This is a genomic window from Amycolatopsis sp. MtRt-6 (assembly GCF_017308975.1).
GTDB lineage: Bacteria > Actinomycetota > Actinomycetes > Mycobacteriales > Pseudonocardiaceae > Amycolatopsis.
In genome coordinates, this window is the sequence record NZ_JADWPD010000003.1 from 1 (window position 1) to 55,106 (window position 55,106).

Sequence of the window (55,106 nt, forward strand, 5' to 3'; positions counted from 1 at the left end):
GGTCCCTCGATGCCACCAGACCCGGTGACACCACCCCCCGGATCATGCGAGCGACTGGGGGCCTGAGTCATGCCGGGCCTGGCGACCACAGCTCCTTGATCAGGAACTACGAAAAAGGTAACGGGGCAGCCGCATCACCTGATTGTCGTAACGACAAGTCACCCCACCAGGTGGTTCGGCTGAGACAGAACGGATGGCAACCATTGATCAGAGTGTTGCTTGCCGAGGACGCGCACATGGTGCGCGGTGCTTTGGTCGCGCTGTTGGGATTCGAACCCGACATCGAAGTGGTCGCCGAAGTGGCTTCCGGGGACGACATCCTCCCCGCTGCGCGGAAACATCGAGCCGATGTCGCGGTCCTCGACATCGACCTGCCCGGCAAGGACGGGCTGACCGCGGCAACCGAGATTCACGAGCACCTGCCGGACTGCCGCACGCTCATTCCCCGACGCCGATTTCGGCGGGCCAGTCGAGTCCCAGCACCCCTTCGACCGATCGATTGGCATCGATCGCAACGGCGTGCGCGGCGAGGCCCATCGCCTTCGCCGTCAGGTAAAGAGCCTCCTGCAGCGCACCGGCATGCATGAGCACAGTCGCGTAGGCCGCCCCGCCGAAGACCCAGGAGACCCAGGAGCCCCTACCCATCCGGGCCGTTACGGTCAGCAGGGCGGCCGGCCTGCTGACCCCTCCTGCCGCGACCTTCGCCATGTCCAGTAACGTGCCGCGGTCCGCGGCGTCCTCGTTGATCAGCGTCAGCACGTGCTGTTGCGGGTCGTAGTGATAGATCGCGTTCGGCAGCCCGTAGCAGCGCTGGAGGCTGAGATACAGCTCCAGCTCGTAGAGGCCACCCAGGTTGAAGTAGGGCCGCTGGGAGGCGTCGTGGTCGACGCCCCCACGCAGGCAGCCGGGGCCGACGGAGCGGATTCGCGCGCTCCGGTGCAGCAGCTCGCCGATGTCACGCGCCGTCAGCTCCTGCCGTGACAGCAGCGGACGCCGATGATCATCCTCGAGCAGGGCGGCCAGGGTCCGGTCCCCAGCGCCGCCCTCGACCAGCTCCGCCTGGTAGAGCGCGTACTGCCTGCCCGGGAGGGGGACGGGCCTGACCACCGGCGCCGGGGTGGTCTGCTCGCCCTCCGCGTCGTCGGATCCGCCCGCCTGCCTCGACCGGCCGCGCCGGGGGATCGAGCGGATTATCCGACGCGTGGTGCGAACTGATGGCCCGGCTCGGTCACCGGCGGTTCGGCGCCCAGGGCAGCGACTGGGGCACCAGCATCGCCACGAGCATCGATCAACGGCAACCCGATCGGGTCGCCGGCATCCATCTCATGCCGCCGCTCGCACCGCCCGATCCGGCCACGCTGGACGACCTCACCGGTGCCGAGCGGGCGGCGCTCGCGACACTGCGGGAGGCGGACGAATGGGGCTCCGGATACTCGGCGCAGCAGTCGACCCGGCCGCAGACGGTCGGCTACGGGCTGGTCGACTCGCCGGCCGCTGATGGTCACCCGTGCTCGGTAAGCGGCTGGGTAAAGATCAACAAGTGTCCATCGGGTGTCCGTACGTTGAAGTCGCGCATCCCGTAGGGCCGGTCAGCCAGTGGCTCGACGATGTCGGCGCCGCGGGCGCGCAGCTCGTCGTGGCAGGAATCGACGTCGTCGACGACAACCGTCACCCTGGCCGGGCCGACGCTGCTTTCGGCGTACAGGTGGAACTCGGCGGTGTCGCGGACCACGGCCGCGTAGCTAGGTGGGGTCTCCCAGGTGAATATGGTGTCGAATCCGAGCGCGTCCGTGAAGTACGACCGCGCTGCCTGCACATCTCGGCACGGCAGCACGGGAACCGCCACCCGCATGATCATTCCGTCACCTTACCTGACTTGGCTCAAGATCGCTGATCTTGGCTAGGGTGCTGGCTGTTGAGCTGCGGTTTCGTCGTGTGAACGGCGAAAATCTGCGCACTAAGCGGCCGGTTCTAGGCTGTCTCTCGTGGCGTATGTGCGCACGGTGAAGACGGCGTCGGGGGCCAGGGCGGTGCAGATCGTGCACTCCTCGCGTCGCGGGTCGCGGGACATCGAGCACATCAGTGGTGCTGGCGGTGGGCCGCTTGCGATCCGCCGCCGCGGTGGTCTCGACCGCCTCGCTCACGGCGAGCAGGCCGACGGCGCTCGCGGCAGGCCGGGCCGCGGAACCGCCGGGGTCGACGTCGCAGGCGTCCCAGAACGCGAGCGCGGGCTCGCAGGTGCTGGTCGCACCCGGCGTGCGAAGCACGACGAGGCCCGCCTGCACCAGCCGCTCCAGCACCCTGATGGTCTGCTCGACCTCCATCTTCCCCGGCCTGGCCCGCAGCACGGCCGCGATGCCCTTGGTGCCGTCGAGCAGGGCGACCACGGCGCCTACCTGTGCTCCGCGCAGCGCCGTTACGCCTCGTTCGGAGAACAGGAACGCGCCGCCCTCGGGGCTGATCTCGGCTCGTAGTGCGCTTGAACCCGATATTGCGCAGGACGTGACTAACCAACAGACTCCTGGTGGTTCGGGAAAGTCAATGCTGTGCTAGAAATTCTGGTTTCGTGTCGCCGATATCACCAGTGCGCAATCCATGAACCGCATATGCGTTGACCATAGGTGCGGCGGGCCGGATTCAAATCGGTATTCGTGGCCGGTGCACTGCCGCGGCCACGATCGATCTGCCAGTGTTCATGAATCGACCGTCGCTTGGATCGACATCGAACTGGGTGGACGTCAACCAGCGACGGAAGTCACCGATGGGAGCCACGTATGTTGGATTCCGACCTGGCGTTATGGGACCGATCTGACGACGCCTCGGCCGGGTTCGCCGGCCAGCCCAACGGTGGTCCGCACTTCACCCTTCTGGCAACTGCGCAGGTACATCGAAGCCAACGGATTCGCCAGCGACGGCGACCAGATCATCGTGACCAGGGCACCCGGCTATCTGCTGCGCGTCGACCCTGGCCAGGTCGACGTCGCCGTGTTCCAGTGGCTGACCAGGGAGGGCAGGGCGCTGTTCGACCGGCAGCACTACGCCGAAGCCGCCACCGTCCTGCGCAAGGCACTGGACCTGTGGGGCGGGCCGCCGCTGGCCAACGTGACATGCGGCCCTGTGCTCTCGGTGTATGCGACCGACCTGGAGGAACAGCGACGAAACATGCAGCGCCTGCGCATCCACGCCGAGATCGAGGCGGGCATGTACCACGACCTGATTGGCGAGTTGCGGTCGCTGATCGCCGCCAGCCCCCTTGACGAGGGCCTCAACGGCCAACTGATGCGAGTGCTCAACCTCAGCGGCAGGCGGATCGAGGCGCTGGAGGTCTACCGGCAGTTCCGGGCAAGGCTGAGCGGCGAGCTCGGCCTCGAGCCGTGTAACGAGCTCCAGGAGCTGCACCACGTCCTGCTCTCGGACCAGTCGCACCGCTGAAGGGGCCACGCGAACAGACCAGCGTTCGAACGCAAACCGCAACACGTACTCCGCCCACACCGGCGTAGAAGGGACGGACATCATGACCGGTCGAACCTACGGGCAATTCTGTGGCGTCGCCCGCGCCCTCGAGCTCGTCGGCGAGCGATGGTCGCTGCTCGTCGTGCGAGACCTGTTGCTCGGCCCGAAGCGATACTCGGACCTGCGGCAGACCCTGCCGAAGCTGCCACCGAGCATGCTTTCCGGCAGGCTCAACGAACTGGAAAAGGCAGGCGTGCTCCGGCGGCGCGTGCTGCCGCAACTGGACGCGGCCGTGGTCTACGAACTCACCGAGTACGGCCGCGAGCTGGCACCGGTGCTGTTGCAGCTGGCGCTGTGGGGCGCGAGGGCAATGCTCGACCCCGCGCCGGACGACCTGTTCACCATGGATTCCGCGATCCTTTCGCTGTACACGACGTTCCGGCCGGAGCACGCGGCGGGCGTCAACGTCAGCTTCGAGATCCGCTATGGCGACCTGATCGTGCACGCCTTCGTGGACGACGGCGCGCTCAAGGTCGCCGAGGGCGCCCTTCCCGGGGCCGACCTCGTCATCGAGTCGGTCGGCTCGATCCAGCCGCTGCTGAGCGGCAGGCTGAGCCCGCTGGCGGCGATCGAGGCCGGGATCCTGCGGGCGAGCGGCGACCTCACCCTGCTGGACCGGTTCGTCGACCTCTTCCACATCCCGGCGCCCCCGGCCCCGGTGGAGGGCCTCGCCGTCCGCTGACCCTGGCCGCCTTCACTGTTCGGTCACCATCGGCGCGGCCAGGAACTGCTCCGGGATGGCGAACGCGTCGACCAGCGTGCGGGCGTGCGGGGCGGAGTTGCTTGCACAGCTGGTTGACGGCGGCGACCACGGCCTTGCCCCTGCTCGCGCTCAGCCGCCCGTGTTCGAGTAACCACGCCCGGTCCGCCTCGACGCCCGCCAGCACGTGCAGATCGCAGACGCGGCCGAGCAGGGTGCGGGCGACCGGATCGCCGCAGCGGTCGATGGCCGCGACGAAGGCCTCCAGCACCACCCTTTCGATATGCGCGCGGCCGAGTCGATCCGGACTCACCCGCGTTCCCGATCATCCGCAGCGCAGACGCGATGCTGCTGGTCGCCCGCCCGCATGACGACGAGCTCGCCCACGTCGCGCTCAAACTGCAGGCCGCCCAGCAGTGGTCGCGCCGCCCGTGCTTCGTCCTGGTCGGCGACGGCTACCCGACCGCGGAGGTCTCCCAGGCACTGTGCATCCCGGTGATGGGTCGCGTGCCGCGCGACGACAAGGGCGCCGCGGTGCTGTGCGGTCAGGGCACCGGCCGACGTGGGCCCGACAAGTCCCCGCTGGGGCGGGCCGCCGCCAGGATCGCGCTCAACCTCTACTCACACGGCCACCAGCCGGGGCGGCACGAGCCGCTCATCGACGAGGACCTCTTCGACATCGTCCAGGAGATCCTCGAATCTCGCATGACGGCACAAGAACGCCGTCGCGTGCACCACCACTACCTCAAGGGATCGCTCTTCTGTGGACGCCGCCAACGCGACGGCATCAAGCGGCGGATGATCATTCAACGGACCATCAACTCGAAGGGCGCGGAGTACCTGTACTTCTTCTGCCGCGGCAGAAGAAGTGGCCGCGCCAAGCACCTCACGTCAAGCTCGTCGAGGACGCGGTTGAGCGCCACTACTCCGCGATTCGCTTCAGCCAGCCGTTCATCGCCGACATGCGCGACCAGATCGATGCTGTGCTCGGCGAGCAGGAAAACGGGCCGCAGCAACCGGCGCGGAGGGCACAAAAGGACCACCCGCGATGCGGGTGGTCCTGGCTCGCCGTCAGGCGTCGCGGTCCTACTGCGCGGCCTTCATTCAGGCACTTGTTCTAGTAAGACCTCTAGGGTGGGCCTAACGTGGCACAACCCGAACTCTTTGCTCTTGGTCGACGGACCAGAGCTCACCATCGAGCCACCCACTCCCCGTCACTCGGCATCAACCAACAGTAACCGCCGCTTTAGCCTCGACGATGACCAGACCCAGCAGCTCATCGCTGCCTACCAGGCCGGCTCGACCGTGTATCAGCTCGCCGCCCAGTTCGGCATCGAACGCCGCACGGTCAGCACTATCCTCCATCGCCGCCAAGTGCCCATGCGCCGCCGCGGTCTCACCGACGACCAGGTCGAGGACGCCGACCGCCTCTACCAGCAAGGCTGGTCACTTGCCCGCATCGGCGACCGTATGGATGTCACCGCGGACACGGTGCGCAAACGCTTGCTCGAACGCGGAGTGACCATGCGCGACACCCAGGGACGTCCCCGGACCGACGCGTCCACCGAGGCAGGTGAGTCTCGATGACCAGGTCCATCGTCAAGCCGTTGGCTCGGCCAGGTCCGGATACCGCGCCCGTCGTCCAGGCCGTCACCGTGATCATTGGCATCGTCGTCGCCCTCACCTTCCTCTTCGGCTTCGGCAACGTCCTCAACCTCGCCCTCCGACTCGACGTCCCCGCCTGGGTCGCACCACTCGTCGCACCCGCCGTCGACCTGTCTATCCTCGGCCTACTGCTCGGCACACGGCACCTCGTCCTCCACGGCGCCACACAAGAACAGCTCCGGCCAGCCCGCCGACTACTCACCTTCGCCAGCCTCACCACCCTCGCCCTCAACATCGCCGACCCACTCGTTACCGGCGCCTACGGCAAGGCCGCGTTCGACGCCGTCGGCCCACTCCTGCTCATCGGCTGGGCCGAAGTCGGACCCGGACTGCTACAAGCCATCAGCGCCATCAGCCACCAACCAACGGAGACGATCAACGCAACGGCCAGCGGTGCTGGCGCCGACACGGACGCCACCAGCACGAACACGGTCGCGACCGGGCAGAACGAAGGATCTTCAGGCGACGCCCCCAGCGGAAGGGTGACGGTCGCGTTCGACAGCGACCTGGTTGACCGGGCCCGACACGAAGACGCCCGCCACTGGGCTGCCCACCAGCGACCCATCTCCGCCGAGACCCTCCGCAAGAACCTGCGCATCAGCGCGGCGCGCTCGCGAACGCTCATCTCGATCGTCCGCGCCGAACGATCCGGCGACCGAAACCCAGCCATGGTGGCCGCCGGTCAATCCTCAGCGGAATGACCGGGCGCCATGCCGTCAAGCCCGCGACGACTCGTCGCCCATTCGACGATCAAGGTGGCGAACGCGTTGACCGCCTGGTCGTACTGCTCGGCGGTCATCGGCACGGTCTCAATCTGTTCGATCACGTAGTCCCGCCGACGGCCCTTGGCGCGGGAATCGTCACTCATGCCGCACATCATCAGCGGCCAACACAGCACCAGCCGGCATTAACAGATCACTCGCCTGGGCTATTCGTGCCCATCCAGACCTTCAGGTCTGCCATGCGTCCACTGAGGCAGCAATCAGCGCGCGGCGTGTTCCGGCGGTGCTTGACCTGGAACAACCAAGTCGGAGTACGCCCGGTGCGCGCCCTGCCAGGCCGCTTGACTGGCTACTACGACGCGCGTGTTATGAGGTTCCCCCCGGGAGCCGGACACCGGGGTTTATGCCGCGAGCGCGATAAGGTTGACGATAGGCCATGCGGATTTCGTGGGGTGTTCGGTATCCGAGTGTCGAATGTAGACAGTCGTGGTTGTAGTAGCAGCCGAGGTAGGCGGACACTGCCCGGCGGGCGTGGTCGCGGGTGGCCCAGACCTGGGTCCCGAGCTCGGTTTTGAGGGTCGCGAAGAACGACTCCGCGACAGCGTTGTCGTAGCGCGACCCGACCCGCCCCATCGAGGGTCGCATGTCCACTGCCGCGAGTGCGGCACGGAAGGTAGCAGAGGCGTACTGCACATCATGGACATTCGGGAAACGCCTCCACGCCGCCGGAATACTCGCCTCCATGGGAACCGTCAGCGACTGCTACGAAAACGCGATGATGGAATCGTTCTGGGGCACCCTCCAGCTTGAACTTCTCGACTCAAAAAACTGGAAAAAGCGCGACGAGCCTGCCAGCGCGATATTCGAATGGATAAAGTGCTGGCTGGCACAACCCGAAACGGAGACATTCCAAGATCGGGATGCGCAGCCCCCGCCACGTTTGAGGCCCTCACCAGGCCGCCAGACGCGGCGACCTGACCCCACACCTGCCGTGTCCGGCGAACGGGGGGGAAGCTCAGGTTCGTGCGGCGTGAGTGTGTTCTGTCACGGTGGGATGCGCGTCGAGATCTGTTCGCGGGCATGTGGGCACTCGTCGAAGCTCAAAGGGCAGGACAAGGCGTGCTCGATGAGGTTTTTCGCTGCCTGAGCTTGGGCGATCCGATGTTCGAGGACGGTGACGTGTCGACGGAGCAGGTCCGCGTGGTCCATCGGGTTGGCGGTGGACAGCAGCTCGCGCATCTCCCGCAGGCCCAGGCCGGCCTCCTTGCCCATCAGGATCATGGCCACGCGCGCCAGGTCGGCGTGTCCGTAGCGGCGCTGCCCTCCCACAGCCCGGCCGGGTGCGAGCAGGCCCATGCTTTCCCAATGTCGCAGGACATGCGTAGCCAGGCCGAACCGGTCGGCCAGCTCGCCGATGGTGAGGTGCCCGTGCGAAGTGCTTGACTTCATGTGCACATTAACCTGCACGGTGACGGTATGAGCAACCAAGATCAGCCAACCGCTGCGGCGCCTGCCGGACTCGCCATCACCCGGGTGGCCAACGCGTGCGTCCTGCTCGAGTTGAACGACCATGCGATTCTCACCGATCCCTGGTTCACCGAGCGCTGGTACCTGCGCCGCGGTGAACCGTTGGGACTGGGCATCACCGAGCTGCCACCGTTGACGGCGATCGTGGCCACCAGCTTCGCCGCCAACCACTGGGATCTGCGTGCACTGCGGACGTATCGCCACAAGTCGGTCACGCCGGTGTATGTCAGTACATCCCGGATGGTCCGCCAAGCCCGCGCACTCGGCTACCCGATGGCGAAACGTCTGCGCTGGGACGAGACCCGCGAGCTCACACCGACGCTGACTGTCGAAGCGGTTCCTGCCGGGCGGACCCTGGCGTGGCGCAACAACGCCTACGTGTTCAGCAGCGGGCAGACACGGGTGTTCTTCGGCGGCGAGATCGCCGACGTCGCCTGGCTGGAGCGTTACCGCGCCCGGCGCGCTCCGGCCGCGGTGGCGCTGTTGCCGACCAACGGGTTGCGGCCAGTCGTCGGTCCGCCCCTGGTAATGGGGCCCCGGCAGGCCGTGACCGCCGCGAACACACTCGGCGCGGACGTGCTCGTCCCGATCCACGACGCACACGCCGACGACCTGCTCTCACTGATCTTCCGCCGCCACGGGTCCGCCCAAGAAGCAAAAGCATTGGCGGCCAGCGAGTCACCCGGACTTGATGTCGTCTGCCTACCTCCGGGCGAACGCTGGACCTATTCAGCGGCGGATGCCCGGTGACCACCACGCCCGCAACACCCGTACGCCGCCTCCTAGACCGATTCTTTCGCCACGGCACCGTCGAAGCCGTCGACAGCATCACTGGACGGATGCGCCGGATTCGGATCGCCGGCGAGTCCCTACGCGACCTGGACTGGAGTCCCGGGCAGCACATCCGGTTACGGGTCGGCGACCTGGTCCACGGTTTCCGCGATGCCCTGCGCACCTACTCGATCTGGGACTACGACAACCGCGGCCGCCTCGACCTGTGCGTCTTCGACCATCCCGAGCCCGGGCCCGGCGCCCGCTGGTCCCGCCAGGTTCGCATCGGCCAGCAGGTCGCCTTCACCCACCCCGAGGGACGCCTCGTCATCCAGGAAAACGCCCCGTACCACCTGTTCGTCGGGGACGAAACCGCCTCGGCGGCATTCGGCGCCATGCTTCGAGCACTGCCCACCTCGGCCCGCGTCTATGCGGTCCTCGAAGTCGACACTCCCGAAGACCGCCCCCGACTGCCCCGGGCCAGCGAGCTCACATGGGTGTACCGGAACGCGGCACTGACCGGCCCCGACTCGCTGGCCGACGCCCTGCACATGCTCGATCTGCCCACCGAACCGGGCATGGCCTACATCGCGGGAGAAGCGCGCACCTGCCAAGCCACACGCCGCCACCTCGTCCACGACCGCGGCTGGCCGAGGAAGTCGACCATCGTCAAGCCGTTCTGGGCCCCCGGCAAGCACGGCCTTGACTAATCCCGCCCGCTCGCCCCAGCCACGACGTTGGATCCCGACCAGCCAAGTCACCCCATCCCCCGCCCCTCAGCGAGCGTGTAGCTTCTCGGTTGTCTCACGGGATGTCATCTGAGATCGGTCTCAGTTCCGTGGCATTTCCTCGGTGGTTCGGCCGGCTCTGGCGTGTTTGCGGTGGGGTCGCCGTTGCCGGCTCGCTCGAGCATGGCCAGGACTGGGGTCACGTCTTGGGTTTCCAGTCATCACGTACGGTTGCTAAGCCGTGAAGAAGTCGCACAGGGCTTCGGCAACACGACGTGGATCGCCGTCGTCGTCCGGCCCCGAGTGCCCCAGTCCCGAGAACGCGATCCGTCGTGCGTGCGGGATCGCGGCGGAGAGCTCGTCCAGTGCGACGCTGAAGTACGCCGGGCTCTTCGTGCCGCCGAGCAGCAGAACCCGCGAGCCGAGCGACGCGTAGTCCCGGGCGGTGTCCGCCATCTCCTCGACCAGCCGCATGTCGAAGCGCAGTGTGGGGATGAGCGCCGAGATCGGCACGTCATCACCGGACTCGTTGCCCTGCAGGCGCGCGCCGATCGCCATGAACGGCACGAGCACGAACCGCGGGAACCGGCCGAGCACCGGTTCGATCGCCAACCCGTTCAACGCGGTGACCAACGCGGAGGAGAGCCTGCCGCGGGCGACCTCACGGTCGAAGCGCGGCACCCAGTCCATTGGCGCCGAGCCGTTGACGGACAGCGGCGGCTCGTACAGGGCGATCGCGTCCAGGCCGGGCGCGGCATGGGCGGTGCGCAGTGTGACAAGCGCCCCCGCGCTCAGACCGAAGATCCGCGTCGCACCGGTCGCCGCGACCAGCGCCTGCAGATCTTCAACCTCCCGTGCGGCGCAGTAGTCGTCACCGTGGCGTCCGCTCAGCCCTCGTCCGCGCCGGTCGGGCACGAGGACGGTGAAGTCGCTCGCCAGGGCGTCGGCGAGCTTCATGAGGTGCTGTGCCGCCTGCATGCCCCCGTGCACGAGGAGGACTGCGGGACCGCTGCCCAGCTGGCGATATCCGATGACGGTCCCGTCAGCGGAGCTGACCGATCCAGTGCGGTACTCGCTCACACGCTTCCCCCATTACCCAGGCACAGTGTTCGCATAAACCCGACCGTAGCTTACCGCGTACAGTGTTCGCAATAACACGGGGAAGGGTGCCCATGGTTGACGACACATCGCCGCAGGGTCAGGTGCGCCCACCGATCTGGCTGCGGCCGGAACGTGGCGCCCGGGGACCACGTCCGGTCCACAGCCGAGCCGACATCGCGGCCGTGGCCATCCGCGTCGCCGACGCCGAAGGCATCGAGGCCGTGTCCCTGCGCCGGGTCGCCGGCGAGATGGGCACCGGCACGACGACGCTGTACCGCTACATCGCCACGAAGGACGAACTGTTCGACCTGATGATCGACAGCGCCATCGGGGAACGCGAGCCACCGCCACCGACCGGCGACTGGAAAACGGACCTACAAGCGATCGCCTACGAACACCGCGCCATGGTCCTGCGCCACCCGTGGCTGGCCACCCTGCCCGCGACCCGCCCGGTGCTGGGACCGAACAGCCTGGCGTGGCTGGACGCGGCATACGCGACCGTGGACGTGCTGGACCTGGACGCCGACGAGGTACTGGCCCAGGTCGGCACCCTGCTGACCTTCGTTCGCGGGCACGTCCTCGACGAACTGGCCGAACAAGAAACGGCCCGGCGGTCCGGTGTGGACATGCCGACCTGGCTGGCAGCGCAGGCACATTACGGCGACCTGATCATCGGCAGCGGCAACTACCCACACCTGAGCCGAATCATGATCGAGGCGGACGCACCGCACGCCGACGACCGCTACGAACGGGCCTTCCGCCGCGGCCTCGACCACATCCTGACCGGTCTCGCACACAGCGGCCGATAGCCGGCGACGTGTTCGCGCAGCCGCACCACCACCTCGCCGAAATCGGCACGGGCGACGGCGCAGGTCGCCCCCTTCGGCCGGCTGCGCTTCGGCCGGACGGCAACAGGATCTCGTTACGGGCCAGGCCGCGTGTTTGCGCGAGGACGTTGGCGATGGCGGTGGCCAGTACATGACCTTGTTCGGTGAGCGCAGTGATCGGGGCCGGCGCGGTGGTGCGGTGCACGAGCTGCTGGCCGAGTTCCCTCTCGAGTCGCCCGCGGGTGGCGCTGGAGTCCGCTGTGGTCGGTGGTGGCGGCGCGGGAATACCACGACGGGCGACCCGCCGAGGCATCCTCGCGTGAACTCACCATGCGTCCTGGGCCGGCCCGCATGTCTGCAGGCCGGCCCAGGACAACGGGATACGGCGGAGTGTTTCGGCTCGGTCAGATGCCGAACGGTGGTGCGTAGCGGACGGTGCCGCTGGGCAGCTGTTCCGAGTCGAAGCGCAGTGCCATCAATGCCTCGTCGGGGACATCGATACTGAGCCGGATGCCGTACTCCGATGCGCGGGTGAACCCGAACCGCGGGTAGTAGGTCGGATGCCCGAGAACGATCACGAAGTGCTCGCCGGCCTGCTCGGCGGCCTCGAGAGCGGCCAGGATGGCAGCGGAGCCTGCCCCGGTCTTCTGGTGCGCGGGCAGGACCGCGCACGGTCCCAGGCATAGCGCCGGGGTGTCGTCGACGTGACAGCGAGTCAGCAGTGCGTAACCGACGGGCTTGCCGTCCGGTCCGGCGCTGAAGATGGACAAGCCGTCGATCCACGCCGGATCGGTGCGTAGAGCATCGACGAGGTCAGCCTCCTCGGCGGTGTCGAATGCGGCGAGGTTGATCTCGCGGATCGCGGGGATGTCGGCGTCGGTCTCGGCGCGAGTGATCCAGTCGGTACGAGTGCTCAAAACTGCTTTCTCCGTTTCGTGATGGTGAGTTGCTCGGCGAGGACGTCTGCCTGCCGCGGGCGCATGCGCCCGCGGCAGGCAGACGCGCGCAGGCCAGGAGGTCCCCGGATGCGTGATGCCACACGCGGCGTCAGCGCTGGCGGTCGCGGAATCGGTAGGTCGCGCGCAGATCCCGCGTGATCGCCTTCTTGGTTTTGCTTCCCTTGCTCGACTCGCGGGCATTCCCCCGGGCCGCCGCCCGCTCGCTTTCGCGCAACAGCTTTCGGTACCGATCGAGTCGGCCCACATCCAACATGCCGACGACCACAGCTTCCTGTACGGCGCAGCCGGGTTCGCTGCGATGTTCGCAATCACGGAAGGCGCAGTCCCGGGCGTAGGCCTCGATCTCGGCGAACACCCGCTCGACCCCATCCGCGACATCTTGCAAGCCAATACCTCGTAACCCCGGGGTATCGATGAGCACCCCGCCGCCGGGCAATGGCAGCAATTGGCGGTGCACAGTGGTGTGCCGACCCTTGCCGTCGCCGGCCCGAACTTCGCTGGTGCCCATGTGTTCTCGCCCGAGCAGAGCATTGGCGAGCGTGGACTTTCCTGCCCCCGACGGGCCGAGCAGGACCGTGGTCCCGGTCACCACCTCCGACAGAACGTCCAGACCCGTACCTGTCGTGGAACTGGTGGTGACGATGTCCACGCCGGGCGCCAGGGCGGTAATGACGGCCAGGGCCGTACCGGGGTCGTCGGCGACGTCGGCTTTGGTGAGTACGACGACCGGTTTCGCGCCACTGTCCCAGGCCAGCGCGAGCAGGCGCTCGACCCGGCCCGCGTTCAGCGGTGCCGCGAGCGAGACCGCGATGACGACGGAGTCGATGTTCGCCGCCAAGACCTGCTGGTGGGAGGTCCGATCCGACGAGGCCCGGGTGATCGCGCTGCGCCGTGGCAGCAGTGCCACCAGTTCCGGCTCCGGGCCCGGGCGCAGCGCCGCCCAGTCGCCTGTGCACACGGAATGGGCGGGGTCGAGGGAGGCAACCGCCACGCTGTCCGCGCGGACGGGACCCGATGCGGTGAGCGTGTCACAGCGGCCGCGGTCGACCCGCACGACGCGAGCGGGAACGAGACCAGCGGCCGCATGCTCTGTGAACAGTGCTGCGAACGAGTCGTCCCAACCGAGCGCGGACAGCTCGAACGAGGACGAGGAAGGTCGAGATGAATGCATAGTGAGACCCTTTGGAAAAGGGGCCCCGCTCGGACACCGAGACCATCGAGGCTACGAACCGATGTGGCTCGCGCCGCTATCGGCGATGGGAATCGATCAGACCGGAGCCCCGGACGTGAGGATGATCCGGGCGCTGCACAGGGCAGCGGTCTTCACCGCAATCATCAACTCACCCCCCAATCTCTCGCACCATGTCGATCTCGGACGTGCCACCCTAACATGCTCGCGCAGCAAACGCAGGACGGTCGCCGCGGGTGTACTGCGATTTCAGTACGTGGGTGTCGGCAGGCGCACGACGACAGGCCGATGCGCGGCCGGAAGCCTGGGGGGTGTCTGATGCTCCCGACGCGGAAGGCTCGATTCGTGGCACTGTTTCTCTACCGGCTGGGGCGGCTGGCCTTCCGGCGCCGCCGGGTGGTCGCCCTCGCTTGGCTGGCCGTCCTGGGTGTGACCGCGATCGGCGCGAGTCTCGGCGGCGTGATGTCCGGGGACGCCGGCTCCGCGCCGGGCACCGAGGCGCAGTCCGCGCTGGATCTGGTGCGGGACCGCTTCCCGGGCACCGATCAGGCGCTCGCCACCGCCCGGGTCGTTTTCGTGGCGCCGGCGGGGAAGAAGATCACCGACGAGCACGCCACCGTCGACCGGCTCCTCGCGGACGTTGCGGGCGGCCCGCAGGTCGCGGGCGTGGTGAGCCCGTTCGCGGCGCGGGCGGTGAGCCCGGACGGGAGCACGGCGTACGCGACGGTCGGGTACACCGCGCCGGCGGACGACCTCACCGCCGCCACCGAGGACCGGCTGCGTGACGCGGTCGCGGCCGTACGCCGGGACGGGGTGACGGTCGAGGTCGGCGGGCCGGTGCTCGCCGGGAAGCCGAAGGTCGGCGGCGTGACCGAGATCGTCGGCCTGCTGCTCGCGGGGCTGGTGCTGCTGGTCGCGTTCGGGTCCGTCGTGGCGGCCATGCTGGGCCTCGCCGTCGGCATCGACTACCGGAGCCATAGACCTGCCCGGGACCACCTGGCACGACCGCCCACCCATCAGCCGCGGCAACACCCTCGCCGTGGCCACAGACCAGTCCGCCGCCCCAGGGCTACTCGCCGAAGTCGGCATCACCGCCGCGCAGCTCGCCCTCCAGCAACTCGGCGAAGCCCTCAGGCCACCCCAGGCCCACACCCGAGCTTGAACATCGCCACGACCAAGGCCCGTCCCGGTGAACACGCACGACGGGAGGCGAACAGCCCGAACGGCGGGATCGCGGTACTCGGGTCGAACCCGGCCGTGTGCCGGCTGACCACCAAGCCGATGACGTTACTGGTGAATACATCGTCCAGGCTCGCGTGGGCCACCACGGCGCGGCACGCCTCTCGTTCGGCCAGCAGGGTCGCGTAGTCGACTTCGGCGCTGACCGCCTCCGCAGCGTGGAAGCCGGCTTCGCCGGCGGGGTAGAGCCTTGCCATGGGCGTACTCGCCGAAGGACTGGGCGTGGACACGGACAGCGCGTTCGCCCTGCTCCGCGACCGCAACCGGGCACTGGCAAACGCGGCCCGTGAGGTGATCAACAGCTGGTTGTCGTCACCCGATGACGCTCCAGGACAGGATCGCAGCGAACGGTTCAGCGCCAGATCGAGTCGCCGTGAGCAGTCCAGCAACCCGACTCCGGCATCGAGGAAGTCATGGATCTGGTGCCAGCGCTGCAAAGTGGTCTCGGCGAGCTTTCCCTCGCGCAGTCTCGCAGCCGAGGCCCAGCAAGCACTGTGGGCAGCGACTTCCCTGCCCGCGGCGTCGCACATGCCATGCCGGAGATGCCATCTGTCGGCGACCTGGATCGTGTGCGGCAGCGCGTCGATCCGGGTACCGGTGTCTGCATCGATCACCACGTTGGCGCAGTCATGACATCTACACAGGCCGAAGAACACCACGTCGACCAGCTTTGCCATCTCAGCCACAAACGATCATGACAAGTCCCCAACCCGTCCCGGCCAGGGCCCACCGCTCCACCACCGAAAGTGCGCCAGAGCGGTTCCTTTTACAGTCCCGGTTGTGGGCGGTCAGCGGCGGGCAAGTTCCGAGACGAGCGGAGGCATCGTGCGTCACTCCTCCAGTGCGATCCGGGGCCGGTCAGGTTCACGCCGGATGCCAGTCAGGACACCGTCGACGGCCTGTTCGGCCACACGCTCGGTGAGCGGCAGGTGGCCGAAGAACACCCGATAGTACAGCGGTGAAGCCAGGGCATCCAGGACGAAGTCCAGGTCAATATCGGAACGTATCTCGCCGTGTTCTATCGCGGAATGCAGGGTGGCGGCGGTTGTTGCGCGGCGAGTGTCGAAGATCCGACGGCGGAACTCGGCAGCCAGTTCGGGATCGGATGCGAGATCGCCGATCAGGGCGGGCAATGCGCGGCCGAGAGCGGTGCCGGAGAGTGAGCGCACCAAGGTCGTCATCCCGTCGACCAGATCCCGGCGCAGGTCTCCGGTGTTGGGAGTCGGGGTGACACCCATCGTCCGGGCCACGGCGTCAACCACCAGATGACGTTTCGACGGCCAGCGCCGGTACACCGCAGGGCGATGGACGCCAGCCTCGGCCGCGACCGCACCCATGGTGAGTTGCTGGTAGCCGACCTTGCTCAGCAAGTCAATCGTCGCGGCCAGGATCGCGTCGTCTATCCGGGTATCTCGAGTGCGCACCACACGCGCAACTCTAGAAAACCGGCTTCGGCACCAGGACGACTCGCCAGCCGTCTGGGTCCTCGAAGGTCAGCGCGCCGACCCCGTCCCAGTACGGATTCTCCGCAGCGACCGGTTCGTGCCCGGCCACGCCCAAACGCTCCGCCACCTCGTACATCCGCGCATCGCCATGGAAGTACAGGACCAGCAGGTTTTCCGCACTCGGCGCCGGGCAGGGACTGCCGTCGACATGGGTGGTGAATTCCAGGTGGTATCCGGTGCCGGGCAACCCGAGCATTACACCGTCGTAGCCGGCGTGGTTGTCGAACCGATAGAGCACCGGGAGTCCGATTGCCGTCGCGTAGAACTCCTCGACCTCGGCGAGCTTGTCGGTCGGCCGGGCCATGCGCACCTGCGCGACGTCGAGTTCGGCTGGCCATTCGCTTGTTGTCACCGTCATACTTAAACGGTACACGTTGTACCGATATGAGACAACTACGCTACTCGGGGTGTGACGTCGGCGCAGCTCACGACCTGATGATCACCGAACCCGCTGCCGTCGCCGAGTTCCCCTCCGCCCCTCTGGCCCACACGCCCAAACCAGCTCCTGCACGGGCGTGCATCACGCGGACAAGACCGCACCGCCTGCAGGAGGCCGACTGTCAGGTCAACAAATGGCCGAGCAGCGTGTGGGTCGCTGGACTCGACGCCTCAGCGGCGCGGTAGGCCAGCGCCAGGGTGAGCGGCCAGTCCGGTAGGTCGCTCACCGGGAGTTCGGTCAGGGTGCCGGCAGCCAGGTCGGGGGCGACCGTGACGCGGGGCAGCACACCGACGTGCGAGCGGCGGCGAGCGAGGGCAGCCGCCGTTTCTGCCGTTGAGACGGTGTGCAGCCGATGCGCTGGGATGGGCACGGTACGCAGCAGCGTGAGGAACCGCTCGGCGCCAGGACCCCAGGCCGTACACGCGATCGAGGCCTCGGCGAGTTCGGAGACGCTCAGTTCGGTGCGCCGGGCGAGCGGGTGGTCGGGGTGCGCGACGCAGACCATCGGGTCGGTGCGAAACGGCACGACGACGATCGTGCTCGGGTGTGAGACGGGTACGACGAGTCCAATGTCGATGGTTCCGTCCGCGAGCCGGTCGATGATCTCCTCGCTGTGCGCGTCGGTGGCGTTGACCGCGCGGCCGAGCGGGGCCAGCGCGTCCAGCACCACCGGGAGCAGGCTGGGCGCGAAACTGGCGTGCATGGCTACCCGTATCGTGGGTGGCGCGTCCTCGGCGCGGACCGCGGTCACCGCCTCGTCGGCGAGAGCCAGGCAGCGCTGCGCATAGGGCAGCAACCGCTCGGCGGCTTGGGTCAGTCGCACGCCCCGGCCGCCGCGCAGGAACAGCTGTACGCCGAGGTCGCGCTCCAGCCGGGCGATCCGGTCACTGACCGCTGGTTGGCTCAAGTGCAGCCGAGCCGCGCCCCGGCCGAAGCTGCCGGCCGCCGCCACCGAGCGGAACACCCGCAGGTCCTCCAGAGACAAACTCATCGGAAGATCCTATGGCTGCCCATCGGCAACTGCCCTCTACCCGATAGTGACGATCATGGAGAAGCTGGCGGCATGGTGGAGTTCAGTGCGTCGGCGATGGCTGAAGAGCATGCCGACCTCGGTGCGGCGATGACCGAGATGATCACCGACTACGTGCGTGGCCTCGATGACGCACCGGTGTGTTCGGCGGCGACCCCGTCGCAACTGACCACGTTGCTGCATGGCGCGATGCCGGTCGAGGGCATCAGTGCGATGGAGGTGCTGGAGGTGTTGCGGCAGAAGATCGTGCCGCATGCCACCACCATTTCCAGTCCGCGCTACTTCGGGTTGTTCAATCCGGCGCCGTTGCCGGTCGCGGTGTGGGTGGACGCATTGTGTGCGGCGCTGAACCAGAACAGCGCGGCCTGGCGGCAGTCGCCCTCGGTCAGCGCGCTGGAGTCGGTTGTGATCGGTTGGCTCGGCGAGCTGATCGGCCAACCCGGGACCGGTTTCGGCACATTGACCAGCGGAGGCTCGGAAGCGAACCTCATCGCGCTGAAGTGCGCCCGGGACCGGGCTGTCCGACAGGCCACGCACGCCGGTCTGGCCGGGACCGATGCGCCGATCCGGGTCTACGCCTCCGAACAAGGGCATTACTCGCTGCGGCGCAGCGTGGACATCCTCGGCATCGGCCGAGACAACCTGCGCGCCATCGACACCGACACGTGCTTCCGTATCCGCCTCGACGATCTGCGCACGGCCATCGAGGCCGACCTGGCGCGGGGTTACCGGCCTGCCGCGATCGTCGGCATCGCCGGATCCACCTCGACCGGCGCCATCGACCCGCTCGACGCCCTTGCCGACCTCGCGGCCGAGTACGGCATCTGGTACCACGTGGACGCGGCGTACGGAGGTGCGCTCGCGTTCTCCGCAGCGCACGGCACACTCCTGCGCGGAATCGAACGCGCCGACTCGGTCACCCTAGATCCGCACAAGTGGTTGTTCGTGCCGTTCGCCTGCGGCGCCCTGCTCACCCGGCACGGAAGCGCCAGCCTACGTGCCGCGTTCGACTGCACCCCCGAGTACCTGGACGAGCAGCGCGGTGACGACGACGGCGGCCTTGACTTCTTCCGCTACGGCCAGCTGGGCTCACGCAGGAGCAACGTGTTGAAACTGTGGGCCGCGTTGTGCCGGCTCGGCCGGCGTGGTTACGCGGAGGTCATCGACCGGCAGCTCGCACTCACCCACCGCCTCGCCACCCGACTGTCCACAAGGGAAGACTTCGAGGTGGTCGGTGAGGTGCAAACCGCGGTGTGCTGTACCCGATTTCTGCCCGCTGAGCTGCGTGACGCTCCAGGTCCAGTACAGGACGAGGTGCAGCAACGACTGCAGCAGCGGATCGAGCGAGGTGGCCGGGCGTGGCTGGCCACCACCGTGCTGCGCGGGAGGCGCGTCCTGCGGATCAACGTCAACAGCGTGCTGACCCGCGCCGAGCACATCGACGAGCTCGTGGCCCTGCTCCAGCAGGAAGCCGGCGCTGTGCTCGCCGAGCAGTCGCTCAGCCGGCTGCCGCCGGTCCTGCACGTTCCATGAACGCGCTCACCTCGATATTTCCGGACGTTCGGTTGCCGTCGCCATGATCGATCCGCAAGGTGGATCTGGAACATGTTCTCTTGGTCGATCACCTGCTGTTGGTGGTCCACCGACCGGCAGTGTGGTGGTCCCGCGACAGCTGGCAAACGACACCACCTGGGCCTGCACCTTCGCCTCGGCCAAGGGCGGAAAGGATCAAGGAACCGCCGAGTGTGCCCGCCTCACGAGCCGGGATCGGCCGCGGTCGGACTTCACAAATACAAGCCCCCACCGAACCGGGACTGTAAAACGTTCGTTTGACAGACCCTATCAAGCAGGTGATCACTTGGCGCCAGAGGTAGACGGTCGAGGAACCCTTGTAACGAAGAGGGCAGAGATTAGGTTGGCTTTGTCCAAAACGCCGAGAGTTCGGGTCGTGAAACGTTGTGGAGCTGAGGGGAATCGAACCCCTGACCTTCTCGATGCGAACGAGACGCGCTACCAACTGCGCTACAGCCCCTTGGTCGTGCTCGTAGAGCTTAGCAGTGCCCCACGAGCACCCCACGCAGGGGGGTCACTCGCCCACCGCACGCCGATATGGCCCGGTCCCAGGCTCGTCCAGCTCCTCGAACGCGGGGTCCTCGTCGTCCAGGTCGACGACCACCGCGCTGCGGCGGACGCGGGATGTCGGGGACGGGCGGCGCTCGACCACCTCGCGGCGGACCGGCTCCACGACCTCGACGTCCTCGACCTCGGCGCGTTCCTCTTCCACCGGGGCCGAAACCGAAGGAGCCTGAACAGACGGGCGCCGCGGCGCTCGGGTGCTGTTGAAGCGGGCGAGCCGGCGCTGCCGGATCTCCTCCTCGATGCGCACCTGGCGGCGCAGGTACACGAGGTACCCGACGAGCACGACGTCGATCGCGCCGTGACCCCACCAGGCCAGCGGGAAGACGAAGCCGGCGACGGCTCCGCTGATCACCGCCAGCGCGAGCAGGATGACGACGATGCGCTGCCGGAAGCTGTACTTGGCGCGCGCCGCGATCTCGGCGGCTTCGGGGTCGAAGCCGCCCCGGCCGGGCCGGTAGCCGGGCCGGTCGCGTTCGGCCCGGCGGTCGCGGGCCGGTTGCGGGAGCGGCTCGGGCTCGACGTCGGGTTCCTCGAGGTCGTCGTCGAGCTCGAGGTCGGCCTCCAGTTCAGCGAGATCGTCCTCGACCGAGGGCCGGGACTTCCCGGGATCGTCGGACATGGCGAATTCCTCCCGGTCTTCGTTGCGTCCACTGCGCACGACCCTGGCCGCGAGCGCGGAGTCGGCCGTCCTCGCGACCTGCTGCCGCCGTCGCGCGACCATGGGCACGAGTACGACGAGCCATGCCGCGGCGAGCGCGACGATGATCACGGAGCTGGGCATCTCCCGTCACCTCCCCCGATCCTTCCACCATGAATCACGTTAGTCACAGGAGTAACAGATCAGGCGGAGGCTCGCCGGGTTCGATCACGGAAAAGCCTCACCGGATTAGGTGAAACTCACAGCATGTGGTAACGCGACTACCGACCCGGGTGGGTAATCACGTTCAGGCGTAGTCGGCGCGGCCCGCCGCGACGAGCCGAGACACCAGCCCGGCGCCGGTTTCTTCGCGCGTGATGGCGTAGCAGTAGTGGTCCCGCCAGGCGCCCGCCACGTCGAGGTAGCGTTCGAACAGACCCTCGCGCCGGTAGCCCGCCTTGGTGAGAACCCGCAGGCTGGCGGCGTTTTCCGGGCGCACGGTGGCCTCCAGCCGGTGCAGGCCGGCCGGCCCGAAGGCGTGGTCGGTCACGAGGGCGACGGCCGCCGTCGCGACCCCGCCGCGGACCACCTCCGAGGACACCCAGTAGCCGATCCAGGCCGACCGCAGCGACGCCCGGATGACGTTACCCACGGTGATCTGCCCCGCGAGACGCCCGTCCAGGGTGATGGTGAACGCGAGACACTGACCACGCCGAGCGAGCGACCGCAGGGCAGCCCACTGCGACGGCCACGACCAGAAGGCGTTGCGTTCGGGCCACGGACCGATGCCAGTGGGCTCCCACATTTCGAGGTGCGCGCGGTCCCGGAGCCGGATCCGGCTCCACTCGCCGGCGTCGCGCAGCCGCACCGGCCGGATCGCGACCTCGCCCGCCGGCACCCGCAGCGGGCCGAGCCGCGCCGGCCAGCCCGGGTGCCGGCTTTCGACCGGGTAGGACACGCCCGACACGGAGTTCATCAGGCCCGTTGCGCCAGGAAGGTGACTTGGACCTGTTCGCCCGCGGGGACGTCGGTCGCCTCTTCCGGCACGTTGATCAGGCAGTTCGCCTCGGCCAGCGAGGCGAGCAGGTGCGCCCCGGACTGGCCGAGCGGCTGGACCAGGTACTCGCCGTTGGCCTCGTCGCGCAGCAGCTGGCCACGCAGGAAGCCGCGCCGTCCCGCGGTCGAGGTGATCGGCGACAGCAGCCGCGCGCCGACGATCCGCCGGTGCGGGTTGCGGGTCCCGCGCGCCGCCCGGATCAGCGGCCGCACCAGCACCTCGAACACCACCAGCGCGCTCATCGGGTTGCCCGGGATGAGGAACGTCGGCACCGAGTCGGGGCCGAGCCTGCCGAACCCCTGGACCGAGCCCGGGTGCATCGCCACCCGCGTCATGTCGATCCGGCCGAGGTCGGACAGCGCGGCGTGGACCTCGTCACCGGTGGCGCCCCCGGCGCCACCCGCGACCACCACGATCTCCGACATCAGCAGCCGGCCCTCGACGACCTCCCGCAGCCGCTTCGGCTCGCTCGGCACGATGCCGACTCGGCTGACCTCGGCGCCCGCGTCCCGGGCGGCCGCGGCCAGCGCGTAGGAGTTGACGTCGTAGACCTGCCCCACCGACGGCGTCCGGTCGATGTCGACCAGCTCGTCGCCGACGGACACGATCGACACGCGCGGCCGCGGGTAGACGAGCACCTTCGCGCGGCCGACCGCGGCCAGCAGGCCCACCTGGGCCGAGCCGATCGTGTCGCCGCGGCGCACCGCGACGTCGCCGATCTGGACGTCCTCGCCCGCCCGCCGCACGTACCCCGCCGACGGCACCGAGCGGTGCACCGTGACCTTGGCCTGGTGCCCGTCGGTGTAGGCGAGCGGCACGACGGCGTCGGCCAGCGTCGGCAGCGGCGCGCCGGTGTCGACGCGCACGGCCTGGCCGGGCTGGAGCCGCCGCGGCTGGCGCGAGCCCGCCGCGATCTCCCCGACGACCGGCAGCTGCACCGGCTCCTGCCCGGCGTTGCGCACGTCGACGCTGCGCACCGCGTACCCGTCGATCGCGGCCTGGTCGAACCCGGGCAGCGCGTGCTCGGCGACCACCTCCTCGGCGCAGAGCAGGCCCTGGGCCTCGGAGATCGCCACCCGCACCGGCTGGGGCCGGACGGCGGCGTCCAAGGTCATCGAGATCTGCGCGTCGACCGAGCGCAGCTCGGCCTCGTCCCCGGCCACCTCGGGCCGTGCCGCGTCGAGGGATTCCGTCATGGGCGCTCTGTCCCGATCCGTTCCGTCAGCCACGCTCGTAAAGATGGCCCGTACTCGGGCGTTTCAAGCGCGAAATCGACCGCGGCGCGCAGGAAACCACCCGGATTCCCCAGGTCGTGGCGGCCACCGCGGTGGACGACGACGTGCACCGGGTGCCCCTCGCTGATCAGCAGCGCGACCGCGTCGGTCAGCTGCAGCTCGCCGCCGCTGCCCGGGGTGATCCGCTTGAGCGCGTCGAAGATCGCCCGGTCGAGCAGGTACCGCCCGGCCGCGGCGTAGGTCGACGGCGCGTCCTCCGGCTTCGGCTTCTCGACCATCCCGTGCACGCGCTTGACGTCGTCGTCGTCGGTGTCGGTGACGTCGAAGACGCCGTACGGCGAGATCTCGGCCTTCGGGATGTCGAACGCGCAGAGCACGCTGCCGCCGTGCTCGGCGCGGACCGCGCTCATCCGCTCGAGCACACCGGTGGGCAGCACCAGGTCGTCGGGCAGCAGCACGGCGACGGCCTCGTCGTCCGGACGCAGGTTCGGTTCGGCCTGCGCGACGGCGTGGCCGAGGCCGAGGGCCTGCTCCTGGATGGCGGTTTCGACGGCGAGCAGGTCGGAGCCCCGGCGCACCTTCTCGAGCAGGGCGGTCTTGCCCTTGCTCTCGAGGTTCTCCTCGAGCTCGGGCTGCTTTTCGAAGTACCGGACCACGGCGTCCTTGCCCGGCGAAGTCACGATGACCAGGCGTTCCGCACCGGCGGCGGCGGCCTCGGCCGCGACCAGCTCGATGCCGGGGGTGTCCACCACCGGCAGGAGCTCCTTGGGGACGGCCTTCGTCGCCGGGAGGAACCGTGTCCCGAGGCCGGCGGCAGGCACGATGGCGGTTCTGAACGTCTGGGTGGTTGCGGCGCCCGTCATGGGCGCAGAGCCTAACGTGAGGTCATGCACGCGCTGGGCAATGAGCACCTGAGCAAGGCGGAGTGGCGTGAGCGGGTGACACGCGCCCGGGCGGGGCAGGCAGCCGAATCACGCGCCCGGGAGGCGTCGGCGCTGGTCAGTGCGGTGTCGAAGGTCACAGCGAGCACCGTGTGCGCGTACCTGCCGTTCGGCACCGAGCCGGGCACGACGGCGTTCGTCGACGCGCTGGTGGCCGGCGGTGCGCGGGTGCTGCTGCCCGTCATCCGGTCGCGGACGGAGCCGCTCGACTGGGCCGAGTACACGGGCGAGGCCGATCTGGTGCCCAGCCTGTTCCGCGGCATCCGCGAACCGGGCGGGCAACGCCTGGGTACCGAGGCCGTGGGGGCGGCCGAGCTGGTGCTGGTGCCCGCGCTGGCCGTGGACCGCCGGGGCGTCCGGCTCGGGCGCGGGGCCGGGCACTACGACCGTTCGCTGGTCTTCGCCGCGGCCGGCGCCGCGCTGGTGGCCGTCGTGCGGGACGAAGAGCTGGTCGAACGGCTGCCCGGGGAACCGCACGACGTGCGCATGACCGGGGCGTTGACGCCGGGTCGAGGCGTGGTCGAGCTCCCGGTGTGAGCAACCTGGAATTGCTTTCGGGGAAGGTTTTCCCGCACAATCGAGTTAGCACTCAGGTCGGATGAGTGCCAGCAAAGGAGCCGTCAGTGCCTACGTACCAGTACGCCTGCAAAGAATGCGACCACCGGTTCGAAGCCGTGCAGTCGTTCTCGGACCCCAGCCTGACCGTGTGCCCGCAGTGCTCCGGTGCGCTGCGCAAGGTCTTCAGCTCGGTCGGCGTCGTCTTCAAGGGCAGCGGGTTCTACCGCACGGATTCGCGCGACTCGAGCAAGTCGAGCACCGCGGCCACCCCGGCGAAGACCGAGACCAAGACGGAGTCGAAGTCCGACACGAGCTCGGCATCCTCCTCTTCGACCACGACGAAAACGGCCGCCGCGGCGTCCTGACCCGCGAGTTGTCCACAACACCCCGGTTGTCCACAGATGCCGGATCCGGCCCTTCCGGCGGCCGGTCCGGCTTCCCTAACGTCGATCTCGTGCGGCACACCGCCGCACCCGATCCGGCCAAGGGGGCCCCGTGGACATCCTGGCGAAGCTCCGCCTACCCGATCTGACCCGGCCGCTGCGCCGGCGGACGCGGCTCATCCGCCGCTGGCTCGCCGCCGGTCTGCTGGCGCTGGGCGGGTTACTGCTGGTCAACCCCGCATCCGCGCGAGGCGCACCGACCGTCCTCGCGGCACACGACCTGCCACCGGGCACCACGCTGCGCGCCGGCGACGTCAAGCTGGCCGAACTCCCCGACGAAGCACGTCCTACCGGCGTGTTGAGCACCCTCGACGCCGTCGAGGGCCGTCTGCTGGCGGGCGCCGTCCGGGCCGGCGAGCCACTGACCGACGTCCGGCTGGCCGACGCGGTCGTCCCGAGCGACCCCGGCACGGCGACCGTGCCGGTCCGGCTGGCCGACGTGGCGGTCGCCGAGCTGCTCCAGCCCGGGCAACGCGTCGACGTCGTCGCGGCCCCGGAGCCGGCCTCGCCGGCGTCCGTGCTGGCGGGTGGGGCGACGGTGGTGACGGTCGGGCACCGGGAGCCGGCCACGGCGAAGGGGCCACTGGTCCTGCTCCGGCTCCCCGAGGCATCGGCGACGAAGGTGGCGGCGGTTTCACTGGAGCGACCCGTAACGGTTACTCTCCGCTAGCCCGAGCCCGCCGAGACGGGGCTGGGCGTCCCCTTCCGGTTCGTGGCTCGTGAGGAGAGCAAGGTGTTCAAAGGCTTCAAGGACTTCCTGATGCGCGGCAACGTCGTCGACCTCGCCGTGGCGGTGGTCATCGGCTCGGCGTTCACGGCGATCGTCACGGCGTTCACCAACGGCCTGATCAAGCCGCTGATCAACGCCATCGGCGGCACGGACGCCGCGCAGGGCCTGGGCTTCAAGATCTTCGCCGGCAACCCGTCGACGTTCCTCGACTTCGGCGGCGTGATCAACGCGGCGATCAACTTCGTGCTGGTCGCGGCGGTGGTCTACTTCGTGATCGTGATGCCGGTGAAGAAGCTCCAGGAGCGCCGCAAGCGCGGCCAGGAGCCGGGCCCGTCGGAGCCGACGGACGTGGAGCTGCTGACCGAGATCCGCGACCTGCTACGAGCCCAGCAGTCCCAGCGCGGCAACGACCGCGACTGACGAGGTCAGCGATCGTGGTGCGGTGGCCGGTTCTCCCGGTACCAGTCGTCCGGGAGACCGGTGCGCCGCTCGGGATCGCGTTCATCGGAGGTGGTCTCGGGCAGCACGTCCCCGAAGATCTCATCAACCCGGCGGCGCTGTTCGCTGCCAACCCGAGGTTTCCGCGGTTCGCCCGACGACATACCCCCAGTCTCCCACGACGCGGTGTTTGACAACTCCAGAGCGCAAGGACGCGCGGTTGCTCCGCCCGCCGATTACCGCCGGGCCCGGGCATTCCTCGGCCGCCACGACGTCCCCCGGGTCCACCGCCTGCTCACCGGCGACTCCAACACCGCCCTACGCGGCGGCGAGCGCGTCGAGGCGGCGCAGCTGCTCGGCACTCAGTTCCAGCCCCGCGGCGGCAACGTTCTCCTCCAGGTGCGCAATCCGCCCGGTGCCCGGAATCGGCAGCACCACCGGCGACCGGGCCAGCAGCCAGGCCAGCGCCACCTGGGCCGGCGTGGCACCCAGCTCCCCCGCGACGGCGGCAACCTCGGCACCCCCGGACGCAGCCGGCGCAACGGGCCGCCAAGGCAGGAACGCGATGCCCGCCGCGGCACAGGCCTCGACCACCGGCTCGTGCTCCCGGTCGAGCACGCTGTACCGGTTCTGCACGCTGACGACCTCGACGAGCTCCCGAGCCCGGGCAAGCTCGTCGACGGTCACCTCGGACAGCCCGAGCAGGCCCACCTTCCCGGCGCGCTGCAGCTCGCCGAGGGTGCCGAGCTGGTCGGCCAACGGCGTCTCCGGGTCGATGCGGTGCAGCTGCAGCAGCTCGATCCGTTCCACCCGGAGCCGGCGCAGGGCCTGGTCGACCTGGTCACGCAGGATTTCGGGCCGGGCGTCGAGCCGCCACTCGCCGCCGGGACCGGTTCGCGCGACGCCGACCTTGGTGGTGATCAGCAGCTCGTCCGGGTAGGGGTGCAGGGCCTCGGCGAGCAGTTCCTCGTTGGCCCCGCCGCCGTAGAGGTGCGCGGTGTCGATGAGCGTGACGCCCAGCTCGACGGCCCGCCGGGCGACGGCGATCGCGCCGGCCCGGGCGGGCCCGGCTTCGGTCGGCAGGTGCATGGCCCCGAAACCGAGCCTGCGGACGGTCAGCCTACCGCCGACGCGGAAGTCGGCGGTCACACCTCTTCGAGGCCCGAAAGCTCGTCGATCACGTGCGGCACGAGCGAGGTCAGCGTCGCCATCCCGTCACGGACCGCGGACCGCGACCCGGCCAGGTTGACTACGAGCGTGCTGCCGGAAACCCCGGCGAGCCCGCGCGAGATCCCGGCGTCGACGGCGCCGGCGGCCAGCCCGGACGCGCGGATGGCCTCGCTGATGCCCGGAATCGGCCGGTCGAGCACGCCGGCGGTGGCGTCCGGGGTCCGGTCACGCGGCAGCACACCGGTGCCGCCGACGGTGATCACCAGGTCGGCGCCGCCGATCACAGCCGTGTTGAGCGCGTTGCGGATACCCGCGGTTTCGGCCTCGACCACCACGACACCGTCGACGATGAAGCCCGCTTCTTCGAGCAGCTCCGTGACCAGCGGGCCAGTGGTGTCCTCGTGCTCGCCGTGCGCCACGCGATCGTCCACGATGACCACGAGGGCCCGGCCCAGCCGTTGTGCACTCCGTTCCATGGCGCCCACCGTAGCCGGTTTCGGCGCCCCGGCGCCGGGAGGTGCCGGGTGAGTCCTGACGATTCGGTGACGTGCCGCGGCGAGCCCGCGCAGGCCCCGCCGAAGCCCCCTAGCGTGGCCGGTGTGCGCGTACTGGTCACCGGCGGAGCCGGGTTCATCGGGTCCCACATCGCCGACCTCCTGGCGAACGGCGGTGACGAGGTCGTGGTGCTGGACAACCTCCTCCCCACGGCGCACGGGTCCCGCACCCCGCCGCCGTACACGGGCAGGCACCGCTTCCTCCGCGGCGACGTCACGGACACGGAGATCGTCGCGGAGCTGCTGGACGGCGTTGACGCGGTCTGCCACCAGGCGGCGGTGGTCGGGCACGGAATCGACCCGTCCGACGCCCCGTCGTACGCCCTGCACAACGACTACGGCACGGCGGTGCTGCTGGCCGCGATGCACGCGGCCGGCGTGCGGAAGCTGGTCCTGGCCTCATCGATGGTCGTCTACGGCGAAGGCCGCTACGCGTGCCCGGAGCACGGCGTGGTGCCGCCGTCACCACGCCGCCAGTCCGATGTGGACGCGGGCCGTTTCGAGCCGCGGTGCCCGTCCTGCCCGGCGGAGCTGAGCTGGCGGCTGGTGCCCGAGGACGCACCGTTGAACCCCCGCAGCACGTACGCGGCGACGAAGCTGGCCCAGGAACACCTGGCGGGCGCGTGGGCCCGCCAGACGGGCGGCAGCGTGTGGGCCATGCGCTACCACAACGTCTACGGCCCGCGCATGCCCCAGAACACGCCGTACGCCGGAGTCGCGTCCCTCTTCCGTTCGGCCCTGGCACGCGGCGAGGCCCCCAGGGTCCTGGAGGACGGCCACCAGCAGCGCGACTTCGTCCATGTCCACGACGTGGCCAGGGCGAACGTCCTGGCCCTCCGGACACCCGGCCCGGCCGACCTGACGGCGGTGAACGTCTGCTCCGGAACCCCGCACACGGTGGGCGAGCTGGCCGAGGAGCTGTCCCGAGCCTGCAACGGCCCGGCACCGAAGGTGCTGGGCGGCGCCCGCCCGGCCGACGTCCGCCACGTCGTCGCCGACCCGGCCCGCGCCCGCGAGCTGCTCGGCTTCACCGCGGAAGTCGGCTTCGCGGAAGGCATCGCCGACTTCGCCACGGCGGAGCTCCGGGAACCGGTCTCACCCTGACGGCCCGGCACCGTGAACCAACAGAACTCCTGTGGCTCAGCTCGGCACGATTCGTACCACGGGGATTTCTCGCACCGTCCTCGTCCGGAACCGGTCGTACTCGGGGAAGATCTCGACCATCATGGCCCACAGCCGCTCCCGCGTGGCCCCGGTGGCCGTGTCCGCGCGCGCGTCGAACACCTCGGCGCCGACCTGAACCCGAACCTCGGGGTCGTGCCGGAGGTTCAGGTACCACTCCGGGTGATGTGCCTTGCCGCCGTTCGAGCCGACGACGACGAATCGATCGCCGTCCCGCCCGTAGATCAACGCGGTGCGCCGCAGCAGGCCGGTCCGCCTGCCGCGGGTCGTGAGCAGCAAGGTATCGGTTCCCGACCAGCGATGACCGCGCGATCCACCGGACTCGACATAGCGCCGCACGTGCGCATGCACCCAGCCGACCGGGCTGTCGGTCACGTCGCTCACGGCTGCCGTCCGATCTTGCGGATCTCCCGGTCGAGCGTCTCGGCGGAGACGGCCATGTCAGCACCGAAGGTCTCCTCGCCCATCCGGCTCATGATCTCGTCCTCCGGGACGTCCTCGACATGGCTCTGGATCCACCAGATGTTCCCGAACGGATCCCGGATCCGGCTGCCGCGATCACCCCACGCGTTGGTCGAGAGCGGCGTCACGGTTGTGGCTCCGGCGTCGAGCGCGGCTTGGTGCACCGCATCGCAGTCATCGACGTAGAGAGTCAGGAAGCCAGGCGTGGCCGGCCAGTCGGGCTTCGCATCGAACGTCATGATGACGGAGTCGGCGATCTGGACCTCGGCATGCCCGATCGTGCCATCATCGTTGAGCACTTGCCCGCGGTCGGTCGCCCCGAACGCCTTCTCCATGAACGCGACGAACCCCGCAGCGCCCTTGACGATGACATAGGGCGTCACCGCGTGATAGCCGTCCGGGATCCTGCGCACCTGCTGCGTCACGACCTGTCCTTTCGCCGGTTCCGAACCGACCCTAGATCCCATACAGGTCAAACCGGGACCTATATGGACAGGCGCCGTCGACGGGAAGCGGCTCACCCATCGCGCCCCGCCTCCACCGGCCGGCACGCCTGGCTAGGGCATCGCGAGCGGCAGCCGCACCTCGAACCGGCACCCCGGCCCGTGGTTCTGCACCCCGATCCGCCCACGATGCGCCTCGACCAGGCCCTTGGCGATGGCGAGCCCGAGCCCACCCCCGCTGGTCGTCCCCCCGCGCTCGGGCGTCCGCGCCTGCGTGCCGCGGAAAGCGACGTCGAAAACCCGGTTGATCTCGTCGTCCGGGATGCCGCCGCAGGAGTCGTCGACAGCGAGCAGAGCCTCGTCGCCGTCGACGCCGATCTGCACCGCGACCGTCCCGTCCGGCGGTGTGTGCCGGATCGCGTTGGACACCAGGTTCCGCACGATCCGGGCCAGTTCCGGATCGCTGCCGGTCACCACCGGCCAGGTCGACGCGTTGGCGAGCACCCGGACCCGCTTCCGGTACGCGACCGGCGCCTGTGCGGCGACGGCGTCGCTCACGACGTCCCGCAGCGGCACCGCGGACATCGTGAGCTCCAGGGCGCCGGCGGTGATCCGCGAGAGCTCGAACAGGTCCCCGACCATCGCGGACAACCGCTTGGTCTCGCCGCTGATCCGCTGGGCGTAGTCGGCGACCTCGTCGCGTTCGGACACCACGCCGTCGGCCAGCGCTTCGGCCATCGCCTGGATCCCGGCCAGCGGGCTGCGCAGGTCGTGGCTGATCCAGGCGACCAGTTCGCGCCGTGACGCCTCGGCGGCGCGTTCCCGCTCGCGTGCCTCGCGTTCCCACACGCTGCGCCGGGCGATGGCCCGGCCGAGGATGATCGCCGCCGGCACGGTGACCAGCGCGACGAGCAGGCAGACCAGGAGCATCGTGGTCAGGGCCGGGGTGAACATGAACCCGCTGATCCCCAGCACGCCGACCAGCGTGGCGAGCACCGGGATCAGCACCAGCACCGTCAGCGTCGTCGCGAGCGAACCCCGGCGCAGGACGTACAGCGCCACGCCGCCCAGCGCCGCGACCGGCAGCGAGAACAGCAGCGCGAACGGCAGGATGTGCCAGAGGTGCGTCAGCATGTCCTCGAAGGACTCGCCCGAGCCGATCACGGCTGCTCCCGGTCGTAGCGGTAGCCGACACCCCACACGGTCGCCACCCGGGCCGGCTTGGCCGGGTCGCGCTCGATCTTCTCGCGCAACCGTCGCACATGGACGGTCACTGTGGACTGATCGCCGAAGTCCCAGCCCCACACCTTCTCGAGCAGGTCCGCGCGCGAGAAGGCGACGCCGGGGTGGGCGAGGAAGAACGCCAGCAGGTCGAACTCCCGGGTGGTCAACGGCAGTTCGTGGCCACCCAGGGTCGCGGTCCGCGCCCGCATCTGCAGGCGCAGGTTGCCGTCCACGAGCTCGGCGGCGGCCGGCTCCGGACGCGGCATCCGGGCCCGGCGCAGCACCGATGCCACGCGCAAGGCGAGTTCCTTGGGGCTGAAGGGTTTCGTCACGTAGTCGTCGGCGCCCAGCTGGAGCCCGGCGATGCGGTTCTCCTCCTCGCCCAGGGCGGTGAGCATGACGATCGGCACCTGGCTGACCTGGCGCAGCCGCCGGCACACCTCCAGGCCGTTGATCCCCGGCATCATGACGTCGAGGACGACCAGATCGGGCTCGTGGGCGCCGAACCTGGCCAGGCCCTCGGCGCCGTCGCCGGCCTGGTCGACGGTGAACCCGGCCACCTCGAGGTAGCGGCGGACGACGTCGCGGACCGTCTCGTCGTCGTCGACCACGAGCACCCGCCCGGCCTGATCGCTCATCACGTCTCCCTCACCAGCCCGTCAGCAGCAGGTGGTTGACCGCCAGCGCCGTCGCCGCCTGCGCGGCCAGCCACCACCGGCGACCGGGCCGCGGCAGCAACGCCGTCATCGGCAGCAGCCACACCCCGAACGGTAGCCAGATCCGCTCGGTCTCGGCTTTCGACAGGCCCGAGACGTCGGCGAAGAGGATGGCGGCCAGTGCGGCGAGGCCGATCAGGAGCACCGGGTCGGTGAGCAGAGCCCGGCGTGGGGAGGCGAGACCGCGCCGGACGGCGGCCACGACCGCGGGACCGAGGGCGACGACGACCGCCGCGAGGTCGGCCCACGCCCAGTAGGAATAGGGCCGGACCAGCGCCACGCCCTGGTAGTAGCGCTCGACGACCAGGTGGTAGCCGTCGAGCCACCAGAACCCGGCCCAGGCGAAGGCGCCGACGACGGCGAGTGCCGCGGCGATCGCCACCGCCGCCGCCCGCCACTGCCGGCCGAGGACGGCGACCGCCACCGCGAGCAGCCCGAGCAGCACCAGTCCGTAGGACAGGAAGACCCCGAAGCCGAGCAGGATCCCGGCGGCCAGCGCGGCCGGGACGGCGTAGCGGCGGCCGTCGGTGAACCCCCTCGCGGACAACGCCAGCAGCGCCAGCCCGGTGGCGGTCACGCCGGCGAACAGGCCGTCCGCCGACACGCCGATCCACACCGCGCCGGGGGTGAGGACGGCGAACGGCAGCACCGCGCGGGCCGCCTCGGGCCTGCCGAGCAGGGCGACCGTGGCCGGCACGGCCACCGCGACCAGGCTGCCGGCGAGCACCACGGCCGTGGCCGCCCACGCGCCGCCGTGCAGGCCGATCCGGTCGAGCCAGACGAAGACGAGCGTCGCGCCCGGTGGGTGGCCCGACACGTGCGTCGTCCACGAGTGCGGCTGGAAGTCGAGGATGCGGGAGGAGAACTCGCGCAGCATCCGCGGGATGTCGGTGATGCCGGGGACCTCGTGGAGGTACTCCTGCGGGATGGTCAGCCGTCCGGCGAAGCCGCGCGTCCAGCCGTCGACCATGGCCAGCGAAAAGATCCAGGCGAGCGAAGCCAGGTAGCCGGCGGCGAGCGCGCGGCGCCACGGCAGGTGGACGGCCAGGGCGGGGCCGTGCAGCACCACCGCGACCGCGACGAGCACGGCGAACAGCGAGCCCGGGCCGGCGTGCGGCAGCCAGTCGGCGAACAACGGCGGCGCGGACACGAAGATGATCACGCCGGAGTGCGGCCGGTTGTAGTAGAGGCCGACCGCGGCGGCCGCGGCGACGAGCACCACCGCCGCGGCGACCGCGACGAGGTCGGCGCGGCGGCCGGAGACCGGGGCTTCGGGTTCGCGGGCAGGCGGCTCGGCGAGCCGGGCTGCCGGTTTCGGCTCGCTCATCGCCGTCCACCCTAGGCCCGCGGCGGCCGATCCGCGCCTTCGGAACGGGAGCCGTAACGACGCGGTAAGAACTCGCCGGACGTCATGATTCGGTAAGCGCCACAAGGGTTCTACGGCCGCCGAAGCGGACTTACGGTCGGCGCCGTGACTGAATCGGAAGTGGACGTCGTCCTGCCCTGCCTCGACGAAGCGCGCGCCCTCCCCGGCGTGCTGGCCGGCCTGCCGCCCGGCTACCGCGCGATCGTGGTCGACAACGGTTCGGCCGACGGCTCGCCCGAAGTGGCGGCCGCACTCGGCGCGAAGGTCGTCCACGAACCGCGCCGCGGCTACGGCGCGGCCGTGCACACCGGGCTGGAAGCCGCCACCGCGGACATCGTGTGCTTCGCCGACGCCGACGGGTCACTGGACCTCGCCGACCTGCCGCGGCTGGTGGCGGCGGTCGAAAGCGGCGCGGACCTGGCCGTCGGACGCCGGGTGCCCACCGGTCCCGGGGTGTGGCCGTGGCACGCGCGGGCGGGCAACGTCGTGCTCGCGCTGCTGTTGCGCGGCCGCGGGCTGCCGGTGCGGGACATCGCGCCCCTGCGCGCGGCGGACCGGCGCGCGCTGCTCGGCCTGCGCGTCGCCGACCGGGCGTTCGGCTACCCCCTGGAGCTGCTGATCAAGGCGCAGCGCGCCGGCTGGCGGGTCCGCGAGTTCGACGTCCGCTACGGCGAGCGTGCCAAGGGCACGAAGTCGAAGGTGTCCGGGTCGGTGCGGGGGACGCTGCGCGCGGTCCGCGACTTCGGGCGGGTGCTGGCCCGATGACGCGCCCGTTCGTCCTGCTCGTCGTGACCAAGGCACCGGTCGCGGGCCTCGCCAAGACCCGGCTCTGCCCACCCGCCACGCCGGCTCAGGCGGCCGAGATCGCCGCGGCCGCGCTGCTCGACACGCTCGACGCCGTCTGCGCGGTGCCCGGCGCCTTGCCCGTCGTCGCGATGACCGGCGATCTCGGTGCGGCCGCCCGGCCGGTCGAAATCGGCATGGCGCTCCGCCACGTCACCACGATCCCGCAGCGTGGGCCCGATTTCGGCGTCCGGCTGGCGAACGCCCACGCCGACGCCGCCGCGGTGCACGCGGGCCTGCCGATCCTCCAGATCGGCATGGACACCCCGCAGGTCACGCCGGAACTCCTCGCCGCGGCGGCCGCACCGGTCCGGGACGGCGGCCACGACTCGGTGCTCGGGCCGGCCGTGGACGGCGGCTGGTGGGCGCTGGGGCTCGCCGAACCACGCCACGCCGAGGTCCTCGCGGACGTCCCGATGTCCCGCGACGACACCGGCATCCGGACGCTGCGGGCGCTCGTCGCGTGCGGGCTCCGGCCGAGCGGGACGGCCCGGCTGTCCGATGTGGACACCATGGCGGACGCCCGCTCGGTGGCGGCGGCGTGCCCGGGTGGCCGGTTCGCCCGTGCCGTCGCGGCCGTCGGCGGACAGGCGGTGGCGTCATGACGGCCATGATGAGCACCGGCCACGAGTTCGACCGCGGCCTGCTCGGCCACCACTGCTGGCTCGAGCTGGCGAGCGGCGAGCGGATCGAGCTGCCGGTGAAGCGGTGGACCGAACCGTCCGACGGCGACGACGTCCTGCTCGACGCGTGCTCCGGCCCGACCGTCGACCTCGGGTGCGGGCCCGGCAGGCTCACCGCGGCGCTGGCCGGGCGCGGCGTCGTCGCGCTGGGCGTGGACAGCTCGCGCACGGCCGTCGCACTGACCCGGCGGCGCGGCGGGAGTGCGTTGCAGCGCAACATCTTCGACCACCTGCCCGGCGAAGGCCGGTGGCGCCACGCCCTGCTCGCGGACGGCAACATCGGCATCGGCGGCGACCCGGCCACGTTGCTGCGGCGCACCGCGCGCTTGATCGCCCCCGGCGGTGACGTCCTCGTCGAGCTGGAGCCACCCGGCCGGGGTCTCCGGCACGAACGCGTCCGGCTCCGGCCCGGCCGCGCCGACGTCGCCTGGTTCACCTGGGCGTGGGTCGGCGTCGACGCGATCGCCGAAGTCGCCGTGCGCGCCGGGTTGCGCGTCGACTGGACCACCCGGCGTGGGCACCGCTGGTTCGCGCGGTTGGAGCGGGCGTGAAACTCCCGATTCCGGCGGAAGGACAGTTCCGCGCCCCGGCGCACCACGAGCGCGTGACGTCGAAGATCGGCCTGGCGCTCGCGATCACGTTCACGACGTGCTTCGTGACGGGGTTGCTCAGCCACCTGATCCAGCACCCGCCCGGGTGGTTCTCCTGGCCCAGCCGCCCGGTCGGGCTCTACCGCGTCACGCAGGGCCTGCACGTGATCGCGGGCGTGGCGTCGATCCCGCTGCTGCTGGCCAAGCTGTGGAGCGTCTACCCGAAGCTGTTCGGCCGGCCGCTCGTCCGTTCGCTGCCGCACGCCCTGGAGCGGCTGTCGATCCTGGTGCTGTCCGGTGCGGCGTTCTTCGAGCTGACGACCGGGCTGCTGAACGTCGCGCAGAACTACCCGTGGGGCTTCTACTTCCCGCAGGTGCACTACGCGGTCGCGTGGCTGGCGATCGGCTCGATCCTGGTGCACGTCGCGGTGAAACTGCCGATCATCCGCCGCGCCCTGAGCCGGACGACCGTCGAGGAGCCGCCGGCGAAGGGGTTGTCGCGACGAGGGTTCCTGATGACCACCGGGCTGGCGGCCGGCGTCGCGGTCGTGGCCACCGCGGGCGCGACGGTCCCGTTCCTGCGCGGGGTATCCGGGCTGTCCTGGAAGACCGGCAAGGGCACGCAGGGCCTCCCGGTGAACCGCACGGCGGCCGCCGCGGGCGTCACGTGGTCGCCGGCCTGGCGCTTGTCGGTGGTGACCCCGCGCGGCACGACGACGTTCTCGCTCGACGAGCTGCGCGCCCTGCCGCAGACGACGGCGGAACTGCCGATCGCGTGCGTGGAGGGCTGGAGCCAGTCGGCCATCTGGCGCGGGATTTCGCTGCCCACGCTGTTGAAGGCCGTCGGCGCGGCACCGGGCACCGCGCTCCGGGTGTCCTCTTCGGAGCGCGGCGGGCTGTACGGCGTCAGCGTGCTGCCCGGCGAGCACACGGCCGACGAGCTGACGCTGCTGGCCCTCGAGCTGAACGGCGAGGTCCTCGCCCCCGACCACGGCTTCCCCTGCCGGATCATCGCCCCGAACCGGCCCGGCGTGCTGCAGACGAAGTGGGTCACGAAGCTGGAGGCGCTGTGAAGGCCGTCCGTGTGCTCCTCGCGCTGCCGGGGCTGGCGGCGCTGGCGTGGGGCGTGGTGCTGTTCGCCGAGTACGCCCTGCCCCTGCGCCCCGACGTCTACGGCACCCTGAGCTGGCTCGTCGGCGGCCCAATAGTCAACGACGCGGTCATCGCCCCGCTGACAGCGATCCTCGGCATCGTCCTGTCCCGCCGCCTGCCACCCCGCTGGCGAACCCCCGTCATGGCCGGGACGGTCATCACCGCCACCCTGGCGATCCTCGCGTTCCCGCTGCTCTGGCGCCCGTACGGAACCCCGCCCATGCCCGGCCTCCACGACACCAACCCCACCCCCGGCCTGGCCTTCACGGTGGCAGCGGTCTGGCTGGCAGTGGTCCTAACCGCCCTAACCCGCCGTGTCGTCCCCCCAATCACGAGTGATGCCCCTCCAATCACGCGAGATTCCCCTCCAGTCACGCGAGATGCCCCTCCAATCACGCCAGATACGCCCCCAATCACACGAGATACGCCCCCAGTCACGCCAACCGACCGCCCGGGCACGCCAACCGACCCTCCAGGCACGCAACCCGACCGCCCCGGCACCCCGGCCGACCCTCCAGGTACCTGACCAACAAATGCGGCCACGCGCGACCGGCATCGAGTGCCTGGTCGCGCGTGGCCTTGTGGGTCCGGCCCCGGAAGCGGGGGTCGAGCCGAAGTTGGTCTCGGCCGCACCAAGGCAGCCGAGCGTCTGGAATCAGTTGGGCTGGACGGGCTGGCCGCCGAACGTCACCTCGACCGTGCGGTTGTCGGAGAGCGTGAACGTCGCCTTCTCGTCCGGGGCCCGGGTGCGGACCGCCGCGACCAGCGTGTCGGCCGAGTCGATCGGGCGGTCGTCGATCTTGGTGACGACGTCGCCCGCCTTCAGGCCGGCCTTCTCCGCCGGGCTGCCCGGCTTGATCGCACCCAGCTCGGCGCCGCCCTGCGGGGCGTCCTTGACCTCCGCGCCGATGTACGTCTGCACCGCCTGGCCGGTCTTGATGATCGTGTCCGCGGTGCGGCGGGCCTGGTCGATCGGGATGGCGAAGCCGATGCCGACGTTGCCGCCTTCCGAACCGCCGCCCTGGCCGCCGCCCGACTGCGGGCTGTAGATCGCGGAGTTGATGCCGATGACCTGGCCGGCCATGTTCGCCAGCGGGCCACCCGAGTTGCCCGGGTTGATCGCCGCGTCCGTCTGGACCGCGTCCATCACCGTGGTCTGGTCGCCGCTGCTGCCGCCGGCGCGCACCGGCCGGTGGAGCGAGCTGACGATGCCCGAGGTGACCGTGCCGGCCAGCTCGAACGGCGAACCGATGGCGACCACCGACTGCCCGACCCGCAGGTCGTCGGACCGGCCGAGCTCCACCGGCGTCAGGTTGCCGACGCCGTTGACCTTGACGACGGCGATGTCGGTCGTCGGGTCGCGGCCGACGATCTTGGCGGCGGCCTTCTTGCCGTCCTGGAACACCGCCTGGATCTGCCCGCCGTTCGCGCCGACCTCGACGACGTGGTTGTTCGTCAGGATGTAGCCGTCGGTGCTGATCACGAACCCGGAGCCTTCGCCGGCCCCCTGCGCACCGCTGACCTGCAGCTCGACCACGCTCGGCGACAGCTTCTGCGCGACGGCCTCGACCGAGCCGGCGGGCGCGTTGCCCGTTTGCTGGGCCGGCTTCGGCGCGTCGAGCGCGTTGCTGGCCGGGCCGGACGACCCGCCGGTGAAGTACCCGACCGTGCCGCCCGCGATGCCGCCGACCAGCAGCGCGACCAGCGCGACACCGGCGAGCAGCTTCCCGCCGGACCGCTTCGGCTCCGGCGCGGCGGCCACGGCGTAGCCGGACGTGCCGGGCTGCCCGTACGGGTTCGGCGGCGGGTAGACGCTCTGCGGGTTCTGGCCGGACGGCATTTGCGAGCCCGAGGCGGACCACGGGTTCGCGGACTGCCCGTACGCCGGATCGGCCCCGGTCACCGCGTGGTACGACGGCTCGGAGTACTGCGGCGCACCGCCGGACTCGGGCTTGGCCTGCTCACCGTACGGGTTCCCCGCCCAACCGCCCTGGGCCGGCTGCTGGCCGGTCTCGGGGTGCCTCGGCGCCGCGGGGTCGTGTGCGCTGGGGTCGTTCTCGGTCATGTCCTCACCTTGCGCGATGGTCCTGAGAGGTTCCTGAGCCGAACCTGTGCATCGCAGATGAGTATGGCCGGATCAGCCCGCCGCGCGGAGCCGTTCCGCGATCTGCTCCGGCGTCGCGTCGTTGATCCACACCGCCATGCCCGACTCGGACCCCGCCAGGTACTTCAGCTTGTCCTTCGCGCGCAGCACGGAGAACAGCTCCAGGTGGAGCCAGCCGAGCTCGCGGTCGCGGCGCACCGGCGCCTGGTGCCACGCCGCGATGTAGGGCAGCGGCCGGTCGTACAGCGCGTCGCAGCGGCGCAGCACGTCGAGGTAGACGTCGGCGAAGTCGTCACGCTCGGCGTCGGTCAGCGCGGGGATGTCCGCGACCTGCCGGTGCGGCACGACGTGCACCTCGACCGGCCAGCGGGCCGCCGGCGGCACGTACGCCGTCCAGTGCTCGCCGGACACGACGACGCGCGCGCCGGACTTCTGCTCCGCGGCCAGCACGTCACCGAGCACCGGGCGCCCGTTTTCGGCCTGGTAGGCGCGGGCGACGTCGAGCATCCGCTCGGTCTTCGGCGTGACGAACGGGTAGCCGTAGATCTGCCCGTGCGGGTGCGACAGCGTGACGCCGATTTCCTCGCCGCGGTTCTCGAACGGGAAGACCTGTTCCACCCCGGGCACTTCGGACAGCGCGGCGGTGCGGTCGGCCCACGCGTCCACCACGGCCCGCACCTGCTTCGAGCTCAGCCGCGAGAAAGCGCCGTCGTGGTCGCTGGTGAAGCAGACGACCTCGCAGCGGCCGCGTCCCGGCTGCACCGGCACCAGCCCGAGGCCGTCCACAGTGGACGGCTCGCCGACGACGTCCTCGGCGAAGGACGGGAACCGGTTCTCGAAGACGACGACGTCGTAGTCGCTTTCGGGGATCTCGCTCGGTTTGCCGGGCTTGCTCGGGCACAGCGGGCAGAGGTCCGCCGGCGGCTTGTACGTCCGCGTCTGCCGGTGCGCGGCCATGGCCACCCACTCGCCGGTCAGCGGGTCCCGCCGGATCTCCGACGCGGCCGAAACCGGTGGCAGGTCGCGGGTGTCCTCGGCGACGCGGCCGGGTGCGCCGGGCTGGTCGAAGTAGATGATCTCCCGGCCGTCGGCCAGGTGTCGTACGGTTCGCTTCACGCTTCTTCGGCCTCGACCGTCTCCGCCGTTTCGGCGATCATGAGTTCCCCTGCCCTTTCGGCGAGTATTTCCTTGGCCTCGTCGGGAATCCCGTCATCGGTGACGACGACGTCGGCCTCGTCCAGGTCGGCGATCGTCGAGATCCCGACGGTGCCCCACTTCGTGTGGTCGGCGAGCACGACGAGCTTGCGCCCGGCCTCGACCAGCGCGCGGTCGGTTTCGCTCTCGGTGAGGTTCGGCGTGGTGAACCCCGGCCCCTCGGCCATCCCGTGCACGCCGAGGAAGACCGCGTCCAGGTGCAGCGACCGCAGGCTGTGCACGGCGACCGGCCCGACCAGCGCGTCCGACGGCGTCCGCACGCCGCCGGTGAGCACGACGGTGCGGTCCGGCTGCGTCGACCCGCGGAGCACGTCGGCGACCTGGATCGAGTTCGTCACGATGGTGAGCCCGGGGATGGCGTCGAGCGCCCGCGCCAGCGTCCACGTGGTGGTGCCGGCGGAGATGCCGATCGCGGTGCCGGGCCGGACCAGCGTCGCGGCGAGCTCGGCGATGGCTTCCTTCTGCGCCCGCTGACGCACGGACTTGGCCTCGAACCCGGGCTCGTCGGTGCTCTTGCCGACGACCGAAGTGGCGCCGCCGTACACCTTCTCGACCAGCCCGCGCCCGGCGAGGACGTCGAGGTCGCGGCGCACCGTCATGTCGGACACGCCCAGCCTGGTCACGAGGTCACTGACCCGGACCGCCCCGGTCCGGCGTGCCTCTTCCAGGATCACCGCCTGTCGCTGACGCGCCAGCACCGTTCAACTCCGTCCCGTCCGGCCAACTACACAAAATCCTACACGATTCAACACGGAATCCGCTGACCGGAGCCGGGTGAACTTCGAAACACCAGGTCACGACGCGGGGAGCAGGTGGGGTATCACGCCCCAGCCGAACAACACCACCACCGGGGTCGCCAGCGCAACCTGCCACGCTCGCGACAGCGCGTCCGCGGTGACGAGCGCGGCGTACGCGTAGGAAGCCGCGGCCACGACGAAGAACACCACGACGTTCGGCAGGTCGACCACCGTGGACACCAGCGCGAAGAAGACCAGCGGCCCGCCCAGCGCGACGGGCCAGGCCGGCCGGACGCGCCCCACCGCCATGATCGCCCACGCGAGCAGCGCCACACCGAACACCAGGAGCGGCACCGCGATGATGCCGACGAGCAGGCAGCCGGGGCCGTCACACAGGCGCCACGGCACCACCTGCGGGACCAGCGCCGCCAGCACCGCGGCGGCCGCGGCGACCAGGCACCGGCGGATCAGTTCAGCACCCAACACGCGCCGATCCTGGCCGATGCCGCCGCCGACGTCCCGGAAACGCCGGAATCAGCCGGGCGCCCCCGGCAGCCGGATCGTCATCAACGCGCCGCCCTCGGGTGCCCGCGAGGCGTACACCGCCCCGCCGTGCCGCTCGGCAGCGTGTTTCACGATCGCGAGCCCGAGGCCCGAGCCCGGCAGCGTCCGCGCCTCCGACGAGCGGTAGAAGCGGTCGAACACCTTGGGCAGGTCTTCTTCCGCGATGCCCGGCCCGGCGTCCGCGACCTCGACGACGGCGGTCCCGTCGCCGAGCGGGTACAGCCGCACCCAGACCGTCGCGTCCGGCGGCGAGAACTTCACCGCGTTGTCGAGGAGGTTCAGCACCGCCCGCTCGAGCGAGCTGTTGTCACCGGTGAGCACCCACGGCTGCAGCGAGACGTCGAAGTTGATCTCGCCCGCGCGCCGCCGCGCCCGGTCGAGCGCGCGCTCGACGACGTCCAGCAGCTCGACGCGTTCGAAGCGCTCACGCGGCTCGTCCTGCCGGGCGAGCTCGACCAGGTCGCCGATGAGTTGCGTCAGCTCGTCGAGCTGGCCGCTGATGTCCGCGACGATGTCGACGCGGTCCTCGTCCCGCAGCGGCGGCGCGCCCGGCTTGCTGGCGGCCAGCAGCAGCTCGAGGTTGGTGCGCAGCGACGTCAACGGCGTCCGGAGCTCGTGGCCGGCGTCGGCGACCAGCTGGCGCTGGCGTTCCTGCGAGTCCGCGACCGTGCCGAGCATGGTGTTGAAGGTCTGGGTCAGGCGCGCCAGCTCGTCGTCGCCGCTGACCGGGATCGGCCGCAGGTCGCCGGTCCTGGCGACGCGCTCGGCGGCCGACGTGAGCCGGTCGACCGGGCGCAGGCCGGCGCGCGCGACCGCGGTGCCCGCCGCGGCGGCGACCAGGATGCCGGCGCCGCCGATCAGGAACAGCACCAGGGCGAGCTCGTTCAGCGTGCGCTTGGTCGGGCCCATGGACTGGGCCAGCACGATGGCCTCGCCGTGCCCGTTCGGCAGCGCGACCACGCGGCTGTCGGAGCGGAAGTCCGTGCGCAGCGACTCCGTCGAGTCCCCGTTCGCGACGGCCAGCTCGTCCTGCCCGAACGGCGGCGGCGAGCTCGACAGCGGGTACGTCATCACAGCGTGCTGGACGTCGGGCGCCGCGTTGAGCTGCCCGATCTGCAGGTCGGCGCTGGCCAGGAAGGCGCCGGGGACCTGCCGCAGCTCGGTCTGCACCTGCGGCGAGTCGGCCGCCGCGTGCGCGCGCGCCAGCAAGCTGTCGTCGAGCTGCTGGTAGAGGTTGTTGCGCACGACCATGTAGGCGCCGATCGACACCAGCGCGACGGCGCCGGCGACACAGGCGGCGGCGAGCAGCGTCACCCGGCCGCGCAGCGAGAACCGGCGGGCTCCCCAGCGCGTGCCGCGAGGATCGCCGGGTTCGGTCACGGCGGGGTTTCCCTCAGGACGTACCCCACTCCCCGCACCGTGTGGATCAGCCTCGGTTCCCCCTCGGCTTCCGTCTTGCGGCGCAAGTAGCCGACGTAGACCTCCAACGCGTTGCCCGACGTCGGGAAGTCGTAACCCCATACTTCCTCCAGGATCCGGCCACGCGTGAGGACGTGCTTCGGGTAGGAAAGGAACAGTTCCAGCAGGGCGAACTCGGTCCTGGTCAGACTGATCTCGCGGCCACCGCGGCGGACCTCCCGGGTGCCCGGGTCGAGGGTCAGGTCCGCGAAGGACAGCACCTCCGAGGCCTGGCCGGCCTGGCCCTCCGGGATGGCGCGGCGCAGCAGCGCGCGCAGCCGGGCGAGCAGCTCCTCGAGCGCGAAGGGTTTCGGCAGGTAGTCGTCGGCGCCGGCGTCCAGCCCGGACACCCGGTCGGAAACGGTGTCGCGGGCGGTGAGCACGAGGATCGGCAGGTCGTCGCCGGTGCTGCGCAGGCGGCGGGCGACCTCCAGGCCGTCGAGCCGGGGCATCATGACGTCCAGGACCATCGCGTCCGGCCGGTCGGCGATGATCGCCTCCAGGGCCTGCGCACCGTCACTGGCCAGCTGGACCTGGTAACCGTTGAACTCCAGGGACCGCCGGAGCGACTCACGGACGGCGCGGTCGTCGTCCACCACAAGGATGCGCATGGCGCTAGTTTTACGCAGCGTGCTGAGACCCGCCTAAGAACACACGCAGAACTCACAAAGGATTTGTCACTCCGGACCGCGCGCGACCGGCGCGTTCCAGCGCCGCCAGAGCGCGACCATCCGGATCGAAACCACGACAGCGGCGGCGACGACGGTCACCGGCCCGCCCGGAAGTTGCACAGCGTGACCAACGGCGACGAGCGCCGAGCCGGCCAGCGCGGCCACGGCGTAGATCTCCTTCCGCAGGACGAGCGGGATTTCCCGGAGCAGCAGATCGCGCACGGCCCCACCGCCGATGCCGGTGGTCATCCCGATCAGACACGCGGCGTAGACCGTGGCGCCGGCGTTGAGCGCGATGGTCGTCCCGGCGGTGGCGAAGACGCCGAGCCCGAGCGCGTCCGCGAGCAGAACGCCCCGCCGCAGCCGCGCGACCTGCGGGTGGAAGACGAAGACGGCCAGGGCGGTCCCGGCGCAGACGGCGAGGTAGGGCCAGTTCCGCAGCGTCGTGGGCGGGTGGATGCCGAGCAGGACGTCCCGGATGACACCACCACCGAGCGCGGTGGTGAGCCCGACCACGACGACACCGAAGACGTCGAGCCGCGCCCGCACCGCGGCGAGCGCCCCGGACGCGGCGAAGGCGACGAGCCCGACGAACTCCAGCGCCGTGAGCAGCATCTACTGGTCGAGAAGGCCACCGCGGTAGGCCAGCAGCGCGGCCTGCACCCGGTTGGCGGCACCGATCTTCGAGAGCACGGCGGAGACGTACCCCTTGACGGTGGCTTCGGAGAGGTGGAGCCGCCCGCCGATCTCGGCGTTGGACAGTCCCTGGCCGATCAGGGCGACGACCTCGCGTTCCCGTTCGGACAGCGAGGCGAGCAGCTTCCGGGCGGGCTGAGCGGCACGTTGTTCGTCCCGGTGCGACTGAACCATCCGCGCGGCAACACCCGGGTCGAGCACGGCACCCCCGCGCGCGAGGTCCCGGACGGCCCTGAGCAGCGCGGCCGGGTCGATGTCCTTGAGGAGGAACCCGTTGGCCCCGAGCCGCAGGGCAAGGCTGACGTATTCGTCGATGTCGAAGGTGGTCAGCATGGCCACGGTGGGCGGATCGGGCAGGGCGAGGATGGCCCTGAGGGCCCGGATGCCGTCGTCGGGAGCCCGCATCTTGATGTCGAGAAGGGCCACGTCGGGGTGGTAGCGCCGGGCAACCTCCACGGCGGATCTGCCATCGCTCGCCTCGCCCACGATCTCGATGTCCTGGGCCCCGGACATCATCGCGCGCAACCCCGAGCGCACCAGTTCCTCGTCGTCGGCGAACATGAGCTTGATCAACGAAGCCCTCCGCAACAGCCGGTGGAGGCGGCTCCCCGCATCCCGTTAACGAAGGTTACCTACTGTTGTTCAGCAGTTCGAAACCAGACACGACCAGGTGAGGCACTGGTCCGTCCAGGTCAGGTCGGGTGAGCCGTCCGGCTGGGTGTATCCAGGCTGTCGGCTTCGCGTGAGAACCACTCACCTGGGTGACGACGACCGTCGGGTTGCTCCATCCGTGCCCCTGCACTCGTACGTCGTCCGGGCAAGCTAAGCTGGCGTCGGCTGTAGCAGGCCCTCGTAGCTCAGGGGATAGAGCACCGCTCTCCTAAAGCGGGTGTCGCAGGTTCGAATCCTGCCGGGGGCACCGTTTTCCGGTCATGAGTTTCTCCGACAGCGTCGCTCGCGAGCCGGTGAGTGCGCTCCTTCAAGTCGTCTTCGATGCGCTACCGCGCCGGGCGACGTGCGCGATCGGTCCGCCGGCGCGCTGCGGTGTCGAGCAGGTTGGCCACCGTCCGACGGACTGTGCCGGGGGTGGCCGGAGCGGTGTCACCGCGGTAGCGGCGCAACAGTTCCGTCCGCACCCGCGCTCCCTCGCCCCGCAGGGCAGATACGAGGAGCCGATCCTTTTCGGCAGCCGGCAGGTCGTGCACCCAAGCGGCGAGGTCATCGGGATCTTCAGCGGTGTCCGCGAGCGGCGGAGATGCCTGGGCCGCGACGGCGAGGAGGTCGTCGTCGAGGCGGAGGAAGTCGGCCAGGGCTCGCTGTGCCGCAGTGAGCGTGTCCAAACCGGCCGGAACCGGCGGTTCGGGTTCGTCGTCGGCTTCGCGGTCGAAAGCGTCCTCGTCGCGTTCCCAAGCGCCGTAAGCCGCCAGCCACGCGAGGTAGAGCGGCCGGAGGTCGCCGGCGGCGAGTTCGGCCCGGACTCCGACGATCGCCGACAGCAAGTTCTCGGGCTCTTCGTCGAAGTCGGACTCACCGGCGTCGTCTTCGCTCGCGAAGTCGAGGACGACGAACTCGCCGGTGACCCAGGCGCTCGTTTCCCCGGCGCAGTAGTCCTCGACGACTTCCGGATCGAGCAGGTCGGACGGCAGGCGGAACATCACCCGGTGGCTACCCCAGTTCGCCACGTACAGGTGCGCGTCGTAATAGCGCTCCATCAGGTGGCGCGGGTCACCCTTGAAGTCGCCCCAGTGGTACTCGTTCACGAAGCTGGTGGCGTTGATCATCGCCCGGGTGGACAAGGACCGGACCGCGGCTTGCTCGTCATCGTCCAGTGGCCGGTCGATCGCCAGGAACTCGTAGTACTGGTACTCGCTCACAGCTCTTCCCGTTCGCTCGCGCGGCAATCCAGATGCCCGGTGACGGCGACCAACCCGACCTGCCCGGTTCCGTCTGTGGCGAACTCGATGAATCCGGGTTCGACCAGGTCGACGGCTGCGCGGTCCCAGGCGCTCGTCGCCACGACCCGTCACCGGCCGATCAGCCGCTTCGGCAAACGACGTGTCACGAGAGAGCAGAATAGTCAGGCCTCGAGCCGAGGTCGCAAGCCGAGTGAACACCTCGAAGCGCTCCCTCCGGACAAGGCGAACCTCGATACCGACCTGGCCGCTCACACGATCCGCCGCATGGTGGAGGACTCACGATCGACTGGTGGGAACGCAGCGTTGACCAGTAGTGCGGCTTAACGGCGACGCTTCTTGCCCTTGCCGCTCCGAGACCGGGCCAACCCGCCCAACGGATGCCCCTGGCGGCTCGGCCCGAACTGCTCGAACACCTCGGCCAGCTCCGCGAGCCCCACCTGGTCCGGGTGGCCCGAACCGAGGATCGCTTCCCGCAGACCCGCGAGCTCGCCTCCGGACACCGCGCTCAGCACTCCCTCCGGCCCGGCCGACTCCAGCAGGACCAGGAACTGCTCGGTCATGGCGAGGAGGCGTTCCCGGTCGTCGACTTCGCCGAGGTCCAGTTCGCCGCGGTCGATCAGCGCTTGGGTCGCGATCGGGCCGAGGGCCGGGTCGGTGCGCATGTCGCGTAGCACCGCGTCGCCGTCCGGAAGGGCATCGACGAGGACCGCGAACATGTCCGATGCCCGGGTGCGGAACGGGCTTTCGCGGATGGCGTCCAGCAAAAGCGACAGGTCCCCACCATGTGCGGCCAGCCAACCGGAGATCTCCGCCGCGGCCGTCTCCGCGGTGTAGTGGTCCACGAGCGCGCCCAGCATCGGGGCCGGGGCCGCGGCCACGAGATCACCCACCCGAGGCGCCACCCGGCCCTCCCGCAGCAGCCGCCCCCTGACCGCGCGGACGCCCAGGGGCGTGAGGGTGATCAGGTCGACCGACGAGGCGTCGAGCGCGACCCGCAGCCGGTCCCGCACGTCCGGCGGGAGCTCGGGATTCTCTGCCAGATCACTGCTGTACATCGGGTCGGGCCGCCCCGTGGTCAGCTCGACCGCGCCGAATTCGGCCAGCTTGCCGAGCAACCGGCGGAACTCCAGGGCGAGACCGTTCCGCCACACCGGCTCGGCCGGCGGTTGCAGATCGAAGTAGGTGTGCTCGGCACAGGCCAGCCAGACGGTTTCGGCGAGCCGGACGACCGGAACCGGCTCCGGCAGGCCGTAGATCGTGTTGAGCACGTCCGGCAGCACGACGTCCAGGCTGTCGTCGAGCAGCTCCGTGTAGCCCGGCCCCCAGCCACTTCCCTTGACCAGCAGGCCGCGCCCGGGGAGTGCGTCGAACGCCGCCGTCCACAGCGCGAGGGCGTCCTTCAGCAGCGGTGCCGCCTTCGCCACGCGCACCAGCCTGCCCTTGACCACCCGCACGATCCGGGTGCGCTTCGCGAGTTCGAAAACGATGGCGAGGTGGGGCAGATCCGCACTGCTGCGGACCTGCTGCGGTTCGCCGCCGAGATCCCATTCGAACTCGTCGGCGGTACCCAGCAGCGACACCAGCTCGCGGGCGTCGGCCAGCTTCAGGTTTCCGGTGGTCGTCAACGCGCGGCCGTCGCCCACCCAGCCGGCGAACTTCCGCAGCTGGGTCACGAGCGACGAGGCTTCGGCCGTGTCCGCCAGCTCCGCGTCGGCCGGCAGCGACACCGCCGGCTGCGCAAAAGCGCGTTCGGGTTGCTCGGTGAGCTGCCTGGCGACGAGTTCGTCCAGGAGCTCGGCGTCATAACCGTGCCGCCCCTCGCGTACCTCGGCGAAGAACGCGTTCAACGCCTCGTGGTCCGAGGGGTCGATCCCCTTCCGGGCGGCCGTCATCACCCAGTACTTGGCGACGCCGAAATTGCGCTCGTCGGCCATCGCGGCCGGGAACCCCTCCGTCGCCGCGGCGACCGCGGCCTCGAGCTCCGCCGGCGGGTCGCCCATGGGGCCCGCCAGCCCGGCCTCGTGGAGATAGCGGAGGAACAGCCGCAGCGTTCCGGGCACGAGGACGGCCTCGCCGGCGGTGGCCGACAAGGTGCGCGGCACGTACGACAACAGGAATTCCCGGACCAGCGCGGCCGTCCAGTGAGTCAGCCGCCCGTCGACCGAGGTGTGCCGGAACTGGAGTGCCGAAACCACGGCGTACGGGTCGACCTCATGGCCCTGCTCAGCAGCCCACTTCGTGAAGCGCCGGACCAGGAGGTCCTGCCCCGTTTCGTAGCCCTCGTGGTCGGCTTGGTCGTAGTAGGTGCGCACCCGGTCCCCTCTGGTCGCCTACCGGCACCGTAGCGACAGGAGCCGGGCCCCTCACAACCGATCCGCCCACCGGGCCCCGTAGACCAGCCCCGGCGTGAGGTGGCGGAACCGCAGGTGTACCTCCCCCGCCGCGTCCACCTGCAGCGTCCGGCCGCGGTACCGAGGGTCCGCGACGTCCCGCTCGAACGCTCCATCCAACGACAGCACCTCCGAAGGCCCCTCCTTCCCGAACCGCACCCGGAGGTCGAACACCTCGCACCGGTGCCGCGGCACGTACACCATCTGCGACGCCAGCCCACAAGGGAACACCGCCGCGAACTCCCACGGCTCGCCGCGGGACAGCGGCCGAGGCAGCTCCACCGTTGCCGGGGAAAGCGTTCCTCCGTACAGCACCGAACCCCCGTCCAAGGACAAAGCCAGGTCGAACGACCGGACGCCGTCCTGGTCGGCCACCACCCGGTGCTGCTCGAACACGCACGACTCCTCGAGCACCAGCGCCAGCGTCAACGACAAGATGTGCCAGTAGCCCGGTGCAGGCACCGGCGACAACGCCAGCTCCGCCAGCAGCTCGATCGCCTCGTCCACCCGGCGCCGGACCGTTCGGGGGTCGCGTTCGACACGCTCAGCCGCCCAGCGGACCCGGTCCTGGTACAGCGGCTGGCGGGCCTCCGGCGAGATCGCGAAGGCCGCCAGTGCCGCCAGGCGGAGGTCCTCCGGCAGCTGCGAAGCCAACTCCGACAGCCGGTCGGAAACCTTCGTCCGGATCATCACCATTCCGTCGGACTCCGACACCGCGCAGGCCGCCCGCAACGACGGCCCCACCCGGTCCGAGAGCCTGCTGGCCTGCAGACCCCTTCCCTTCCGCAGCGTCTTCAGCTCCGCTACCAGCTCAGCGCGCCCCACGGTCTTCTCCTTCAGTGCGTTTCCATGGCAACCCCCTTGCGGACCCCCTTTTGGACAGGGTGCGGTCGGCCGGTGGACGGGAAGTGGACAGAACGTGCATCACCGAGGCGATCAACGCCGTCCCCATGCGGACGCCGTCGCGGCCCCAGTAGGCGCGGAACGTCCCGATGCGGCCGAGCGCGTCCTCGTCCGCGTCGCCCATGCCGAACGTCACGACCCGGGGACAGCAGGACCAGGACGGGTCCGTCAACGCGGCGAACGCGAACGGCCACGTCACCGGGTCCGTCGGCTGGCCGTCGGACAGGAGGAACACCAGCGGGCGGTGCACGACCAAGCGGTGGCGCTTCAGGACAGCCACGTCGCGGTCGATCGTGGAACGCAGGAACGTGAACAGCGGACCGAAGTTGGTGCCCGCTGACCGGCCCGGTTCGGGCAGCTGGGCCAGGTCGTCCATCGGGAGCAGGGACTGGACCACCTGCGGCCGCTCCCCGAACCCCACCACGCTGCAGAACACGCGGCCGGCCACCGACGCGTCCGCGTGGACGGCGCCGCGGAACTCGCGCAGCCCGGTGTTCAGCTCGTCGATGTGGTCGGTCATCGAAAGCGAGACATCGCAGGCCACGTAGCACGGCAACACGTCGGACCCCATACCGGTTTCTCCTTCACACCCCAGGTTGACCGGCGGAGTCTGCCGAGCCCGCGTGCACCGAAAGTGGAAGAAATGCGGATTTCCGAAACCCGGACGGCCGATTGCGCGACATCGAAAGTGGACAGCAAGCTGACGCCGGGGAGGCCGCGTGGAGTTTCGGATGCTCGGCCCGCTGGAGGCGTGGCACGACGGCGCGCCGGTGCCGCTGGGCGACCAGCAGCAGCGGTTCGTCCTCGTCGTGCTGCTCCTGCACGCGAACAAGCCCGTCACGCCCGCGCGGCTCGCCGAGATCGTCTGGGCCGACCGCGAAGCCAAGCCCACCCTGGTGCGCAGCTACATCAAGCGGCTGCGGGACGTCGTCGGGGACGCGACCATCGAAACCACCCCGACCGGCTACCTGCTGCGGATCGGCGACGACCAGCTCGACACCGTGCGGTTCGACCGGCTCCGCGCCGAGGCCGCGGACGTCCGCGGCGGCGACCCGCGGCGGGCGATCGCGCTGCTGCGTGAGGCCGTCGGCCTGTGGCGGGGGAAGTTCCTCGAAGACATCGACATCGACCGCGTCGGCGGGCCCGGGGTGATCTCGCCGGACGAGAGCTACCCCGATGTCGTCGGTGACCTGGCCGAACTCGAGCTCGAAGCCGGCGACCACCGGTCCGCGCGCGACCGGCTGCGGCCGCTCGTCCAGGCCGATCCGGCCAGCCAGAAGCACGCCGAACTCCTGATGCGCGCGTTGCTCGCCGGCGGCGACCGGGTGGCCGCCCTGCGCGTCTACCACGGCACGCGCGACGCCCTCGCCGCCCTGCGCATGGCGCCCGGGCCGGTGCTGCGGAAGCTCGCCGCGCGGGCCGAACAGGGCGATCCGCCCAGCTCGCTGCCGTCGCGGCCCGGCGGGTTCACCGGCCGGGCCGCGGAAATCGCCATGATCGAGGCGGCCGCCGCGGCCGGGCGGCGGGCCGTCTGGGTCAGCGGCGCGCCCGGTGCCGGCAAGTCCGGCCTGGCCGTCGAGGCGGCCCACCGGCTGCGCGACCGGTTCCCCGACGGCCAGCTCCTCGCCCGCCTCAACGGGTTCACCCCCGGCGTCGACGCGGTCGACGTCGGGGACGCCCTGACCGAGCTGCTGGTCGAACTCGGCGTGCCCGCCGAGCAGGTCCCGGCCACCGTGGGCCGGAAAGTCACGCTCTACCAGGCGACGCTCTGGGGCACCCGCACGCTCGTCGTGCTGGACAACGCCGCGTCGCCGGAACAGGTCCGGCCGCTGCTGCCCGAAGCGGACGGTTGCCTGGCCGTCGTCACCAGCAGGCGGATGGGCGACGCCGACACCGGCGAGCACATCCGGCTCTCGCCGCTGCCGCCCGCGGAGGCGGCCGAGCTGTTCCACGCGCTCGCCGGGCCGGCGCGGCTGCGGGGCCGCGCGGCCGACGTCGCCGCGGTGGTCCGGCGGTGCGGCTCCCTGCCGATGCCCATCCGCGTCGCCGCCGCGCTGTTCCGGCGGCACGACCGGTGGCCGCTGGAGCACCTCCTCCGCCTGCTCGACGAAAAGGGCCAGGCCGACGCCAACGCCGCCGTCCGCGTGTCCTACCAGCAGCTCGGCGCGCCGCAGCGCGTCATGTTCCGGCTGCTCGGCAGCCTGCCGGGGCCGGACGTCGACGTCGTGGGCGGTGCGGCGCTGGCCGGCTGCGACGTCGCCGAGGCGCGGTCGCTGCTCGACGAGCTCCACGAGGTCAGCCTCCTCGAGGAGGCCGCGCCCGAGCGGTACCAGATGCTCGACCCGCTCAAGGAGTTCGCCGCGGACGTGCCGGCGCCCGGGCAGGCGATGGTCCGGCTGCTCGACTTCTACCTGGTGACGCTGGCGGCCGCGGTCGGCGCCGCGTACCCGTTCGACCGCGCTCAGCTGCCCTCGACGACGGACCGGTCCTGCGCGGTGACGCCGGTCTTCGCCGACGCCGACGCCGGGCTGCGGTGGATCGTCGCCGAACGCGACAACCTCGTGGCCGCCATCCGCTACGCCGCCGGGCACGCGCTGCCCGAGCACACCTGGCGGCTGGCCGTGCTGCTGTGGCGGTACTTCAACACGACGAACCAGTTCGAGGACTGGATCGGCACGCTCGAGCTCGCCTGGCGGACCGTCTCCGCCGACCCGGGCAACGACTACGGCCAGGCGCACGTCCTGCTGCGGCTGGCCACCGCACACGACCGGCGCGGGCAGCTCGCCGAAGCGCTGGAACTCGCCGCCCAGGCCCTGCCCAAGTGGCGCCGCCTCGGCGACCCGCGCGGCGAAGCGGCGACGCTGTGCGCGCTCGCCATCCCGACCATGGAACTGGGCCGGCACGACCAGGCGATGGCCCACCTCGAAGCCGCGCTGGCCAAGTACGAGCAGACCGAAGACCGGCGGGGCGAGGCCCACGCGCTGGGCATGCTGGGGTACCTCAACGATCTCCACGGCAACCTCGAAGTGGCGCGGCGGCAACACGAGTCCGCAGCGCGGATGCTGCGGCAGATCGGCCACGTCCAGGGCGTGGCACACACGCTCAACAACCTCGGCTCGGTGCAGGAAAAGCTCGGCCTGCTCACCGAAGCGCTGACCAGCTACACGGACGCGCACGCGCACGCCGCCCAGGTCGGCGACCGCTGCGTCGAGGCCTACGCGCTGAACAACATCGGGAACGTGCACCGGCAGCGCGGCCGGTACGCCGAGGCCGTCCGTTACCACGACAAGGCCAGGGAGGTGGCGGCGAACGTGCCGGACGCCGACCTGCGCGCCCAGCTGTACCTCGACCGCGGCGCGACGGCGCTCGCCCGTGGCGCCCGCGGGGAAGCGCTCACCGCCTGCCGATCCGCGCTGGATCTCGCCGACGGCAACGGGAACCGGGCCTACTGTGCCCGGGCGCACCGCGGCGTCGCGGAGACGCTGCACGCGATGGGCGACCACGAAAGCGCCGTCACCCACTGGGCCGCGGCCGAGGCCGGGTTCGACGCGCTCGAGCTGCCGGAGGCCGGCGAGGTACGCGAAGAACGTTCGGCGCTGGAGTGCGCCTGCGGCCCACGATGAGCCGTGAGCGGCGGGCTGCCGCCGCCCACGGCCGGTCGTTCAGCCGTGCCAGGGGTTGCCTTCGGTGGTCGGGGTCGGCGTCGGGGTGACGACCGGGGCGGCCGGCGTCCCGCCGTCGTCGTCCGCGTACGCGGAGGTGGAGCCGATCACCGGCAGGGCCGCGAACGCGCAGATCGCGAGCACCGGGCCACCGATTTTGGCCAGCTTTTTGAACATGACGAATCCTCCTCGCCGAACGGTTATTTCCGAGCGCTTCGGAGAATTTCCGCGCCCACCACCGAGGATTCGCGTCACCGCATTCAGCTACAAGGGGTTTCCTGTTTCATAAACGAACAGGAAACAGCGAGCGCGCCGGCCAGGAGCACGCCGGCGGCCACGACCAGCGCGATCGACGTCGTCGCGGAAGCCGGCAGCGCGCCCAGGATCGCCACCCCGAGGGCCGCGCCGGTCTGCCGGGACGCGTTCAACGCCCCGCCCGCGACGCCGGTCAGCTCGGGTGGGGCCGCCGCGACCACCGCCGTCAGCAGTGCCGGGATCGCCAGCGAAACCCCGAAGCCCAGCATGGCCAGCGCGACCACCGACAGGACCGCCGACGTCGAGCACGCCTGGACGAGCGTGCCCGCGGACATCAGGGAAAAGCCGCCGACCGCCGGGACGCGGGGGCCGATCCTGGCCACCAGACGGCCGGTGAAAACGGGGTTGAAGGCCGTCGGAATCGTCAGCGGGAGGAAGGCCAGCCCGGTCGCCGACGGTGGATAGCCGCGGGATTCCTGGAAATAGATCGAGAGCACGAACAGCACCCCGGACAACCCGAAGTTCGCGATCGCACCCGCGGCCAGGCGCAGCGGGAACGCGCGGGTGCGGAACAGGCGGGCCGGGAGCATCGCCTCCGGGTGACGCTGGGAGCGCACGAACACCGCGGCCGCGACGGCGGAGAGCGGCAACGCGCCCCACGACTTCTCGATCAGCGCATACGTCAATGCCGACAAAGCGACCACCGCCGACAGCTGGCCCACGACGTCGATCCGGCCGGGCCGCGCCGGCACCGTGGGAGCCGACCGCGACAGGACCCAGGCGATCGCGGCCACCGGGACGTTGACCACGAAGATCGCCCGCCAGCCGAACGCCTCCGTCAGGAGACCACCCAGCACCGGGCCCGCGACCAGGCCGGTTCCGCTCACCGCGGCCCACATCCCCATCGCCTTGGCGCGTGCGGACGGCACGGGGTAGGCCGCCGCGATCAGCGACAGCGACGACGGGACCAGCAGTGCTCCCGCGACGCCGAGCAGGGCCCGGAGCGCGATCAGCAACGGTGTCGAAAATGACAATGCCGACAAACCGGACAGTGTCGCGAAGGCGATCAGACCCAGGGAAAACACCCGGCGGGCGCCGAAACGGTCCGACCACGCGCCCGCCGTCAGCAGGAACGCCGCGAACGTCAGCGTGTAGCCGTTGGAAATCCATTGCTGCGCCGGCAAAGAGGGCGAAAAGGCCGGAAGCGCGACCGTGACGATCGTCGTGTCCAGCATGACCAGGAAGTAGCCCAGCGAAAGGCCGGTGAGGAGTCTTGCCACCCCGAAAGCCTGGACGCTCGGTGACAACGGCGGAAGCAGGCAGTTACGATGGCGGCCATCGGGAACTCCGATGGGGGATGCCATGGAACTGCGCCACCTGCGCACCTTCCGCGTCGTCGCGCGGACGCTCAACTTCACCCGCGCCGCCGCCGAGCTGCACTACGCGCAGTCCAGCGTCACCGAGCAGATCCAGGCCCTGGAAGCGGAACTCGGCTCGAAGCTCTTCGACCGCACCACCAGGCGGCTCACGCTCACCGGCGCCGGGGAACGGCTCGTCGGGTACGCCGACCAGGTGCTCGAACTCGTCGAGGAAGCCAGGGCCGCCGTCGACGAGGAGCGCGGTGACCCCGAGGGCGACCTGACCATCGGCGCCCTCGAAACACTGTGCGCGCAACGCATCCCCGCCCTCTTCGGCGCGTACCGGACGCGGTGGCCGCGCGTGCGGATCACGCTCCGGGAAGGCAGCCGCGGCGAGCTCTACCAGGCGGTGCGACAGTCCGAAATGGACGTTTGCTTCACCTTCGGCGCCCCGCCGGCCGACCCGGCGCTCGCCAGCGCGACCCTGGGCACCGAACCACTCGTCGTCATCGTCCCACCGGGACACCCGTTGGCGAGCAAGGAAGAAATCCGGCCCGGCGACCTCGACGGCGTCGGATTCCTCGCGACGCCGAACGGCTGCGGCTTCCGGGAGATGCTGGACCGGATCGACGGGCCCGTCGTCGAGGCCGAGGTCGGCAGCCTCGCCGCCCTCGCGCGGTGCGTGGCCGCCGGCCTGGG

At 70.4% G+C, this 55,106-nt stretch carries 59 protein-coding genes, 2 tRNA genes and 3 pseudogenes (1 of these 64 running past the window's edge); 22 read left to right on the plus strand and 42 right to left on the minus strand.

What is annotated here, in order from left to right; genetic code table 11:
• Positions 1-203: 203 nt before the first annotated feature.
• Positions 204-443 (plus strand): annotated as a pseudogene (locus I4Q55_RS48985) (response regulator); the annotation flags it as partial.
• On the opposite strand, the gene I4Q55_RS06120 reads toward I4Q55_RS48985, so the two are convergent.
• From I4Q55_RS06120 to I4Q55_RS06130, 3 genes are all read right to left on the minus strand, one after another.
• Entirely contained in the window at positions 439-1,107 is a 669-nt protein-coding gene (locus I4Q55_RS06120; RefSeq protein WP_206785053.1) for a SagB family peptide dehydrogenase, read from the minus strand. The pseudogene I4Q55_RS48985 and the gene I4Q55_RS06120 overlap by 5 nt on opposite strands.
• A gap of 394 nt (positions 1,108-1,501) precedes the next feature.
• On the minus strand, positions 1,502-1,858 hold the full coding sequence (locus I4Q55_RS06125) for a VOC family protein (protein WP_206785054.1): 357 nt from the start codon (positions 1,856-1,858) through the stop codon (positions 1,502-1,504).
• 4 nt (positions 1,859-1,862) lie between these two features.
• Positions 1,863-2,387 carry a hypothetical protein gene (locus tag I4Q55_RS06130; protein ID WP_206785055.1) on the minus strand — a complete coding sequence of 175 codons (525 nt, stop codon included), beginning with the start codon at positions 2,385-2,387 and terminating at the stop codon, positions 1,863-1,865.
• 460 nt (positions 2,388-2,847) lie between these two features.
• On the opposite strand from I4Q55_RS06130, the gene I4Q55_RS06135 reads away from it, so the two are divergent.
• The gene (locus I4Q55_RS06135) at positions 2,848-3,432 is read left to right on the plus strand and encodes an AfsR/SARP family transcriptional regulator (protein WP_307793133.1); all 585 of its coding nucleotides are present in this window, start codon (positions 2,848-2,850) and stop codon (positions 3,430-3,432) included.
• Positions 3,433-3,514: 82 nt separating this feature from the next.
• Positions 3,515-4,195 carry a winged helix-turn-helix transcriptional regulator gene (locus I4Q55_RS06140; RefSeq protein ID WP_206785057.1) on the plus strand — a complete coding sequence of 227 codons (681 nt, stop codon included), beginning with the start codon at positions 3,515-3,517 and terminating at the stop codon, positions 4,193-4,195.
• Positions 4,196-4,207: 12 nt separating this feature from the next.
• Here the strand turns inward: I4Q55_RS06140 and I4Q55_RS06145 are convergent.
• A pseudogene (locus tag I4Q55_RS06145) lies at positions 4,208-4,514 on the minus strand (acyl-CoA dehydrogenase); the annotation flags it as partial.
• 44 nt (positions 4,515-4,558) lie between these two features.
• Here I4Q55_RS06145 and I4Q55_RS50910 point away from each other — a divergent pair.
• Both I4Q55_RS50910 and I4Q55_RS06160 read left to right on the plus strand, forming a co-directional pair.
• Entirely contained in the window at positions 4,559-5,800 is a 1,242-nt protein-coding gene (locus I4Q55_RS50910; RefSeq protein WP_374194448.1) for a hypothetical protein, read from the plus strand.
• Positions 5,797-6,579, plus strand: a complete 783-nt coding sequence (locus I4Q55_RS06160) for a hypothetical protein (RefSeq protein WP_206785058.1) — start codon at positions 5,797-5,799, stop codon at positions 6,577-6,579. Before I4Q55_RS50910 ends, I4Q55_RS06160 begins: the two co-directional genes overlap by 4 nt.
• On the opposite strand, the gene I4Q55_RS06165 is transcribed toward I4Q55_RS06160, so the two are convergent.
• From I4Q55_RS06165 to I4Q55_RS06180, 3 genes are all read right to left on the minus strand, one after another.
• Positions 6,561-6,746 (minus strand): hypothetical protein, encoded by a 186-nt coding sequence (locus tag I4Q55_RS06165; RefSeq protein ID WP_242545459.1) that lies wholly within the window; start codon positions 6,744-6,746, stop codon positions 6,561-6,563. The two genes, I4Q55_RS06160 and I4Q55_RS06165, sit on opposite strands and share 19 nt — an antisense overlap.
• Positions 6,747-6,966: 220 nt before the next feature.
• Positions 6,967-7,344 carry an integrase core domain-containing protein gene (locus I4Q55_RS50915; protein WP_374194449.1) on the minus strand — a complete coding sequence of 126 codons (378 nt, stop codon included), beginning with the start codon at positions 7,342-7,344 and terminating at the stop codon, positions 6,967-6,969.
• A 300-nt stretch (positions 7,345-7,644) separates the two neighbouring features.
• Positions 7,645-8,049, minus strand: a complete 405-nt coding sequence (locus tag I4Q55_RS06180) for a MerR family transcriptional regulator (protein WP_206785062.1) — start codon at positions 8,047-8,049, stop codon at positions 7,645-7,647.
• A gap of 27 nt (positions 8,050-8,076) precedes the next feature.
• Between I4Q55_RS06180 and I4Q55_RS06185 the strand changes: the two genes are divergently transcribed.
• The gene (locus I4Q55_RS06185; RefSeq protein ID WP_206785063.1) at positions 8,077-8,877 is read left to right on the plus strand and encodes an MBL fold metallo-hydrolase; all 801 of its coding nucleotides are present in this window, start codon (positions 8,077-8,079) and stop codon (positions 8,875-8,877) included.
• Positions 8,874-9,608 carry a siderophore-interacting protein gene (locus I4Q55_RS06190; RefSeq protein ID WP_206785064.1) on the plus strand — a complete coding sequence of 245 codons (735 nt, stop codon included), beginning with the start codon at positions 8,874-8,876 and terminating at the stop codon, positions 9,606-9,608. Before I4Q55_RS06185 ends, I4Q55_RS06190 begins: the two co-directional genes overlap by 4 nt.
• Before the next feature lie 252 nt (positions 9,609-9,860).
• On the opposite strand, the gene I4Q55_RS06195 is transcribed toward I4Q55_RS06190, so the two are convergent.
• The gene (locus tag I4Q55_RS06195) at positions 9,861-10,706 is read right to left on the minus strand and encodes an alpha/beta fold hydrolase (RefSeq protein WP_206785065.1); all 846 of its coding nucleotides are present in this window, start codon (positions 10,704-10,706) and stop codon (positions 9,861-9,863) included.
• Positions 10,707-10,798: 92 nt separating this feature from the next.
• On the opposite strand from I4Q55_RS06195, the gene I4Q55_RS06200 reads away from it, so the two are divergent.
• The gene (locus tag I4Q55_RS06200) at positions 10,799-11,536 is read left to right on the plus strand and encodes a TetR/AcrR family transcriptional regulator (RefSeq protein WP_206785066.1); all 738 of its coding nucleotides are present in this window, start codon (positions 10,799-10,801) and stop codon (positions 11,534-11,536) included.
• Positions 11,537-11,958: 422 nt separating this feature from the next.
• On the opposite strand, the gene I4Q55_RS06205 is transcribed toward I4Q55_RS06200, so the two are convergent.
• On the minus strand, positions 11,959-12,471 hold the full coding sequence (locus tag I4Q55_RS06205; protein WP_242545460.1) for a GNAT family N-acetyltransferase: 513 nt from the start codon (positions 12,469-12,471) through the stop codon (positions 11,959-11,961).
• Positions 12,472-12,601: 130 nt separating this feature from the next.
• A complete protein-coding gene (gene rsgA, locus I4Q55_RS06210) occupies positions 12,602-13,567 on the minus strand; it encodes a ribosome small subunit-dependent GTPase A (protein WP_307793134.1) in 966 nt (321 codons plus the stop codon).
• A gap of 597 nt (positions 13,568-14,164) precedes the next feature.
• Here rsgA and I4Q55_RS50920 point away from each other — a divergent pair.
• Positions 14,165-14,596 (plus strand): annotated as a pseudogene (locus tag I4Q55_RS50920) (MMPL family transporter); the annotation flags it as partial.
• Between the two features lie 236 nt (positions 14,597-14,832).
• On the opposite strand, the gene I4Q55_RS48995 reads toward I4Q55_RS50920, so the two are convergent.
• From I4Q55_RS48995 to I4Q55_RS06235, 4 genes are all read right to left on the minus strand, one after another.
• Complete coding sequence (locus I4Q55_RS48995) at positions 14,833-15,618, minus strand: hypothetical protein (RefSeq protein WP_242545462.1); 786 nt, start codon at positions 15,616-15,618, stop codon at positions 14,833-14,835.
• 153 nt (positions 15,619-15,771) lie between these two features.
• Positions 15,772-16,368, minus strand: coding sequence for a TetR/AcrR family transcriptional regulator (locus I4Q55_RS06225; protein ID WP_206785071.1), 597 nt, complete (start codon positions 16,366-16,368; stop codon positions 15,772-15,774).
• Between the two features lie 10 nt (positions 16,369-16,378).
• Entirely contained in the window at positions 16,379-16,804 is a 426-nt protein-coding gene (locus I4Q55_RS06230) for a VOC family protein (RefSeq protein WP_206785072.1), read from the minus strand.
• A gap of 202 nt (positions 16,805-17,006) precedes the next feature.
• The gene (locus tag I4Q55_RS06235) at positions 17,007-17,876 is read right to left on the minus strand and encodes a LysR family transcriptional regulator (RefSeq protein ID WP_206785073.1); all 870 of its coding nucleotides are present in this window, start codon (positions 17,874-17,876) and stop codon (positions 17,007-17,009) included.
• A gap of 72 nt (positions 17,877-17,948) precedes the next feature.
• On the opposite strand from I4Q55_RS06235, the gene I4Q55_RS06240 reads away from it, so the two are divergent.
• Positions 17,949-19,448 carry a pyridoxal-dependent decarboxylase gene (locus I4Q55_RS06240; RefSeq protein WP_206785074.1) on the plus strand — a complete coding sequence of 500 codons (1,500 nt, stop codon included), beginning with the start codon at positions 17,949-17,951 and terminating at the stop codon, positions 19,446-19,448.
• A gap of 426 nt (positions 19,449-19,874) precedes the next feature.
• On the opposite strand, the gene I4Q55_RS06245 is transcribed toward I4Q55_RS06240, so the two are convergent.
• From I4Q55_RS06245 to I4Q55_RS06265, 5 genes are all read right to left on the minus strand, one after another.
• Positions 19,875-19,947, minus strand: a tRNA-Ala gene (locus tag I4Q55_RS06245).
• Between the two features lie 54 nt (positions 19,948-20,001).
• Complete coding sequence (glpR, locus tag I4Q55_RS06250) at positions 20,002-20,835, minus strand: gephyrin-like molybdotransferase receptor GlpR (RefSeq protein ID WP_206785075.1); 834 nt, start codon at positions 20,833-20,835, stop codon at positions 20,002-20,004.
• 163 nt (positions 20,836-20,998) lie between these two features.
• A complete protein-coding gene (locus I4Q55_RS06255; RefSeq protein WP_206785076.1) occupies positions 20,999-21,667 on the minus strand; it encodes a GNAT family N-acetyltransferase in 669 nt (222 codons plus the stop codon).
• A complete protein-coding gene (gene glp, locus I4Q55_RS06260; RefSeq protein WP_206785077.1) occupies positions 21,667-22,944 on the minus strand; it encodes a gephyrin-like molybdotransferase Glp in 1,278 nt (425 codons plus the stop codon). The genes I4Q55_RS06255 and glp overlap by 1 nt, the downstream gene beginning before the upstream one ends.
• Entirely contained in the window at positions 22,941-23,846 is a 906-nt protein-coding gene (locus I4Q55_RS06265) for a UTP--glucose-1-phosphate uridylyltransferase (protein ID WP_206785078.1), read from the minus strand. The genes glp and I4Q55_RS06265 overlap by 4 nt, the downstream gene beginning before the upstream one ends.
• Positions 23,847-23,870: 24 nt before the next feature.
• Between I4Q55_RS06265 and I4Q55_RS06270 the strand changes: the two genes are divergently transcribed.
• From I4Q55_RS06270 to mscL, 4 genes are all read left to right on the plus strand, one after another.
• Positions 23,871-24,461 (plus strand): 5-formyltetrahydrofolate cyclo-ligase, encoded by a 591-nt coding sequence (locus tag I4Q55_RS06270; protein ID WP_206785079.1) that lies wholly within the window; start codon positions 23,871-23,873, stop codon positions 24,459-24,461.
• Positions 24,462-24,547: 86 nt separating this feature from the next.
• Positions 24,548-24,847 carry an FmdB family zinc ribbon protein gene (locus tag I4Q55_RS06275; RefSeq protein WP_191306993.1) on the plus strand — a complete coding sequence of 100 codons (300 nt, stop codon included), beginning with the start codon at positions 24,548-24,550 and terminating at the stop codon, positions 24,845-24,847.
• A 130-nt stretch (positions 24,848-24,977) separates the two neighbouring features.
• A complete protein-coding gene (locus tag I4Q55_RS06280) occupies positions 24,978-25,595 on the plus strand; it encodes an SAF domain-containing protein (RefSeq protein WP_206785080.1) in 618 nt (205 codons plus the stop codon).
• Between the two features lie 63 nt (positions 25,596-25,658).
• Complete coding sequence (gene mscL / locus I4Q55_RS06285) at positions 25,659-26,075, plus strand: large-conductance mechanosensitive channel protein MscL (protein WP_206785081.1); 417 nt, start codon at positions 25,659-25,661, stop codon at positions 26,073-26,075.
• A gap of 5 nt (positions 26,076-26,080) precedes the next feature.
• Here mscL and I4Q55_RS06290 read toward each other — a convergent pair whose 3' ends face one another.
• The 3 genes from I4Q55_RS06290 to I4Q55_RS06300 all read right to left on the minus strand — a co-directional run bounded on the left by I4Q55_RS06290 (position 26,081) and on the right by I4Q55_RS06300 (position 27,739).
• Positions 26,081-26,257 carry a hypothetical protein gene (locus tag I4Q55_RS06290; protein WP_206785082.1) on the minus strand — a complete coding sequence of 59 codons (177 nt, stop codon included), beginning with the start codon at positions 26,255-26,257 and terminating at the stop codon, positions 26,081-26,083.
• 154 nt (positions 26,258-26,411) lie between these two features.
• Positions 26,412-27,242 (minus strand): aldo/keto reductase, encoded by an 831-nt coding sequence (locus I4Q55_RS06295; protein ID WP_206785083.1) that lies wholly within the window; start codon positions 27,240-27,242, stop codon positions 26,412-26,414.
• A complete protein-coding gene (locus tag I4Q55_RS06300) occupies positions 27,239-27,739 on the minus strand; it encodes a molybdenum cofactor biosynthesis protein B (protein ID WP_013230045.1) in 501 nt (166 codons plus the stop codon). Before I4Q55_RS06300 ends, I4Q55_RS06295 begins: the two co-directional genes overlap by 4 nt.
• 123 nt (positions 27,740-27,862) lie before the next feature.
• On the opposite strand from I4Q55_RS06300, the gene I4Q55_RS06305 reads away from it, so the two are divergent.
• Positions 27,863-28,921 carry an NAD-dependent epimerase/dehydratase family protein gene (locus I4Q55_RS06305; RefSeq protein WP_206785084.1) on the plus strand — a complete coding sequence of 353 codons (1,059 nt, stop codon included), beginning with the start codon at positions 27,863-27,865 and terminating at the stop codon, positions 28,919-28,921.
• A gap of 36 nt (positions 28,922-28,957) precedes the next feature.
• Here I4Q55_RS06305 and I4Q55_RS06310 read toward each other — a convergent pair whose 3' ends face one another.
• The 5 genes from I4Q55_RS06310 to I4Q55_RS06330 form a co-directional block, all read right to left on the minus strand.
• Positions 28,958-29,383 (minus strand): nitroreductase/quinone reductase family protein, encoded by a 426-nt coding sequence (locus I4Q55_RS06310; RefSeq protein ID WP_307793136.1) that lies wholly within the window; start codon positions 29,381-29,383, stop codon positions 28,958-28,960.
• Positions 29,380-29,886: a VOC family protein gene (locus I4Q55_RS06315; RefSeq protein WP_206785085.1), complete on the minus strand. Its 507-nt coding sequence runs from the start codon at positions 29,884-29,886 to the stop codon at positions 29,380-29,382. The genes I4Q55_RS06310 and I4Q55_RS06315 overlap by 4 nt, the downstream gene beginning before the upstream one ends.
• A gap of 132 nt (positions 29,887-30,018) precedes the next feature.
• Positions 30,019-31,068 carry a sensor histidine kinase KdpD gene (locus I4Q55_RS06320; RefSeq protein WP_206785086.1) on the minus strand — a complete coding sequence of 350 codons (1,050 nt, stop codon included), beginning with the start codon at positions 31,066-31,068 and terminating at the stop codon, positions 30,019-30,021.
• Complete coding sequence (locus I4Q55_RS06325; RefSeq protein WP_206785087.1) at positions 31,065-31,766, minus strand: response regulator transcription factor; 702 nt, start codon at positions 31,764-31,766, stop codon at positions 31,065-31,067. Before I4Q55_RS06325 ends, I4Q55_RS06320 begins: the two co-directional genes overlap by 4 nt.
• Positions 31,767-31,776: 10 nt before the next feature.
• Positions 31,777-33,171, minus strand: coding sequence for a hypothetical protein (locus I4Q55_RS06330; RefSeq protein WP_206785088.1), 1,395 nt, complete (start codon positions 33,169-33,171; stop codon positions 31,777-31,779).
• 159 nt (positions 33,172-33,330) lie between these two features.
• Between I4Q55_RS06330 and I4Q55_RS06335 the strand changes: the two genes are divergently transcribed.
• Genes I4Q55_RS06335 through I4Q55_RS06350 form a run of 4 tightly spaced genes read left to right on the plus strand, consistent with a single transcriptional unit; the run spans position 33,331 to position 36,399 of the window.
• Entirely contained in the window at positions 33,331-33,975 is a 645-nt protein-coding gene (locus I4Q55_RS06335) for a glycosyltransferase family 2 protein (protein ID WP_206785469.1), read from the plus strand.
• Positions 33,972-34,658: a DUF2064 domain-containing protein gene (locus tag I4Q55_RS06340; RefSeq protein ID WP_206785089.1), complete on the plus strand. Its 687-nt coding sequence runs from the start codon at positions 33,972-33,974 to the stop codon at positions 34,656-34,658. The genes I4Q55_RS06335 and I4Q55_RS06340 overlap by 4 nt, the downstream gene beginning before the upstream one ends.
• Positions 34,655-35,287: a class I SAM-dependent methyltransferase gene (locus tag I4Q55_RS06345; protein WP_206785090.1), complete on the plus strand. Its 633-nt coding sequence runs from the start codon at positions 34,655-34,657 to the stop codon at positions 35,285-35,287. Before I4Q55_RS06340 ends, I4Q55_RS06345 begins: the two co-directional genes overlap by 4 nt.
• A complete protein-coding gene (locus tag I4Q55_RS06350) occupies positions 35,284-36,399 on the plus strand; it encodes a molybdopterin-dependent oxidoreductase (protein ID WP_206785091.1) in 1,116 nt (371 codons plus the stop codon). The genes I4Q55_RS06345 and I4Q55_RS06350 overlap by 4 nt, the downstream gene beginning before the upstream one ends.
• 734 nt (positions 36,400-37,133) lie before the next feature.
• On the opposite strand, the gene I4Q55_RS06355 is transcribed toward I4Q55_RS06350, so the two are convergent.
• The 8 genes from I4Q55_RS06355 to I4Q55_RS06390 all read right to left on the minus strand — a co-directional run bounded on the left by I4Q55_RS06355 (position 37,134) and on the right by I4Q55_RS06390 (position 44,496).
• The gene (locus tag I4Q55_RS06355) at positions 37,134-38,543 is read right to left on the minus strand and encodes a S1C family serine protease (protein WP_206785092.1); all 1,410 of its coding nucleotides are present in this window, start codon (positions 38,541-38,543) and stop codon (positions 37,134-37,136) included.
• 72 nt (positions 38,544-38,615) lie between these two features.
• Positions 38,616-39,698: a galactose-1-phosphate uridylyltransferase gene (gene galT, locus I4Q55_RS06360; protein WP_206785093.1), complete on the minus strand. Its 1,083-nt coding sequence runs from the start codon at positions 39,696-39,698 to the stop codon at positions 38,616-38,618.
• Positions 39,695-40,495, minus strand: a complete 801-nt coding sequence (locus I4Q55_RS06365) for a DeoR/GlpR family DNA-binding transcription regulator (protein ID WP_206785094.1) — start codon at positions 40,493-40,495, stop codon at positions 39,695-39,697. Before I4Q55_RS06365 ends, galT begins: the two co-directional genes overlap by 4 nt.
• Before the next feature lie 96 nt (positions 40,496-40,591).
• Positions 40,592-41,020, minus strand: a complete 429-nt coding sequence (locus I4Q55_RS06370; protein WP_206785095.1) for a hypothetical protein — start codon at positions 41,018-41,020, stop codon at positions 40,592-40,594.
• 48 nt (positions 41,021-41,068) lie between these two features.
• On the minus strand, positions 41,069-42,478 hold the full coding sequence (locus tag I4Q55_RS06375) for a cell wall metabolism sensor histidine kinase WalK (RefSeq protein WP_206785096.1): 1,410 nt from the start codon (positions 42,476-42,478) through the stop codon (positions 41,069-41,071).
• Positions 42,475-43,167: a response regulator transcription factor gene (locus I4Q55_RS06380; protein WP_206785097.1), complete on the minus strand. Its 693-nt coding sequence runs from the start codon at positions 43,165-43,167 to the stop codon at positions 42,475-42,477. Before I4Q55_RS06380 ends, I4Q55_RS06375 begins: the two co-directional genes overlap by 4 nt.
• A 66-nt stretch (positions 43,168-43,233) precedes the next feature.
• Positions 43,234-43,842 carry a trimeric intracellular cation channel family protein gene (locus I4Q55_RS06385; RefSeq protein ID WP_206785098.1) on the minus strand — a complete coding sequence of 203 codons (609 nt, stop codon included), beginning with the start codon at positions 43,840-43,842 and terminating at the stop codon, positions 43,234-43,236.
• A complete protein-coding gene (locus tag I4Q55_RS06390; protein ID WP_003087851.1) occupies positions 43,843-44,496 on the minus strand; it encodes a response regulator transcription factor in 654 nt (217 codons plus the stop codon). It lies immediately after the preceding gene.
• Positions 44,497-44,769: 273 nt separating this feature from the next.
• Between I4Q55_RS06390 and I4Q55_RS06395 the strand changes: the two genes are divergently transcribed.
• A tRNA-Arg gene (locus tag I4Q55_RS06395) sits at positions 44,770-44,842 on the plus strand.
• A gap of 79 nt (positions 44,843-44,921) precedes the next feature.
• On the opposite strand, the gene I4Q55_RS06400 is transcribed toward I4Q55_RS06395, so the two are convergent.
• The 5 genes from I4Q55_RS06400 to I4Q55_RS06420 form a co-directional block, all read right to left on the minus strand.
• Positions 44,922-45,797, minus strand: coding sequence for a hypothetical protein (locus I4Q55_RS06400; protein WP_242545463.1), 876 nt, complete (start codon positions 45,795-45,797; stop codon positions 44,922-44,924).
• Complete coding sequence (locus I4Q55_RS06405) at positions 45,794-45,940, minus strand: hypothetical protein (RefSeq protein WP_206785099.1); 147 nt, start codon at positions 45,938-45,940, stop codon at positions 45,794-45,796. The genes I4Q55_RS06400 and I4Q55_RS06405 overlap by 4 nt, the downstream gene beginning before the upstream one ends.
• A 219-nt stretch (positions 45,941-46,159) precedes the next feature.
• Complete coding sequence (locus I4Q55_RS06410; RefSeq protein ID WP_206785100.1) at positions 46,160-48,151, minus strand: hypothetical protein; 1,992 nt, start codon at positions 48,149-48,151, stop codon at positions 46,160-46,162.
• A gap of 51 nt (positions 48,152-48,202) precedes the next feature.
• Complete coding sequence (locus I4Q55_RS06415; protein ID WP_206785101.1) at positions 48,203-49,054, minus strand: hypothetical protein; 852 nt, start codon at positions 49,052-49,054, stop codon at positions 48,203-48,205.
• A complete protein-coding gene (locus tag I4Q55_RS06420; protein WP_206785102.1) occupies positions 49,041-49,703 on the minus strand; it encodes a hypothetical protein in 663 nt (220 codons plus the stop codon). Before I4Q55_RS06420 ends, I4Q55_RS06415 begins: the two co-directional genes overlap by 14 nt.
• Positions 49,704-49,851: 148 nt before the next feature.
• Here I4Q55_RS06420 and I4Q55_RS06425 point away from each other — a divergent pair, with 148 nt between their 5' ends.
• Complete coding sequence (locus I4Q55_RS06425) at positions 49,852-52,755, plus strand: tetratricopeptide repeat protein (protein WP_307793137.1); 2,904 nt, start codon at positions 49,852-49,854, stop codon at positions 52,753-52,755.
• 39 nt (positions 52,756-52,794) lie between these two features.
• Here the strand turns inward: I4Q55_RS06425 and I4Q55_RS06430 are convergent, their stop codons facing one another.
• Together I4Q55_RS06430 and I4Q55_RS06435 are read right to left on the minus strand one after the other, a co-directional pair.
• The gene (locus I4Q55_RS06430) at positions 52,795-52,971 is read right to left on the minus strand and encodes a hypothetical protein (RefSeq protein ID WP_206785103.1); all 177 of its coding nucleotides are present in this window, start codon (positions 52,969-52,971) and stop codon (positions 52,795-52,797) included.
• An 83-nt stretch (positions 52,972-53,054) separates the two neighbouring features.
• Positions 53,055-54,329 (minus strand): MFS transporter, encoded by a 1,275-nt coding sequence (locus I4Q55_RS06435; RefSeq protein ID WP_206785104.1) that lies wholly within the window; start codon positions 54,327-54,329, stop codon positions 53,055-53,057.
• 82 nt (positions 54,330-54,411) lie between these two features.
• Here I4Q55_RS06435 and I4Q55_RS06440 point away from each other — a divergent pair, with 82 nt between their 5' ends.
• Positions 54,412-55,106, plus strand: partial view of a LysR family transcriptional regulator gene (locus I4Q55_RS06440; RefSeq protein ID WP_206785105.1) — the 5' portion only. 205 nt of this gene lie beyond the right edge of the window; 695 of the gene's 900 nt are visible here — the first part of the coding sequence; the start codon lies at positions 54,412-54,414; the stop codon falls past the right edge of the window.

What these genes read in the sequence shown, in the direction of transcription:
- I4Q55_RS06125 (WP_206785054.1), bottom strand. Translation starts at nt 1,858, where the DNA reads ATGATCATGCGGGTGGCGGTTCCCGTGCTGCCGTGCCGAGATGTGCAG.
- I4Q55_RS06140 (WP_206785057.1), top strand. Translation starts at nt 3,515, where the DNA reads ATGACCGGTCGAACCTACGGGCAATTCTGTGGCGTCGCCCGCGCCCTC.
- I4Q55_RS50910 (WP_374194448.1), top strand. Translation starts at nt 4,559, where the DNA reads ATGCTGCTGGTCGCCCGCCCGCATGACGACGAGCTCGCCCACGTCGCG.
- I4Q55_RS06160 (WP_206785058.1), top strand. Translation starts at nt 5,797, where the DNA reads ATGACCAGGTCCATCGTCAAGCCGTTGGCTCGGCCAGGTCCGGATACC.
- I4Q55_RS06165 (WP_242545459.1), bottom strand. Translation starts at nt 6,746, where the DNA reads ATGAGTGACGATTCCCGCGCCAAGGGCCGTCGGCGGGACTACGTGATC.
- I4Q55_RS50915 (WP_374194449.1), bottom strand. Translation starts at nt 7,344, where the DNA reads ATGGAGGCGAGTATTCCGGCGGCGTGGAGGCGTTTCCCGAATGTCCAT.
- I4Q55_RS06180 (WP_206785062.1), bottom strand. Translation starts at nt 8,049, where the DNA reads ATGAAGTCAAGCACTTCGCACGGGCACCTCACCATCGGCGAGCTGGCC.
- I4Q55_RS06185 (WP_206785063.1), top strand. Translation starts at nt 8,077, where the DNA reads ATGAGCAACCAAGATCAGCCAACCGCTGCGGCGCCTGCCGGACTCGCC.
- I4Q55_RS06200 (WP_206785066.1), top strand. Translation starts at nt 10,799, where the DNA reads ATGGTTGACGACACATCGCCGCAGGGTCAGGTGCGCCCACCGATCTGG.
- I4Q55_RS48995 (WP_242545462.1), bottom strand. Translation starts at nt 15,618, where the DNA reads ATGGCAAAGCTGGTCGACGTGGTGTTCTTCGGCCTGTGTAGATGTCAT.
- I4Q55_RS06230 (WP_206785072.1), bottom strand. Translation starts at nt 16,804, where the DNA reads ATGACGGTGACAACAAGCGAATGGCCAGCCGAACTCGACGTCGCGCAG.
- I4Q55_RS06235 (WP_206785073.1), bottom strand. Translation starts at nt 17,876, where the DNA reads ATGAGTTTGTCTCTGGAGGACCTGCGGGTGTTCCGCTCGGTGGCGGCG.
- I4Q55_RS06240 (WP_206785074.1), top strand. Translation starts at nt 17,949, where the DNA reads ATGGTGGAGTTCAGTGCGTCGGCGATGGCTGAAGAGCATGCCGACCTC.
- glpR (WP_206785075.1), bottom strand. Translation starts at nt 20,835, where the DNA reads ATGCCCAGCTCCGTGATCATCGTCGCGCTCGCCGCGGCATGGCTCGTC.
- I4Q55_RS06255 (WP_206785076.1), bottom strand. Translation starts at nt 21,667, where the DNA reads ATGAACTCCGTGTCGGGCGTGTCCTACCCGGTCGAAAGCCGGCACCCG.
- glp (WP_206785077.1), bottom strand. Translation starts at nt 22,944, where the DNA reads ATGACGGAATCCCTCGACGCGGCACGGCCCGAGGTGGCCGGGGACGAG.
- I4Q55_RS06265 (WP_206785078.1), bottom strand. Translation starts at nt 23,846, where the DNA reads ATGACGGGCGCCGCAACCACCCAGACGTTCAGAACCGCCATCGTGCCT.
- I4Q55_RS06270 (WP_206785079.1), top strand. Translation starts at nt 23,871, where the DNA reads ATGCACGCGCTGGGCAATGAGCACCTGAGCAAGGCGGAGTGGCGTGAG.
- I4Q55_RS06290 (WP_206785082.1), bottom strand. Translation starts at nt 26,257, where the DNA reads ATGTCGTCGGGCGAACCGCGGAAACCTCGGGTTGGCAGCGAACAGCGC.
- I4Q55_RS06300 (WP_013230045.1), bottom strand. Translation starts at nt 27,739, where the DNA reads ATGGAACGGAGTGCACAACGGCTGGGCCGGGCCCTCGTGGTCATCGTG.
- I4Q55_RS06325 (WP_206785087.1), bottom strand. Translation starts at nt 31,766, where the DNA reads ATGAGCGATCAGGCCGGGCGGGTGCTCGTGGTCGACGACGACGAGACG.
- I4Q55_RS06330 (WP_206785088.1), bottom strand. Translation starts at nt 33,171, where the DNA reads ATGAGCGAGCCGAAACCGGCAGCCCGGCTCGCCGAGCCGCCTGCCCGC.
- I4Q55_RS06340 (WP_206785089.1), top strand. Translation starts at nt 33,972, where the DNA reads ATGACGCGCCCGTTCGTCCTGCTCGTCGTGACCAAGGCACCGGTCGCG.
- I4Q55_RS06345 (WP_206785090.1), top strand. Translation starts at nt 34,655, where the DNA reads ATGACGGCCATGATGAGCACCGGCCACGAGTTCGACCGCGGCCTGCTC.
- I4Q55_RS06355 (WP_206785092.1), bottom strand. Translation starts at nt 38,543, where the DNA reads ATGACCGAGAACGACCCCAGCGCACACGACCCCGCGGCGCCGAGGCAC.
- I4Q55_RS06380 (WP_206785097.1), bottom strand. Translation starts at nt 43,167, where the DNA reads ATGCGCATCCTTGTGGTGGACGACGACCGCGCCGTCCGTGAGTCGCTC.
- I4Q55_RS06385 (WP_206785098.1), bottom strand. Translation starts at nt 43,842, where the DNA reads ATGCTGCTCACGGCGCTGGAGTTCGTCGGGCTCGTCGCCTTCGCCGCG.
- I4Q55_RS06420 (WP_206785102.1), bottom strand. Translation starts at nt 49,703, where the DNA reads ATGGGGTCCGACGTGTTGCCGTGCTACGTGGCCTGCGATGTCTCGCTT.
- I4Q55_RS06430 (WP_206785103.1), bottom strand. Translation starts at nt 52,971, where the DNA reads ATGTTCAAAAAGCTGGCCAAAATCGGTGGCCCGGTGCTCGCGATCTGC.